At 59.7% G+C, this 54,943-nt stretch carries 62 protein-coding genes and 1 tRNA gene (2 of these 63 running past the window's edge); 24 read left to right on the top strand and 39 right to left on the bottom strand.

The features are described from left to right. Positions 1-801: the beginning of an ABC transporter ATP-binding protein gene (locus HF931_RS06005; RefSeq protein WP_273242432.1), read on the bottom strand. The gene continues 1,035 nt to the left of window position 1, outside the view; 801 of the gene's 1,836 nt are visible here — the first part of the coding sequence; the start codon lies at positions 799-801; its stop codon lies off the left edge, out of view. 150 nt (positions 802-951) lie between these two features. Next, the gene (locus tag HF931_RS06000; protein ID WP_273242430.1) at positions 952-1,632 is read right to left on the bottom strand and encodes an OmpW/AlkL family protein; all 681 of its coding nucleotides are present in this window, start codon (positions 1,630-1,632) and stop codon (positions 952-954) included. Between the two features lie 311 nt (positions 1,633-1,943). Here HF931_RS06000 and HF931_RS05995 point away from each other — a divergent pair, with 311 nt between their 5' ends. Both HF931_RS05995 and HF931_RS05990 read left to right on the top strand, forming a co-directional pair. Next, positions 1,944-3,074 (top strand): iron-containing alcohol dehydrogenase, encoded by a 1,131-nt coding sequence (locus HF931_RS05995; RefSeq protein WP_273012707.1) that lies wholly within the window; start codon positions 1,944-1,946, stop codon positions 3,072-3,074. 166 nt (positions 3,075-3,240) lie between these two features. After that, positions 3,241-3,657 carry a hypothetical protein gene (locus tag HF931_RS05990; RefSeq protein ID WP_273242428.1) on the top strand — a complete coding sequence of 139 codons (417 nt, stop codon included), beginning with the start codon at positions 3,241-3,243 and terminating at the stop codon, positions 3,655-3,657. A 5-nt stretch (positions 3,658-3,662) separates the two neighbouring features. Here HF931_RS05990 and HF931_RS05985 read toward each other — a convergent pair whose 3' ends face one another. Continuing rightward, a complete protein-coding gene (locus HF931_RS05985) occupies positions 3,663-4,046 on the bottom strand; it encodes a hypothetical protein (protein ID WP_155841628.1) in 384 nt (127 codons plus the stop codon). Between the two features lie 197 nt (positions 4,047-4,243). Here HF931_RS05985 and HF931_RS05980 point away from each other — a divergent pair, with 197 nt between their 5' ends. Further along, positions 4,244-5,536 (top strand): polyhydroxyalkanoate depolymerase, encoded by a 1,293-nt coding sequence (locus HF931_RS05980; RefSeq protein WP_035547471.1) that lies wholly within the window; start codon positions 4,244-4,246, stop codon positions 5,534-5,536. A 13-nt stretch (positions 5,537-5,549) separates the two neighbouring features. Here the strand turns inward: HF931_RS05980 and HF931_RS05975 are convergent, their stop codons facing one another. Genes HF931_RS05975 through HF931_RS05965 form a run of 3 tightly spaced genes read right to left on the bottom strand, consistent with a single transcriptional unit; the run spans position 5,550 to position 7,826 of the window. Continuing rightward, a complete protein-coding gene (locus tag HF931_RS05975) occupies positions 5,550-6,155 on the bottom strand; it encodes a hypothetical protein (protein WP_273242426.1) in 606 nt (201 codons plus the stop codon). Positions 6,156-6,195: 40 nt separating this feature from the next. Continuing rightward, positions 6,196-7,005 (bottom strand): HupE/UreJ family protein, encoded by an 810-nt coding sequence (locus HF931_RS05970; protein WP_273242424.1) that lies wholly within the window; start codon positions 7,003-7,005, stop codon positions 6,196-6,198. After that, the gene (locus HF931_RS05965; protein ID WP_273242422.1) at positions 7,005-7,826 is read right to left on the bottom strand and encodes a ZIP family metal transporter; all 822 of its coding nucleotides are present in this window, start codon (positions 7,824-7,826) and stop codon (positions 7,005-7,007) included. Before HF931_RS05965 ends, HF931_RS05970 begins: the two co-directional genes overlap by 1 nt. A 156-nt stretch (positions 7,827-7,982) precedes the next feature. On the opposite strand from HF931_RS05965, the gene HF931_RS05960 reads away from it, so the two are divergent. The 4 genes from HF931_RS05960 to HF931_RS05945 are packed head-to-tail and all read left to right on the top strand — an operon-like array spanning position 7,983 to position 11,423. Then, positions 7,983-8,687 (top strand): ZrgA family zinc uptake protein, encoded by a 705-nt coding sequence (locus HF931_RS05960; protein ID WP_273242420.1) that lies wholly within the window; start codon positions 7,983-7,985, stop codon positions 8,685-8,687. A gap of 1 nt (position 8,688) precedes the next feature. Further along, positions 8,689-9,384 (top strand): ABC transporter ATP-binding protein, encoded by a 696-nt coding sequence (locus HF931_RS05955; protein ID WP_273242418.1) that lies wholly within the window; start codon positions 8,689-8,691, stop codon positions 9,382-9,384. Then, entirely contained in the window at positions 9,381-10,649 is a 1,269-nt protein-coding gene (locus tag HF931_RS05950) for an ABC transporter permease (protein ID WP_273242416.1), read from the top strand. The genes HF931_RS05955 and HF931_RS05950 overlap by 4 nt, the downstream gene beginning before the upstream one ends. A gap of 60 nt (positions 10,650-10,709) precedes the next feature. Beyond that, the gene (locus tag HF931_RS05945) at positions 10,710-11,423 is read left to right on the top strand and encodes a DUF3299 domain-containing protein (RefSeq protein ID WP_273242414.1); all 714 of its coding nucleotides are present in this window, start codon (positions 10,710-10,712) and stop codon (positions 11,421-11,423) included. An 11-nt stretch (positions 11,424-11,434) separates the two neighbouring features. On the opposite strand, the gene HF931_RS05940 is transcribed toward HF931_RS05945, so the two are convergent. Then, positions 11,435-11,521, bottom strand: a tRNA-Leu gene (locus HF931_RS05940). A gap of 87 nt (positions 11,522-11,608) precedes the next feature. On the opposite strand from HF931_RS05940, the gene HF931_RS05935 reads away from it, so the two are divergent. Together HF931_RS05935 and HF931_RS05930 are read left to right on the top strand one after the other, a co-directional pair. After that, the gene (locus HF931_RS05935) at positions 11,609-12,214 is read left to right on the top strand and encodes an exopolysaccharide biosynthesis protein (RefSeq protein ID WP_035547486.1); all 606 of its coding nucleotides are present in this window, start codon (positions 11,609-11,611) and stop codon (positions 12,212-12,214) included. A 65-nt stretch (positions 12,215-12,279) separates the two neighbouring features. Further along, the gene (locus HF931_RS05930) at positions 12,280-12,810 is read left to right on the top strand and encodes a disulfide bond formation protein B (RefSeq protein WP_273242412.1); all 531 of its coding nucleotides are present in this window, start codon (positions 12,280-12,282) and stop codon (positions 12,808-12,810) included. A 1-nt stretch (position 12,811) separates the two neighbouring features. Here HF931_RS05930 and HF931_RS05925 read toward each other — a convergent pair whose 3' ends face one another. Continuing rightward, a complete protein-coding gene (locus HF931_RS05925; protein WP_273242409.1) occupies positions 12,812-13,747 on the bottom strand; it encodes a DMT family transporter in 936 nt (311 codons plus the stop codon). Here HF931_RS05925 and HF931_RS05920 point away from each other — a divergent pair. Continuing rightward, positions 13,746-14,033 (top strand): hypothetical protein, encoded by a 288-nt coding sequence (locus tag HF931_RS05920; RefSeq protein WP_035547494.1) that lies wholly within the window; start codon positions 13,746-13,748, stop codon positions 14,031-14,033. The genes HF931_RS05925 and HF931_RS05920 overlap by 2 nt on opposite strands. 15 nt (positions 14,034-14,048) lie before the next feature. Here HF931_RS05920 and HF931_RS05915 read toward each other — a convergent pair whose 3' ends face one another. The 8 genes from HF931_RS05915 to ykgO form a co-directional block, all read right to left on the bottom strand. Continuing rightward, positions 14,049-14,921: an SDR family NAD(P)-dependent oxidoreductase gene (locus HF931_RS05915; protein WP_273242406.1), complete on the bottom strand. Its 873-nt coding sequence runs from the start codon at positions 14,919-14,921 to the stop codon at positions 14,049-14,051. A 77-nt stretch (positions 14,922-14,998) separates the two neighbouring features. After that, positions 14,999-15,859, bottom strand: a complete 861-nt coding sequence (locus HF931_RS05910; protein WP_273242404.1) for an SDR family oxidoreductase — start codon at positions 15,857-15,859, stop codon at positions 14,999-15,001. Positions 15,860-15,921: 62 nt separating this feature from the next. Beyond that, positions 15,922-16,455, bottom strand: a complete 534-nt coding sequence (locus tag HF931_RS05905) for a hypothetical protein (protein WP_273012693.1) — start codon at positions 16,453-16,455, stop codon at positions 15,922-15,924. Positions 16,456-16,497: 42 nt separating this feature from the next. Continuing rightward, a complete protein-coding gene (locus HF931_RS05900; RefSeq protein ID WP_027836821.1) occupies positions 16,498-16,761 on the bottom strand; it encodes a DUF2312 domain-containing protein in 264 nt (87 codons plus the stop codon). A gap of 54 nt (positions 16,762-16,815) precedes the next feature. Further along, the gene (locus HF931_RS05895) at positions 16,816-17,745 is read right to left on the bottom strand and encodes an alpha/beta fold hydrolase (RefSeq protein WP_273242402.1); all 930 of its coding nucleotides are present in this window, start codon (positions 17,743-17,745) and stop codon (positions 16,816-16,818) included. 5 nt (positions 17,746-17,750) lie between these two features. After that, on the bottom strand, positions 17,751-18,281 hold the full coding sequence (locus HF931_RS05890; RefSeq protein WP_273242400.1) for a tetratricopeptide repeat protein: 531 nt from the start codon (positions 18,279-18,281) through the stop codon (positions 17,751-17,753). Between the two features lie 48 nt (positions 18,282-18,329). Further along, a complete protein-coding gene (locus HF931_RS05885; protein ID WP_273242398.1) occupies positions 18,330-18,938 on the bottom strand; it encodes an HAD family hydrolase in 609 nt (202 codons plus the stop codon). Positions 18,939-18,969: 31 nt separating this feature from the next. Next, positions 18,970-19,095 carry a type B 50S ribosomal protein L36 gene (ykgO, locus tag HF931_RS05880; RefSeq protein WP_011648318.1) on the bottom strand — a complete coding sequence of 42 codons (126 nt, stop codon included), beginning with the start codon at positions 19,093-19,095 and terminating at the stop codon, positions 18,970-18,972. Positions 19,096-19,206: 111 nt separating this feature from the next. On the opposite strand from ykgO, the gene HF931_RS05875 reads away from it, so the two are divergent. Beyond that, the gene (locus HF931_RS05875) at positions 19,207-20,550 is read left to right on the top strand and encodes a lytic murein transglycosylase (RefSeq protein ID WP_273242396.1); all 1,344 of its coding nucleotides are present in this window, start codon (positions 19,207-19,209) and stop codon (positions 20,548-20,550) included. Here the strand turns inward: HF931_RS05875 and HF931_RS05870 are convergent, their stop codons facing one another. Further along, complete coding sequence (locus HF931_RS05870) at positions 20,551-21,807, bottom strand: MFS transporter (RefSeq protein ID WP_241764120.1); 1,257 nt, start codon at positions 21,805-21,807, stop codon at positions 20,551-20,553. 234 nt (positions 21,808-22,041) lie between these two features. Between HF931_RS05870 and HF931_RS05865 the strand changes: the two genes are divergently transcribed. Genes HF931_RS05865 through HF931_RS05850 form a run of 4 tightly spaced genes read left to right on the top strand, consistent with a single transcriptional unit; the run spans position 22,042 to position 26,880 of the window. Next, positions 22,042-24,336, top strand: coding sequence for a S8 family peptidase (locus tag HF931_RS05865; protein WP_241764121.1), 2,295 nt, complete (start codon positions 22,042-22,044; stop codon positions 24,334-24,336). Continuing rightward, a complete protein-coding gene (locus tag HF931_RS05860) occupies positions 24,336-24,911 on the top strand; it encodes a hypothetical protein (protein ID WP_273242394.1) in 576 nt (191 codons plus the stop codon). The genes HF931_RS05865 and HF931_RS05860 overlap by 1 nt, the downstream gene beginning before the upstream one ends. After that, the gene (locus tag HF931_RS05855) at positions 24,908-25,552 is read left to right on the top strand and encodes a hypothetical protein (protein WP_273242392.1); all 645 of its coding nucleotides are present in this window, start codon (positions 24,908-24,910) and stop codon (positions 25,550-25,552) included. The genes HF931_RS05860 and HF931_RS05855 overlap by 4 nt, the downstream gene beginning before the upstream one ends. Next, positions 25,552-26,880 carry a M23 family metallopeptidase gene (locus HF931_RS05850; RefSeq protein WP_273242390.1) on the top strand — a complete coding sequence of 443 codons (1,329 nt, stop codon included), beginning with the start codon at positions 25,552-25,554 and terminating at the stop codon, positions 26,878-26,880. Before HF931_RS05855 ends, HF931_RS05850 begins: the two co-directional genes overlap by 1 nt. 7 nt (positions 26,881-26,887) lie before the next feature. Here HF931_RS05850 and msrB read toward each other — a convergent pair whose 3' ends face one another. The 3 genes from msrB to HF931_RS05835 form a co-directional block, all read right to left on the bottom strand. After that, positions 26,888-27,412, bottom strand: a complete 525-nt coding sequence (msrB, locus tag HF931_RS05845) for a peptide-methionine (R)-S-oxide reductase MsrB (protein ID WP_272981836.1) — start codon at positions 27,410-27,412, stop codon at positions 26,888-26,890. Between the two features lie 68 nt (positions 27,413-27,480). After that, entirely contained in the window at positions 27,481-27,720 is a 240-nt protein-coding gene (locus HF931_RS05840; protein ID WP_272981835.1) for a DUF2164 domain-containing protein, read from the bottom strand. Continuing rightward, the gene (locus HF931_RS05835; protein WP_272981834.1) at positions 27,707-28,654 is read right to left on the bottom strand and encodes a prephenate/arogenate dehydrogenase family protein; all 948 of its coding nucleotides are present in this window, start codon (positions 28,652-28,654) and stop codon (positions 27,707-27,709) included. The genes HF931_RS05840 and HF931_RS05835 overlap by 14 nt, the downstream gene beginning before the upstream one ends. Before the next feature lie 196 nt (positions 28,655-28,850). On the opposite strand from HF931_RS05835, the gene HF931_RS05830 reads away from it, so the two are divergent. Beyond that, positions 28,851-29,228 carry a DUF983 domain-containing protein gene (locus HF931_RS05830; protein WP_035547524.1) on the top strand — a complete coding sequence of 126 codons (378 nt, stop codon included), beginning with the start codon at positions 28,851-28,853 and terminating at the stop codon, positions 29,226-29,228. Here the strand turns inward: HF931_RS05830 and HF931_RS05825 are convergent. Both HF931_RS05825 and HF931_RS05820 read right to left on the bottom strand, forming a co-directional pair. Next, positions 29,225-29,569, bottom strand: coding sequence for a P-II family nitrogen regulator (locus HF931_RS05825; protein ID WP_035547527.1), 345 nt, complete (start codon positions 29,567-29,569; stop codon positions 29,225-29,227). The two genes, HF931_RS05830 and HF931_RS05825, sit on opposite strands and share 4 nt — an antisense overlap. A 68-nt stretch (positions 29,570-29,637) precedes the next feature. After that, positions 29,638-30,381, bottom strand: a complete 744-nt coding sequence (locus tag HF931_RS05820; RefSeq protein WP_035547530.1) for a class I SAM-dependent methyltransferase — start codon at positions 30,379-30,381, stop codon at positions 29,638-29,640. 38 nt (positions 30,382-30,419) lie between these two features. On the opposite strand from HF931_RS05820, the gene gloB reads away from it, so the two are divergent. After that, entirely contained in the window at positions 30,420-31,193 is a 774-nt protein-coding gene (gene gloB, locus HF931_RS05815; RefSeq protein WP_272981832.1) for a hydroxyacylglutathione hydrolase, read from the top strand. Then, complete coding sequence (locus tag HF931_RS05810; RefSeq protein ID WP_273242383.1) at positions 31,193-31,639, top strand: cupin domain-containing protein; 447 nt, start codon at positions 31,193-31,195, stop codon at positions 31,637-31,639. The genes gloB and HF931_RS05810 overlap by 1 nt, the downstream gene beginning before the upstream one ends. Here the strand turns inward: HF931_RS05810 and HF931_RS05805 are convergent. From HF931_RS05805 to cysS, 6 genes are all read right to left on the bottom strand, one after another. Continuing rightward, on the bottom strand, positions 31,636-32,445 hold the full coding sequence (locus HF931_RS05805) for a glycosyltransferase family 2 protein (protein ID WP_273242381.1): 810 nt from the start codon (positions 32,443-32,445) through the stop codon (positions 31,636-31,638). The genes HF931_RS05810 and HF931_RS05805 overlap by 4 nt on opposite strands. Then, positions 32,442-33,689, bottom strand: coding sequence for an O-antigen ligase family protein (locus tag HF931_RS05800; protein ID WP_273242379.1), 1,248 nt, complete (start codon positions 33,687-33,689; stop codon positions 32,442-32,444). The genes HF931_RS05805 and HF931_RS05800 overlap by 4 nt, the downstream gene beginning before the upstream one ends. Positions 33,690-33,729: 40 nt before the next feature. After that, the gene (gene thrS / locus HF931_RS05795; protein ID WP_273242377.1) at positions 33,730-35,712 is read right to left on the bottom strand and encodes a threonine--tRNA ligase; all 1,983 of its coding nucleotides are present in this window, start codon (positions 35,710-35,712) and stop codon (positions 33,730-33,732) included. Positions 35,713-35,990: 278 nt separating this feature from the next. Beyond that, on the bottom strand, positions 35,991-36,338 hold the full coding sequence (gene yidD / locus HF931_RS05790; protein ID WP_273242375.1) for a membrane protein insertion efficiency factor YidD: 348 nt from the start codon (positions 36,336-36,338) through the stop codon (positions 35,991-35,993). Between the two features lies 1 nt (position 36,339). Continuing rightward, positions 36,340-36,801 (bottom strand): iron-sulfur cluster assembly scaffold protein, encoded by a 462-nt coding sequence (locus HF931_RS05785; RefSeq protein WP_345906739.1) that lies wholly within the window; start codon positions 36,799-36,801, stop codon positions 36,340-36,342. A 194-nt stretch (positions 36,802-36,995) separates the two neighbouring features. After that, entirely contained in the window at positions 36,996-38,381 is a 1,386-nt protein-coding gene (gene cysS / locus HF931_RS05780) for a cysteine--tRNA ligase (protein ID WP_273242373.1), read from the bottom strand. A 374-nt stretch (positions 38,382-38,755) separates the two neighbouring features. Between cysS and folE the strand changes: the two genes are divergently transcribed. Further along, positions 38,756-39,373, top strand: a complete 618-nt coding sequence (gene folE, locus HF931_RS05775; protein WP_035548292.1) for a GTP cyclohydrolase I FolE — start codon at positions 38,756-38,758, stop codon at positions 39,371-39,373. A 53-nt stretch (positions 39,374-39,426) separates the two neighbouring features. On the opposite strand, the gene HF931_RS05770 is transcribed toward folE, so the two are convergent. The 10 genes from HF931_RS05770 to HF931_RS05725 all read right to left on the bottom strand — a co-directional run bounded on the left by HF931_RS05770 (position 39,427) and on the right by HF931_RS05725 (position 48,823). Then, complete coding sequence (locus HF931_RS05770) at positions 39,427-40,203, bottom strand: alpha/beta hydrolase (protein ID WP_273242371.1); 777 nt, start codon at positions 40,201-40,203, stop codon at positions 39,427-39,429. Positions 40,204-40,230: 27 nt separating this feature from the next. Continuing rightward, a complete protein-coding gene (locus HF931_RS05765) occupies positions 40,231-40,746 on the bottom strand; it encodes an RNA pyrophosphohydrolase (RefSeq protein WP_035547556.1) in 516 nt (171 codons plus the stop codon). Further along, a complete protein-coding gene (locus HF931_RS05760) occupies positions 40,743-42,044 on the bottom strand; it encodes a divergent polysaccharide deacetylase family protein (protein WP_273242369.1) in 1,302 nt (433 codons plus the stop codon). Before HF931_RS05760 ends, HF931_RS05765 begins: the two co-directional genes overlap by 4 nt. 81 nt (positions 42,045-42,125) lie before the next feature. Next, complete coding sequence (locus HF931_RS05755) at positions 42,126-43,448, bottom strand: S41 family peptidase (RefSeq protein WP_273242367.1); 1,323 nt, start codon at positions 43,446-43,448, stop codon at positions 42,126-42,128. 27 nt (positions 43,449-43,475) lie between these two features. Beyond that, positions 43,476-44,714, bottom strand: a complete 1,239-nt coding sequence (locus HF931_RS05750) for a murein hydrolase activator EnvC family protein (protein ID WP_273242365.1) — start codon at positions 44,712-44,714, stop codon at positions 43,476-43,478. Positions 44,715-44,724: 10 nt separating this feature from the next. After that, the gene (locus HF931_RS05745) at positions 44,725-45,255 is read right to left on the bottom strand and encodes a hypothetical protein (protein WP_273242364.1); all 531 of its coding nucleotides are present in this window, start codon (positions 45,253-45,255) and stop codon (positions 44,725-44,727) included. A gap of 9 nt (positions 45,256-45,264) precedes the next feature. Beyond that, positions 45,265-46,689 carry a M28 family peptidase gene (locus tag HF931_RS05740; RefSeq protein WP_273242363.1) on the bottom strand — a complete coding sequence of 475 codons (1,425 nt, stop codon included), beginning with the start codon at positions 46,687-46,689 and terminating at the stop codon, positions 45,265-45,267. Positions 46,690-46,759: 70 nt separating this feature from the next. Next, positions 46,760-47,362 carry a peroxiredoxin family protein gene (locus tag HF931_RS05735; RefSeq protein ID WP_273242361.1) on the bottom strand — a complete coding sequence of 201 codons (603 nt, stop codon included), beginning with the start codon at positions 47,360-47,362 and terminating at the stop codon, positions 46,760-46,762. 86 nt (positions 47,363-47,448) lie between these two features. After that, positions 47,449-47,994, bottom strand: coding sequence for a GNAT family N-acetyltransferase (locus HF931_RS05730; protein ID WP_273242360.1), 546 nt, complete (start codon positions 47,992-47,994; stop codon positions 47,449-47,451). Between the two features lie 82 nt (positions 47,995-48,076). Next, positions 48,077-48,823, bottom strand: coding sequence for a Bax inhibitor-1/YccA family protein (locus HF931_RS05725; protein ID WP_035547567.1), 747 nt, complete (start codon positions 48,821-48,823; stop codon positions 48,077-48,079). Positions 48,824-49,173: 350 nt separating this feature from the next. Between HF931_RS05725 and HF931_RS05720 the strand changes: the two genes are divergently transcribed. From HF931_RS05720 to HF931_RS05705, 4 genes are all read left to right on the top strand, one after another. Continuing rightward, on the top strand, positions 49,174-49,506 hold the full coding sequence (locus tag HF931_RS05720; protein ID WP_035547570.1) for a DUF2853 family protein: 333 nt from the start codon (positions 49,174-49,176) through the stop codon (positions 49,504-49,506). An 81-nt stretch (positions 49,507-49,587) separates the two neighbouring features. Further along, entirely contained in the window at positions 49,588-50,121 is a 534-nt protein-coding gene (thpR, locus tag HF931_RS05715; protein ID WP_273242358.1) for an RNA 2',3'-cyclic phosphodiesterase, read from the top strand. 80 nt (positions 50,122-50,201) lie between these two features. Then, complete coding sequence (locus HF931_RS05710; RefSeq protein WP_273242356.1) at positions 50,202-51,452, top strand: putative DNA modification/repair radical SAM protein; 1,251 nt, start codon at positions 50,202-50,204, stop codon at positions 51,450-51,452. Continuing rightward, positions 51,449-52,945: a UdgX family uracil-DNA binding protein gene (locus HF931_RS05705; protein WP_273242354.1), complete on the top strand. Its 1,497-nt coding sequence runs from the start codon at positions 51,449-51,451 to the stop codon at positions 52,943-52,945. Before HF931_RS05710 ends, HF931_RS05705 begins: the two co-directional genes overlap by 4 nt. 213 nt (positions 52,946-53,158) lie before the next feature. On the opposite strand, the gene HF931_RS05700 is transcribed toward HF931_RS05705, so the two are convergent. Next, positions 53,159-54,283, bottom strand: coding sequence for an AAA family ATPase (locus HF931_RS05700; protein ID WP_273242352.1), 1,125 nt, complete (start codon positions 54,281-54,283; stop codon positions 53,159-53,161). Positions 54,284-54,550: 267 nt separating this feature from the next. On the opposite strand from HF931_RS05700, the gene HF931_RS05695 reads away from it, so the two are divergent. Beyond that, positions 54,551-54,943, top strand: partial view of a PDZ domain-containing protein gene (locus HF931_RS05695; RefSeq protein WP_273242350.1) — the start only. The gene runs 408 nt beyond the window's last position; 393 of the gene's 801 nt are visible here — the first part of the coding sequence; it begins with the start codon at positions 54,551-54,553; its stop codon lies off the right edge, out of view.

The raw sequence follows: 54,943 nt of genomic DNA, 5'->3' as shown, positions 1-54,943 counted from the left end.
ACGACCGGGACGGTCCGGCTCATCAATTCTCGGCACGGCATTGAGCAGCATTTTCGTGTAGTCGGCCTGCGGGCGATAGAAAATATCGTCGACGCTCCCCTGCTCCACGATCTCGCCATGACGCATCACGATCACCCGGTCACACATGCGCGCGACGACGCCCATATTGTGCGTGATCAGGGCGATGCCGGTACCGGTCTCACGCTTCAACTCGTCCATCAGCTCAAGCACCTGCGCCTGAACCGTTACATCCAACGCCGTGGTCGGCTCGTCCGCCAGCAGGAGTTCCGGATTGCAGAGCATGGCAATGGCGATCATCACACGCTGGCGCATGCCGCCTGACAGTTCGTGAGGAAACTGGTTCATCCGGCGAGCCGCTTCCGGAATGCGCACATTCTCAAGCCACTCGACGCAGAGGCGGTCTGCCGCTTCGCCCTTCAGTGCCTTGTGAAGGGCCAGCACTTCGCGCATCTGCGCGCCCACTGTCATATGGGGCGTCAGGCTGGTCAGCGGATCCTGAAAGATCATCGACATGCGCGCGCCGCGAATGTCGCGTAGCGTCGCGTCCGGTGCGTCCAGCATGTTGATGCCGTCAAATTCGATCCGCCCGGAGGCGGTTCCGTTGCCCGCGAGCAAGCCGAGCGCAGAGAGGGCCGACTGGCTCTTGCCCGAACCGCTTTCGCCGACAATGCCAAGGCATTCGCCCTTGGCGACATCGAAACTGATACCCTTGACCGCTTCGACCACACCGTCCGGCGTGTCGAAGGAAACCCGTAGATCTTTGACAGAAAGAATAGCCATGATCGCAATCTGTATACGGGACGGCGAAGGCCGCAACGCCCGGTCTGCAGAAAGCCAAAAAAAGGCCGCGCTCATCGGGAAAGAACGCGGCCAAGGAGGAGAATGCGAGGGCGGGATTCAATGGGAAACCCCGCCTTCGGCAATCGGGTCTCAGAACTTGTATCCGAGCCCCAGTCCCACCACGAGCGGATTGATGTCCACGTCAGCATCCACTGTTGCGCCAAGCGCCGTGGTGAAATCGACAGTCACGTCCGGATTGATCCAGATCTTCTTGATGTCCGCATTGATGGCCCAGCCGCCTGGCTCTCCATCGAGGTCATAATCAACCCCGGCCTGGAGGGCGAGGCCGACGCTGGTATCGTAGTCGATACCGTCCGCGACCGGGCCTTCATCTTCGTTGAAGAAGAAAGTCGCATTGATGCCCGCGCCCACATAGGGCTTCCACTGGCTGTCATTCACGAAATGATATTGAAGTGTCAGCGTCGGCGGCAGCAGCGTAACATCGCCCAGATCAATCGTGGCATTGTCGAGCGCGCCTGGCACCGTGACGCCCGTGGCCTTCACATCATGTGGGGTCACGCCGAGGATCAGTTCCGCTGCGATGTTCTTCGTGAAGAAGTAAGTGATGTCGAGTTCAGACACGTACTGGTCCGAAATGTCGACATCGCCAGCCAGGCGCGTTCCGGCAACCGACAAGTCTCCGGACTCGTCCGGGAGAACGCCAATCACACGTCCGCGCACCATCCACGGGTTTTCGTCTGCCGATGCGACAGGCGCTGTTCCAAGCCAGGTCGCCCCGGCAACCAGAGAGGCAAGGAGAAGCTGTTTCATGGTCTTTCACTCCAATTTTGGCGCACCAATCTGCGCCGGATGACCGCCACCTACGCCTATGTTTTCATGGGAGTAATTGCCCGTTTTGACGCGCGGGGCCGTGTCGCGCGACATGGCATCGCGAATAAGTAATCTCCCCGATTGCGAGCGCTTCGACCGGTTGCGATTCTGGGAATGTGCGCGCTCAGGCTCTGGGCTCGCCTCTGCCCAGTTTGCAACAGGAAGATGGTTCTCCCACGGTCAGGCTTGAACTTCGCACTGCCGCTAGGGCACATGGGCGTTGAGGAAACATTCGAGCGAGGAACCACGGCATGCCCGTCATCAATTATCTCACAACCTGTATCTTTGACTCCGGCGCACTGAAGCAGCTGGCCGGTACAGCCAAGAAGCTGGGCATGTCTCGCCCCTTCATCGTCACGGATCCGGGCATCAAGGCGGCAGGTATCCTGGCAAAGGTGGAAGACGCGCTAGGCGTTGCACCGGCGGGCGTATTCGCTGAAACGGTTCCCAACCCGACTGAAAAGCAAACCAAGGAAGCTGCCGCGGCCTACAAGGCATGCGGCGCGGATGGCCTGATCGCGCTGGGCGGTGGCTCTTCTATGGACCATGCCAAGGGCATTGGCCTTCTGGTCAGCCATGACGAGCCGCTGGAAACCTATGCGGCGATCACGGGCGGCGCGAAGAAGATCGGCAAGATCCCGCCCCTGATCGCCATTCCGACCACCTCCGGCACTGGCTCTGAAGTGTCCGTCGGCATGGTCATCGTTCTCGAGAATGGGCGCAAGGAAACGATCGTTTCGCCAAACCTGATCCCGGCAACAGCAATCTGTGACCCGGATTTGACGCTGGGCCTGCCAGCAGGACTTACCGCTGCAACGGGCATGGATGCTGTCACGCATTGCATCGAGTCCGTGCTCTCCCCTTCCGTGAACCCGCCTGCCGAAGGCATCGCCTATGAAGGCGTGTTCCGCTCGGTCGGGAATGGCTGGTTGAAAAAGGCCGTGCAGGACGGCTCTGATGCAGATGCCCGCTGGCACATGATGATGGCCAGCTATGAGGGCGCACTGGCCTTTGTGAAGGGTCTGGGCGGCGTCCACGCCCTGTCGCATGCTGCGGGCCGCCTGCATGAAAAGAAACTGCACCACGGCACGCTGAATGCGATCTTCCTGCCGCATATCCTGCGCTTCCACGAAGGCACGGCGGATGAGAAATACGCCCGCCTGCGCCAGGCCATGGGCCTGAAACCGGGCGCGGATCTGGGCGATGCGATTGCAGAGCTGAACGCAGATATCGGCATTCCGGCAACGCTTTCCGCAATCGGCCTCAGTGCAGACGATGCGCCGGGCGTTGTGGAATACGCGCTGAAGGATCTGGCGCATTTCGGCAATCCGAAGCCGATGAGCGCTGACGATTATGCGAAAGTGTACGAAGCCGCCCTGTAGACGTTTGTCGTCGCCCGTCGCGGCTTGTTGCGATCTGTCGCCCAGTGTCGCCACAAGTCGCAACATATCGCCAATTGTTTTGCCGGAGGTCGCCAGCGCGTTGCGCCGTGTCGCCTCCGGTAAGCTTTCTCTAGGCTGATGCGCGAATCCGGCGCATAATTGCGACATGCTTCAAGGTCTCTCCACCACTGCCACCCATCTCGGCCTTCTCTTCGGAGCGATGGCCATCGGCGCCTCATGGGTCGCCGCCATCGCATCGCCGAATTGCAGTTTTGACAAACTGGATGGTTCGCGCGCGGATCGGCATGTGCGGGAATTGCTGCTGCAGACCTCAACGCCCATCGCCGGCATGATGCTGGCATCGGGGGCATTCTATCTGCTGGCCACCAGTTGGGCGGCCGCGAGCACGGCATTGCTGGCGGCGTTCGGGTTCTTTTCAAATCGCTGGATGCTGGCACCGGGCAAGAAAGCAAAAGGCGTTCGCACCAGCCGCAAAGACCAGCGCGCAGTGTCGGTCAGCTTTTCACTTATGTTCGCTTTGGTGGCGATTGTTTCTGCCGTCCTCGGCATGGTGCGCATCTAGGCGGATCAGGCGAACACCAGCCAGAGACAGCCCATTTCGTGAAGTTTGCGGAAGTCGTCGACGGACTTCTTTGCCGCTTTGCGCGCAATCTCGCCGGCAGCCTTGCGATTGACCGCCAACATCATGGTGCAGATGGCGATGCCCGGCAGGAAAGCCCACCAGACCAGGGCGAGAGAGGCCAGCACACCGGCCAGACATATAAAGTAGGCCACGGCATCCAGAATGCGGAAACGGGCATGCATGTAGCGCCCGAAATCATTCAGCAATTCCGGCTGCTTGTGCAGGATCTCGGCGTCGATCGCGAACCGTTGGCCCGGCGACTGTTCATAGATCAGCGCCCGCGTCATGCGGCCACCACGATGAGGGTTTGGCTGGCATTTGAGGAACATCGCAATCACTCCACTGCGAGGAGAAAATACGTCCGGCGACTTAAACATACCCTGTCCGGTCTTGGTAAATTTGCGTGAAATTTGCGGACTAACCCGATCGGGCCCGATTGGGGGAGGACACACCCGTCTGGCGAATCCGTTTGCCCTCACTCCGTTTGAGACCTATGCTGCACCGCAACATGGAAGATGTGTGACAAATGCTCTACTCGCTTGTTGAAATGAACCGCGCTGCGATGGCGCCAGTTCGCATCGCCGCCCGGGCCAGCCGCGCCGCGCTCAGCTCTCCGCTGAACCCATTTGGACATACCGAATATGGGCGCTCCCTGTCCGCAATGGCGGACGTGTTCGAAAGCGCCACACGGTATTATGGCAAGCCGGAATGGCGCATCGACAGCGTGAGCGTGAACAGCGCGCCGGTGGGCGTTACGCCGACCGTCGCCTGGCGTTCGCCGTGGTGCAACATGGTTCATTTCCGCAAGGATCCTGAGGCGCTGGCCGCTGCGCGTAATGCCGACAAGCTGGGCCCGCAGCCGCGCCTTTTGATCGCGGCCCCCCTGTCTGGACACTATGCCACCCTGCTGCGCGGAACCGTTGAGGCCTTCCTGCCGACACATGATGTCTACATTACCGATTGGCAGGATGCCCGCATGGCGCCGGTTTGGCTCGGCCGGTTCGATCTGGACGATTACATCGACCATATCCGCAACATGCTGACCTTCCTTGGCGCGGGCGCCCACGTGCTGGGCGTGTGCCAACCAGGCCCGCCTGTGCTGGCCGCGATTGCCATGATGGCCGAAGATGATGATCCGGCCCGTCCGGCCTCAATGACTTTCATGGGCTCTCCCATCGACACCCGCCTCAGCCCGACCGTTCCGAACGTTCTGGCAGAGGAAAAGCCGCTGTCATGGTTTGAAGAGAACATGATCCATACCGTGCCGGGCCCCTATCCCGGCATGTTCCGGCGCGTCTATCCGGGCTTTGTCCAGCTTGCCTCGTTCATGAACATGAACTGGTCGCGCCACGTCGATGCGCACTGGAACTTCTTCAACCATCTGGTCGAAGGCGATGGGGACAATGTCGGCAAGCACCGGGAATTCTATGATGAATACCTGTCAGTCCTCGACCTGACCGAAGAATTCTACCTGCAGACCATCGTGCGCGTTTTCCAGGAGCACCAGCTGGCGCGGGGCGTTTATCGCTATCGCGGCACACATGTCGTGAAACCGGAACTGATCCGCGATGTGGCGCTGATGACGGTGGAGGGTGAAAAGGACGACATCTCTGGCATCGGCCAGACACAGGCCGCTCATGATATCTGCTCCGGCCTGCCGGAAGATATGCAGACGGACTATGTCCAGCCCGGCGTAGGCCATTATGGCGTGTTCAATGGCAAACGCTTCCGCACGGAAATCGCGCCGCGCGTGACGGAGTTCACCAAGCGCTTCACCATGCGCGCCGCCGACGAGGCAGCCGCCGAAAAGCTCGCCTGATCACGCGTTGATGTTATTCAGGCGTCGGTAGAATTCGCGAAATGTCGCGGCAAAGATCGCGCGCCTCACTCAGAACGGTGATCGGCATCGGATCGGGCGCTTCCAGATAGGTGCTCAGCTGCGAGACCGCCTGGGCTTCGGCCTGTTCGCGCGGCAGTTCTGTTTCAGACACTTTCAGGGTCCGGCTGCTCGTGCAGGATTGCTGTTCAAGGATGGCTTTCGGGGTCGCACTCTGTTGCGGCGTGCGCAGGCGCACTGATGCCGGCAGGTCAGGCCCATCCGGCACGGCCACCCAAAGGGCGTTGATGTCTTCCCGATCCGTCGGATCTCGAAAGCGGATCGCGTAGATCAGCCCCTTGTCCAAATGCCGCACTGAATACTCGGCAAACCCGGCATCACTCAGCCCGCCAAGCCACGAGGCGATCATGGCATTACGCGCCTGCTTGGCTTCCGCGCCACGCCAGGCGGCGGCTTCTGAATAAACCTGTTCCTGCGCAAGCCCCTCATCATCGGCGCGCGGGACAAAAGCAGACGCGTATTCAGCATAGCCGATCCAGCCCGCCAGCGCAGATGCCAGCAGGGCCGATCCGAAATGTCTGATCCAGTCGCGTGAAGCCATAAGGGCGCAGTCCAGCTCAACTGGAGCGCACTTTGACAGGCTAAGGGTTAAGGAATGCCCGCTCGATCGCCCACCAGAGCCCAATTACTCCGATGAATGCCGAAACCGGCCATACCAGAACCGGCCGATAAAGGTTTGGCCGACCCGCTTGCCTCAGGACGCTCCTGATCAGGATCGCAAATGCAAGCGCCATGCCGATCACGGCCAACTGGCCAATTTCGACACCAATGTTGAAGCCAATCAGCGCGGGCCAGAAGATGTCAGCCGGCAGGCCGAGATCGCCGAACGCGCCGGCGAATCCCATTCCGTGGATCAGACCGAAGCCAAAGACCAGCGCCGGCCGCCAGGCGCTCGGCTCCCTGAACAGGATGTTCTCCAGCGCGGCCCAGGCGATGGTGAAGGCAATCAAGGGCTCCACAATGCTGGCAGGCGGCGCAATCAGGCCCGCCGCCGTCAGGCCCAACGTCGCCGTATGCGCGAGGGTAAAGGCCGAGACCTGCCAGAGAAGGGGTCCGATCCGCCGCGTTGAAAAGAACAGCGCCAACACAAACAGGATATGATCCACGCCCATCGGCAGGATGTGTTCAAACCCGATGCGGATGTAGAAGATTCCGGTTTCCAGTGGCGTCCGGTCCAGCGAAACCTCTCCGCCGGGGATGCCGCCCTCAAAGCTGCGGACGCGCCCGGCCCGGTCCAGCGCCTGCAACTCGCGGCAAAGGGCCGGGTCCATGCCGCCATCCGGCAGGCACAACTCATCCTCGGGATGGGCGATGGCCGATTGGGACATCAGGGTCGCCGCCAGGCATGCCACAAGGCAGCACAGGATGAAGGCGAGAAACCGGCCCCGCATCAGATCTCGTCCGGCAGGGGCCGTGGCGCTTCCATGATGATGGGGCCGTGATCATGGTCATGGTCGTGTCCCGGTCCGTGATCGTGATGATCATGGACCGGAAGCATCGAGATAATGAGCGCGGTCAGGACGCCCAGCGACAGGGCGACCAGGCTGCGCACGGGCGGCTCTTCCTTGAGGGGCGCCATCAGGGGCCCTGTCGCCACATAGAGCAGCAGGCCAGCCGACGCAGCAAACAGCGCGCCAATCGCCTCCGGCCCAAGGAAGTACATGAAGGGTGATGACAGGATCACCCCCAGAGGGGTCGTGGCCGACGCAGCGAGAAAGGCGAACAGGAAGGATTGCCGGTTCGTGAAATTATGGCGGCGCAGGATGGCAAAGGCGATCACGCCTTCCGGAAACTCGTGCAGGATCAGCGATACAGCCGCGTACACCCCCGCCGAAAAGCTGGCGGCAAAGGTGACCGAGTAAATGACGCCGTCAATCAAGGAATGGATGGCGATAGCCAGAACCGGTGTGACGGCAGCGATGCGGCCCCCACCCGCACCTTCGGGAAAGAATGTGCTGAGCGTGTAGTTCAGGATCAGGCCGCCAAGAAAGCCGGCCAGCATGAAGTAAGGTGCCCGGGGGCTTGCGGCGAAGGCTTCCGGGGCGATGTGCAACAGGGTGAGCGTGACAAGCATGCCGGCGGCAGCGAGGCCGATGACGGCTGAAAACCGCGCGCTCCAATCCCCGCGCATGGCGACAGCAATCAGCCCGATGGTCGTGACAAACGCCGCGATCAAGCCAAAAAACAAGGGGGCTTGCATGGATTCAAACATGGAAAGCGGTCGGCTCGTCCGGTAACAGTCAGGTACGGTTTAAAAACCGCATCCTGCGGCCTTGCGAAGACGTGTTATATGGTACCATTATCCCGCTTGCGAGCAGATTTTCCTGTTTTTACTGAATATCCCGATTGGGGTGAACGGAGCGACGATATGAGTCTTTCATACGGCCGGGGGGCCTTTCTGAGTCTTGCAGGCATGGGGCTGGCGCTTTGCGTCGCGTGCAGCGCGGAGCAGCCCTATGAGCCAGAAGCCACAGAGGCAGCAGCGCCTCCCCCGGTTGAGGCGGTAGAAGACGCCTCGCCTGTTCCGGACACCGAGGCGCATGAGGATCATGACGATCACGCAGAGCACGATGCACATGCCGACCATGATGATGATCACGATGCGCATGAGGAACATGGCGACCATGACGCGCACGACCATCATGAGGATGAGCACGCAGGAGGCGAAGCCCACGTGCATGGCGCGGCTGAACTGGCCGTGACCCAGGAGAACAATTTCGTCACCATCTCCATTGATGCCCCGCTGGCCAATTTCGGCCTTTCGGAGAAGACGAAGAAGAAATCCTCCGATCTTGAAAAATATGCTGAAGGCCTGACAGAACTGATGGGCAATGCCGGGTGTGATCTGGTGGAGCGGTCTGCGGATCTGCGCCGGTCAGGCGATCATGCCGCGATGACACTTTCCATTGTCTGGGATTGTCGCCGGCCGAGCCAACTGGATGGTCTCATGTTCACTGGCTTCGAGACCTATGACGCGTTCGAGACTGTCGAGGCCGTCTATCTTGGCGAAGCAGGCGAAACCGCCTCCGCGGTCCTGACGCCGGAAAGCCCGTTCCTGCCTTTCGGATCCTGATATGACGGACCCGGTCGTTTCGATCTCGGATCTGCGCTTTGCGTGGGCTCCGGGCCGCGATGTGCTCGACATTGAGTCGTTCACGCTGAACGCTGGCGAGCGTTTGTTCTTGCGCGGGGCGTCAGGCACCGGCAAGTCCACCTTGCTGGGCATTGTCGCGGGCGTGCTGGAGGCAGGCTCCGGCAGCGTGCAGATTCTGGGGCAGGAGCTGACGACACTGAAGCCTGCCGCTCGCGACCGGCTGAGAGCGGATCATCTGGGCGTCATCTTCCAGATGTTCAATCTGGTGCCGTATCTGTCCGTCATCGGAAATGTCACGCTTCCGCTGCGGTTTTCGCCGAAACGGCGGGCAGCCATCGACGGAACGGAAGAGAACGAGGCCCGCCGCCTGCTCGCGCGGCTGGGCCTGACGGATGAATCCCTTCTCTCGCGGCGCGTGTCTGACCTGTCAGTCGGACAGCAACAACGCGTGGCGGCGGCACGGGCCCTGATCGGCGGGCCTGAAATCGTGATCGCGGATGAGCCGACCTCCGCGCTGGACGCTCATGTACGGGACCAGTTCATCAGCCTGCTGAGTGAGGAAGCCCAGCGCACAGGCGCGGCGCTACTCTTTGTCAGCCATGATGCCGGACTTGCTGACCATTTCGACCGCGCGGTCGATCTGAGTGACATCAACCGCGCAGGAGTGAACGCATGAGCGCGATCCTTTCGCTGGCCTGGAAAAGCCTGATGAACCGCAAGGGGTCGGTATTGCTGACCCTGCTGGCGGTGGCGTTGTCGGTGGCCCTTTTCCTCGGCGTCGACAAGGCGCGCACAGGCGCACGCGAAGGCTTTGGCAACACGATCTCCGGCACCGAACTGATCGTTGGCGCGCCGACGGGCAGTGTGAACCTCCTGCTTTACTCCGTATTCCGCATGGGCAGCGCCACAGCCGAGATTTCCTGGCCCACTTATCAGCAAATCGCCAATCGCCCGGACGTGGACTGGGCCGTGCCGATTTCCCTCGGTGACAGCCATCGCGGCTTTCGTGTCATGGGCACGACAACGGAATATTTTGACCATTACAAATATGGCCGCCAGCAGGATCTGACGCTGGTGGAAGGCGCGCGGTTTGACGATTTGTTCGATGCCGTGATCGGCGCAGATGTTGCGCGTGAACTTGGCTATGACATTGGCAGCCCGATGATCCTCTCTCACGGGCTGGGGCAGGCCGATTTCGGATCGGGCCACGACAATCGACCCTTCCGTGTCTCTGGTATTCTTGCCCCCACCGGCACACCTGTGGACCAGACGGTGCATGTCTCCCTGGAGGCAATCACCGCCATTCACGTCGGTTGGGAAACTGGCGCGAAGAACCCGCTGGCGGATACGATCAGCGAAGAGACCATCCGGTCGTTCGACCTGACGCCCAAAACCGTGACCGCCATATTCCTTGGGCTGGAACGCAAAGGCACGATCCTGACGACGCGCCGCGAGATCAATACCAATCGCGGCGAGCCTCTGATGGCGATCATCCCCTCTCAGGCATTGGCAGAATTGTGGAGCGTGACCGCGATTGCCGAGCGGGCCCTGCTCGCCGTGTCGATCTTCGTAATCGCGGTGGGCGTGGTGTCGATCCTTACCTCCATCCTGACCAGCCTGAATGAGCGCCGCCGGGAGATGTCCATCCTGCGCGCCGTGGGCGCACGGCCCGGTCACATCTTCACCCTGCTCGTGCTGGAGGCGGGGCTTGTCGGATTCCTCGGCGCGCTGGTCGGCATCATCCTGATCCACGCCTTGTTGCTTGTCGCCGGGCCAATGGTAGCGGAACGGTTTGGCATCTCCCTGATCGGAACCGGTCTTGGCCTGACAGATCTCTACACATTGCTGGCCGTGACAGGCGCGGCGCTGTTGGCAGGGGCAATCCCGGCCTGGATGGCGTTTCGCCGGTCTCTGGCGGATGGTTTGTCAATTCGCGTGTAAACCGCTCATGACCACTGGCGGGCGGCAGTTTCACGTCCTAGATTGGAGCGCATGAAACAGATGTCCTCCCTCCTCCTCGCCGCCATGGTCACCACAGCCCTGGCCGCTTGCGGCGCCGCCGAAACGCCGCAGCAAGATACCGCGCAAGAGGCGCAGCCCGTCACGCAGGCTGAAGCCACGCCTGCCTCTGATGGGCCAAAAGTCGGAGACAAGATTGGCCAGAGCGACGCCGAGCGCAAAGCCGCCCGCGAGAAAGCCATTGCCGAACGCGCCGGAGAGCGCGAGCGTCAGGCCGCCGAGGCCAAGGCCCGCGGCGTGACCGAAATTGGCTGGGAAGACCTGATGCCGGAAGGCGAGGAAGAGCGCCTTGCCCAGATGTATCAGAGCCAAATGTCAATGCTGTACGGCGCTGGCGGTGGCATTGCGGAAGGCTCTGCAGCAGACTCCATGGTCCAGATCGGAACGTTCAACACCGTGCCAGAACTCAACAGCAAGAAAGTTCGTATTCCGGGCTATACTGTTCCATTCGAATATGGCGCGAAGGCGGAGGTAACGGAGTTCCTGCTGGTGCCGTATTTCGGCGCCTGTATCCACGCGCCTCCCCCACCGCCGAACCAGACGCTGTTTGTCATGGCTGAAGACCCGATCCTGCTCAAGGATCTGGCGCAAGCCGTCTGGGTCGAAGGTGTTCTGACCGCGCAGACGCAGGAAAGCGATCTGGCCGATGCGGCTTACACGCTGACGCTGACGCACATCGAAAAGTACGAGTACTAGAGAATTCCCGATGGTACCTCTGGCCGGACTCGAACCGGCACTCTGTCACCAGAAACGGATTTTGAATCCGTCGCGTCTACCAATTCCGCCACAGAGGCCCAAAACGGGAGCGCTTCTCCTGCCGATTGCTGCGGCAGATGTCAATCTACTCGACGTAGCGATCAAAGACATCTAACAGCTTTTCCATGACTTCCACCGAGTTTCCGTCCGAAAAGACACTGCTGCAGACCATCGAGGCGCTGGCCGAACGTGCACCAGAAGAAGGGTTTTCCCTTCGCGCCATCTTTGACCAGCTGGATGAAAGCGCGTTTGGCGCGGGCCTTTTCCTGCTGGCCCTGCCTTGCTGCATTCCGTTTCTCTATGGCGTGCCGCAAATCGTGTCCCTGCCGATGATGGCGCTGGCCGCACAGATGGCGATGGGGCGGGAACAGCCCTGGATGCCGGACAAGCTGGGCAACCGGAAAATCGACCGCAAAGGCCTGACGCAGATGGCGGCGGGCGGTCGCAAATGGCTTGGATGGATCGAGCGGATTGTTCGCCCGCGCTTCACGATGATCACCGGCAAGCGCTCCGAGCGGGTGATCGGCCTGTTCCTGTGCATTTTCTGTGCGTCGATTCTCGTGCCGCTCCCGATGACCAACACGGTGCCCGGCTTTGCCGTGGCGATTGCCTCGTTCGGCCTGATGCAGAAAGACGGGCTCATGGTCATCGCCGGATTGATCATCGGATCCGCATGGGTCAGCGGCCTGGCCGGTGCGGTCATGTTCGGCGCGGTCAGCCTATTTGGCTGACAAATAACGACAAAGTGACCTTGCGCCGCATTGTGGTCCTGCTGTTGCCCGGCTTTAGCTGACGCATGGATTTTGTGAGATCCCTTCTGAAAGACTGGAAATGGCCACTCGTGGCGATGACGCTGTCTGCCCTCATGCTGGCAGCCGCACACGCCTTTGAGACATTTGGCGGTCTCGCCCCCTGCCCGCTCTGCCTGCGGCAACGTGAAGTCTATTGGGCGTTGATCGCCATGACAGTAACGGGACTGGTCCTGTGGTGGCTGATCCCGAAGCGGCGCTTCCTCGTGGCCTTGAACGTGATGATCGGCCTCGCCTTCATTGTGGGCGTGATCGTCGCTTTCTACCATGCCGGCGTGGAATGGGGCCTGTTGCCACCGCCAGAAGGATGCAGCGGCGAAGGGCCGATCGACCCGCTCGTCATTCGCGACTTCAACGAGCCGATGCATGTCCCCTCCTGTACGGATGCGCCCTTCTATATTCTGGGCCTGTCCATGGCAGGCTGGAACGGTGTGATTGCGGGCGTCATGGCCGTGGCCAGTTTTGTGGCCGCCGGCGCGACGTGGCGCGGCGCCGTCCGCCCGGAGGAAACCGCCTGATCTAGAGCGGCGGCGCCGTCGGGCGCTTGAGGCGTTGTTCCCGGATGGTGATGTACATGGTCGCGCCGACGATCACGATTGTGCCGATCCAGGTCCAGGTTCCCGGCAGAACGTGGAACAGCCCCCAATCCACAAGCGCCGCCATCGGCAACCGCATATAGTCGATCGGCGACAGGAAGGATGCGTCGCCTACGCTCATTCCGCGAATGTAGAAATACTGGCCGATGACGCCGCACATCCCCATCACGCCAATATAGCCCCAGTCGGCAAGGGATGGTGGCACGTCCGGCCAGGTGTAGATGGCGAGCGGCAACAGCATCACCGAGGAGAGCAAATTCGCCCAGATCAGCAGGGTCATCGGACGGTGCAGGCGCGTCAGGGACTTCACCAGCGTGATCGCCCCAGCCATGCAGAACGCGGCGATCAGCGCCAGTACCATGCCCAGACTGACGCCCAGCTGCGGCTGCATCATGATCATCACGCCGATACATCCGGCGATCGTCGCGCCCCAGCGATGGGGTCCAACCCGTTCTCGCAGGAAAATCACCGCGCAGATCGTGACGAACATGGCGCGGGAGAAACTGATCGCATTGAATTCCGACAGCGGCAGGCCGACAGAATCCGAAACGGCATAAAACCCGGCCGCGAAGCCCAGCGTTCCGAACAGGCTGCGCAGGAACAGCATGCCCGGCTGATGCACTTTCATGATGCTGAGTCCCTGCTGGAAGATCACGGGCAACACCACGATCAACGCGACACCTGACCGCCAGAATGCAAGGAAACCGGGATCGAAATGCGCTGATTGCAGCTTCGACAGGGTGAGGAACACGGTAAAGCTGGCGCCTGAAGCCAGCATCCAGAGGGCACCCTCAATGTTGCGTGAAGCAGGCTTGCCCTCTAGGTCTGTGATTTGAGACTGATCGGGGCGAGTATTCATGGGCTGTTTTACGCCTTCCGAACTGGAGGAAATCGACCGCCTGTGGCGTGAGCTGCCTGCCGATCACATGTGGACCGGCTGGGCCGCATCGGGACACGAACCTGAACAGGTCTGGATCTTCCGAACACGCGCCCATTGGCGCCGGTTCCCCCTCAGTAAGTCAAAAACCGGGTTTGTGATAGCTGACGAGATCGGACGTCCCGTCGCACGTGCAAAGACGCTGCCTGCATTGCTGGCCAAGGTCGAGTCCATCCCCGGCATAGAGGCGCTATCGGAAGACCCATAGCGCCTCGGGCAGGCATCAATTGCCCATCTGGGCGCGCATCTGCTCAGCTTGCTCCGGCGTGATGCCCAGCGCATCCAGAAGCGGCCCGCCAGCTGATTCGTCCCAGGAGTGGCGCGGGCCAACCGTCATGCCGCCATCCACCAGGAACTCACCTCCGGTGATGAAACTCGCCGCATCAGATGCGAGGAACGCCGCCATCTCGGCAATGTCCTCACCCTTACCAACCCGTCCGGCCGGCTGCATGCTGCCGCCCGCCTCGACCAGCATGGCCGCCATCTGGTCGGCCTGTTCGCGCGGCAAGCCGAGCGATGCGCCAAAGATGGATGTGGCGATGAAACCCGGCAGGACCGCGTTCACGCGAATGCCGTACTTGGACAGCTCCGCCGCGGCCAGTTTCGAGAAATGCGCCACGCCCTTCTTGGCGACAGAATAGGTGATCGGCGCATAGCCTGCGCAGACGGCGCTGATGGACGACGTGTTGATGATAGAGCCACCATTTTCCTTCATGTACGGAACCGCGAATTTCGTGCCGGCGAAGACCTGTTTCAGCAAGAGCGACATGGTCTGGTCATAGGCGTCCAGGTCCAGCTCTTCGATCGGGTCGGGCGTGCCGCCATGCCCGGCATTGTTCCAGAGGATGTCGAGCCGGCCAAAGTGATCAACGGCCGCACCCATGATGCCTTCGAGCTGGGCCATATCGGTGACGTCACAATGAACGAACAGGACCTTGTCATCGCCGAACCGCGTTTGCAGCGCCTGGCCCTTTTCGTCCTGAATATCGCTAGCGACCACTTTCGCGCCGGCGGCCACAAATGTTTCGACCCCCGCCAGGCCGATGCCGCTGGCACCGCCTGTGATGATGGCAACCTTGCCGTCCAGATTGGCCATATGCGTATTCCTCCCGTTTTGTTTTTCAGGAGAATGCGCGCCCTTTCCCCGCGGTTCGTCAATGCCTGCGGGAAAATTTACTTGTCCGGTTTGGACAGTCCAAAGCGCTTCCAGAACACACCGTCCAACATACGCTTGGGCAACAGGTTCGGGATGTACCAATTGGTCAACTTGTTCGGCACGGGCGCATATCTTGCGCGCGGTGTCGCGTCGTCCAGCGCGATCTCGATCACCTTGGCGATCTGTTCCGGAGGCAGGCCATCGCGTCCCCCCTTCAGCATGACCTGCTCGAATTTTTCCAATGCCTCTGACCATGCGCTGCCGGAATACGGACCATCGGAATTTGCTTCCTCGGCCTTGTCCCAGATCGGCGTCTTCACAGAACCCGGCCCGATGGCAATGGCATCGATACCGAAGATGACAAGCTCCCGGCGCAGGGAATCCGTCATCGCCTCGACCGCATGCTTCGTGGCAGTATAGGCCCCGAGGAATGGCGCCGAGACACGGCCGCCGACGCTTGTGATGTTGATGATACGCCCGGGCGCGCCAGTCCGCGCCTTGTCCATGCCCAGCAGCGGCGCAAACGCCTGCGAGGCGCGCAACAGGCCGAAGACATTCACCTCGAAATGCGCCTTGAAATCATCCAGCGGCTGGATCGCAAGCGGGCCCATGTTTGCGATGCCCGCATTGTTGACCAGCCCAGTCAGGGTCTGTCCCTTCAGGAGTTCTGAGACGGCCTCAACCGCGGCATCGACCTGATCCTGTTTGGTGACGTCGAGGATCAGAGGGCGAATGTCGCCTTCTGACCGCGCGCTCAGCGCATCGGCATCTGCCTGCTTTCGCACGCCCGCAAAGACGCACCAGCCATGCTTGGCAAGATAGAGCGCGGCAGCGGCACCAATGCCGGTGGATGCGCCGGTGATTACGACAGTCTTCATGCGGGATATCCTTCCAATGTCGGATCTTCAGAAAACTATACGCACAGACAGGACAAATGGGTTTACTCGCCCTGCTTTCCCCCCTCAATCACACGGAATGCCGGGCGCTTCGGAGGATCAGACTGACGAACAGGCGCCTCTGCAGGCTTGGGCGGCGTGTCCTTGGGAGGGTCTGGTTTCAGATCAGAGGCACGAACCAGTTTCGGCGTGCCACGCACCGGCTTTTCAGCCTCGGGCGGCGGCGTATCCTCTTCGAGATCATCATCCAGCTGGCGCACACGCGGAGGCGGTCGCTTGTTGAAGCCACCAGGCTTCTTTTTCTTCGCGCCAAAGCCCGAGCGCGCCTTGCCGCGGGCCTTCTTGTCGATTTCCTTCAGCTTCATCTGCTGCAGGCTGGACAACGCCTCACCGTCACTGCCCTTCAGCGGGTCGGCAAAGGCGGAGCCATAGGTCTCGATCCGCTCTTCGACCTCTTCAAGAAATTGCTTTTCCCAATCGGACAAGGGCGGGCCAAGGCCCTGCTCAGCCAAGGCCGCCGCTTTCCGCAGCTTGCGGAGCGCCGCACGTTTCTTGCGTTCGTCGACATCTCGGCCCATGAGCGGAGAATATGGTGATTATTGCGCCGGACGCAAACCCGCTCAGGCTTCGCCGAGGGCCAACAAATAGGTGTCGAGCACCATTTCCTGTTCTTCGCGCTCTGCCTTGTCGACCTTGCGCAGTTTGATCACCTGGCGCAGCGCCTTGGTGTCAAAGCCGAACGCCTTGGCTTCGGCGTAGATTTCCTTGATCTGCTCGGCGACCTCTTTCTTCTCCTCTTCCAGACGCTCGATCTTGGCGACGGTCTGGCGGAGTTTCTCGCGGGTCGCTTCGGTGAGATGGGTGATCGAGGCGTCGTCGTCCATGAGAGTCTCCTTGGGAATCGGGTTCGAAAAAGAAGGCGCGTCTTAGCCGGAGTTTCACTCGCTGGCCAGACGGCGAATGGCGTCAGCGACAGCGCCGCCCTCACCATGATGCGGCATATGCCCTTCATGCGGCAGGATCACGAGATCAACAGGGACCTGTTTCTTGAGTTCGCCGACATGAAGCTTTGGCGAAATCACCGTGTCGCCGCTGCCGGAAAACACCGTGATCGGCAGGTCCAGCTCTCCATAGCGTTTCGACTGCTCCGCCAGCTGGTCTTCCAGCGCTTTCACATCCCGTGCATTGGCGCGGAAATTCCTGGGGCGGAACAGCAATCCGATGGCGGATTTTTCCGAATACGCATCCGGTGCGGGCGCAGGATCGAATACGCTCGTGATCCCCCCGGCGAGCTGGCCGGGGCCAACAAGGGGTGGCAGCTGGCTAAACACAGGGCCCAGCACTGGCGGCGCAGCAAGCGAATTGTACCAGGCCTGACCACCGCCGCCCCAATCATGGGTGACCGGTGCCAGCAGGACGAGCCCTTTCACAAGCTCTGGCCTGTCCAATGCGACCCGCAAGGCGACTGCACCGCCGAAGGAATGCCCCACAAGGACGGCCTTTTCACCCGGTGCCAGCGTATCGAGCACGCCCGCCATCTGCGCGGCTTGCACGCCAAGGTCGTGCGCGCCATCCGGTCGGTCTGAATACCCGTGACCGGGACGGTCAGCCATGAAGATGCGATGCTCGTCGCGAAGGCGCGGAGACAGCGTCCAGGTAAACTCGCGCGCATTCGCGCTGGCTCCGTGGATCATCAGGACGGGCGGGCCAGCCTCCCCTTCCTGGATCACGTGCACCGTTTCGCCATTTACCGGCACAGTTGCGCCGACCGGCGGATGCTGGGACTCGATCTTGTTCTTGTAGGCGGCGCTGGTCACGCACGCGCCCGTACCAAGTGCGCAAAGACCGAGAGCGGTGGCCGTAATCATGCGCCTCAAAGGCCCTGACCTTCAGAGATCTTGGACAGCCGCTTCTCTGCGACAATCGCCTGCTGCATGCGCGGATAGATTTTCCGGGCCTCCCGATAGGCTTCAAGCGCGTTCTTGGGAGAGCCCATCTGTTCGAACATGATGCCGAGACCAGACCACGCCCCGAAATGCCGGGGCTCCAGCCGCAAGGTCTCGTTCAGGTCCCGCAGGGCTTCGGGATAATTCTCGTCCATCAGGAAGAGTGACGCCCGGCGGTTCCACGCTTCGGCATAATCCGGCTTGATCAATATGGCGCGATCATAAAAGGCCCGCGCTGTTTCAAGATCGCCGCCCGTTTGGGCGTCCACGCCCCGCTGCATGATGACATCCACAGTGGGCGAACCGGACTCCATCCACGAGGCCCAGATGTCCATGGCAACGTCATGCGCTTCGCTGTCGCTGGGGGCGGCGCGCAATTTTTCGAACATGTCTTCACTGGGTTCAGCATGAGCTGCCCCCGCAAGGAACAGAACTGCCAGAAAAAGCGCGCGTATCATCCTTTCGATATTATGCCGCATACGCGCCGCGACAAGCTTTCTTGGCGGTCACAGCAGGCCCTCTTGCACCAATGCCTGCTCGAGCCCTTCTGCATGCTTGAAATGGTGCGTCCGGAAGCCCAGCGCGTCTGCCGCTTCCACATTGGGCAGGCTGTTGTCGATGAATATGACCTTATCCGGGTCAGGCCCGTCCATCATCTTCAGCGCGTGATGATAGATGTCGGCATTCGGCTTGATCATGTTGATCTGCCCCGACACGACGACATGGCGAAAGCGGCGCAGCACATCGAATGCTTCAAGCATCTCGTCCCACGGATCGGCCGGCATGTTCGACAGGGCATAGAGCGGCACGCCGCGCGCATCCAGCCGTGCGATCAGCTCAGCCGTGCCATCCATATAGCCATCGAACATTTCCATCCATCGCCGGCCCCAGGCGAGGATTTCTGCTTCATAGTGTGGGTAAAGCCGGATCAGCTCAGCCGCATTGTCAGCAAAGCTTACGCCGGCATCATGCCGTGTATGCCACGCCATGGTGCAGACATCCGACAGGAACACATCACATTCCTGCGGCGTATCAAATATCTTCGTGTAAAGCCGGGAGGGTTCCCAGTCGAGAACCACATGCCCAAGATCGAACAGCGCAATTTCAGCAGCCATAGTGCCGCCTCATTACCTGTTCATGTTCACGTCAGCCCTGCTTTGCTTTGAAGCGTGGGTCGGTTTTGTTGATGACGTAAACGCGGCCCTTGCGGCGCACGATCTTACAGTCGCGGTGGCGCGACTTGAGCGATTTGAGAGACGAGCGGACTTTCATGGGCCTAGCCTGTGGATCATAAGGAATTGGAAAGCGGAGCGGGTAATGAATCCGATGCAAAGAGTCAAGGATGCACGCTGTCATGAGCGTGCAGTTTCAGGAGCTGGAAAAATGGCCCTCATCGCGCTGAAGCGCTCTCACATTATTGCCGCCGCTGCAATGACCGCGCTGGTCGCTGCCTGTGCGACGAGTTCCGGACAGGCTGCCCCGCCCATCGCAGGCCCTGCGCCCGTTCCAGCGCCGGAAACCGGCCCCATCACATACGCAACCTCCGGGCATGGCGGTATAGACGCCTGGCGCGCTGCCTTTTCCGAGAAGGCGCTCGCAGCAGGCCATGACCGCGATGTGGTGAAATCGGTTCTATCTGGAATCTCGCCTCTGGAACTCTGGCTGGGCTCCGCCTTCCAGCCTGCCAAGACCGGGATTGAAGACCAGGCCGAATTCGCCAAGCCGATCTGGGATTATCTCCGCGTCCCGATGAGCAATAGCCGCATCAGCACCGGTGCCTCCCGCCTTGCTGAAAACCCCGCGCTCTTCGACGCGCTGGAGGCCGCCTATAATGTCGACCGTGAAGCGATCGTCGCTATCTGGGGGATGGAAACAAGCTTTGGTGCGGTTAAAGGCAATTTCGATGCGCCGAACGTGCTCGCCAACATGGCTGTCGAAGGCCGCCGCAAGAGCCTTGCCGAGCGCGAGCTTCTCTCCATCATCAAGATTTTGGAACAAGGCGATGCAGACCGGGATGATCTGATCGCCGGGTGGGCAGGCGCGATGGGTCACACGCAATTCATGCCCTCCACTTTCATTGCCTATGCCGAGGATTTTGACGGCGACGGCAAGAAGGACATCTGGGAGAATGAGGCCGATGCCCTCGCCTCGACCGCCAATTATCTCGCCAATTCCGGCTATACGCTGAACCAGCCCTGGGGCATCGAAGTACTGGCCCCAACCGGCTTTGATTTCAGCCTGGCCGATGGCAATGAACGCCGCGTGGAAACCTGGTCCGGCGCGGGGCTCGTGCCGGCGCGGGGCGGCGCATTCAATACGGGCGGCGCGAACTATGCCGAACTCTGGCTGCCTGCCGGGGCAGAAGGCCCGAAATACCTGCTCTTCAACAATTTCAAGGCCTTCAAGACCTACAACAATGCAGACTCCTATGCATTTGCGGTTGGCCTTTCAGGCGATGCCATGGGAGGCCAGACTGGCCCGGTCGCATCCTGGCCAACCCATCTGACTCCGCTGACCGTGGCTGAGATCAAGATCCTACAGGCCGAGCTGAACGCACGCGGCTTTGATGCAGGCGTGGTCGACGGTATTCCCGGCCGCAGAACGAAGGGCGCGCTGCAGGCCTTCCAGAAGTCAAAAGGACTGGTCGCAGACGGCTATCCGACAAAGCAGGCATTGTCCGCGGTCATGGGCAGCCCGGTTGTCGGCGTCGCCTCCAGCACAAACTGATCAAAGAGCGTCGGCGGCCTCGTCTTCATCTGGCTCGCCGACGCCATCCTTCAGCCCGAACCGCGCATAAAGGATCATGAAGGCCAGCAAGGCTGCGCAGAACAGGAAGGGCAGTTGGGGATGGACATACTCATATACGAACAGGCCGAAGAAGGGCGTGATGATAAAGCCCATGCCGTTCGCCGAGATCACCAGTCCGGCCACATTGCCTTGAAGTTGCGGCGAGACAGCCAGTGACGCGCCGCTGGAAAAGCCCGGCCGAGCCAGTCCCTGCCCCAGCCCGATGCAAAATTGGGCGAGGATAAGATTGGCGTAGTCCTGCGCAAACACCATCAGCAAGGCCCCCGCCAACAAGGGCAGGCACCCGCCCCACATCAGCGTCTTGTTCTTCAGTTTCATGCGCGGGATCAGCACGAGCTGCGCAAGCAGAACGGCAAGCGCGCCCACGGTGAAGGCAGGCCCGGTGAATTGCGCGGCTTCTTTTCCGGACACGCCCAGCTTGTCCATCACCGAGAAAACGAAAACCTGCGTCAGCACGCCGGTCGTCAGCGACAGGCAAACTGCGAAGATCAGAAACGGCAAGACCGGGCCGGAGCGCCACAGGCCGCGCGCGCCCGGTATTTCCTCAATCTGCGTGGCATCTGTCACAGGTGCGCGATCTTCCGGCAGCCGGAACCAGATCATGGCCGACATGGTGAACGCGATGATCGCCGTCAGCAGCAATGGGCTGAGCAGGCCCAGCGTGGCCACAAGCGCCGCGGCGAAGGCCGGGCCGATCACTGTGCCGACGCTGAAGCCGGATGTGATGAAGGCGATTTCTGACTGACGCTCCGCCTGGCTGGTCCGGTCTGCAACATAGGCCTGCGCGGCGGGGTTCGTGCCGGAACCGATAAGGCCGAAAATGGACCGCGACATGGCAAGGCAGGCAAACATGAGAAACGTGCCCGTCAGCACACCTGTCAGGGTGAGCAGTCCTGTCAGGAAGAGGAGCAGCATGGAGACGCCATAGCCCGCAAGGCCAAGCGCCGCGACGGGCCGCCTGCCCCACCGATTGGACCGCCCGCCCCAGAATGGAGACATCAGCGACCAACACAGCGCCGAAAGACCAAACACCGCGCCGGCCATCCAGTCCGGCAGTCCGATCTCCCGCGTGAGCGGTGGCAAGACTGCTGCGATCAGCATCGTATTGCCCGCGCCAATTGCCATGAGAGAGAAGAATAAAAGGAAGAACGCACCGCGTCGGTCTGGCCGTGACATGTCTGGAGGAATCATTTGCCCTGCGCTCATGTCATCTGTCTTCGGCCCGTCATCGGAAAATGTCCAGCATCATGACGGGCGTGCCGTTGGGACAGGCAGGCAACCGAATTCCAACACGACCTTCAGCACGGAAGCGGGTTATGGTTGGACAATGCCCCACCCTCGTCATAATCTTGCTAAAGGGTTAACTTAAGAGGCTGGGAGTATCTTGGGAAACGCACGGGGATATCTCACATGCTGCGGAAATTGATGTCTAAGCCAGCCGGACTGGCACTCGGCACAGCCATGGCGGGCCTGCTCGCCCTGTCATCCTGCGACCAACAGGATTTGCGTCTCGAACGCGCCCGCGATCTGGCCGATTCGACCCTGGATCAGCTGAGCGGACGGACCATTGTCGAGCCATCGTCACCAAACGCACTGGAAGCCGTCGACGTCGCAGATCGCGCAATCGCCGGCACAGTGCGCAACGACATGAATTTCGAAACGGCCAGCGCCAGCTCGATGTTCGCCATTGGCTCCATCATCGCAAAACCAAAAAACATTCCGCCCGCCGAGGCGATGGCAGTTGTCGAAGACGACGCATTGTTCCTGGAAGACCCGGAAGCGCTTGAGGAGGTCGCCGAGGAAGAGGTCGCGCTGGAAAGCGCGCCGGACGCAGACATGGACGCCATCACAGCGCCCGCACCCGCAGCGCCCTCCACCACACGCAGCCTGACGGTACAGCCCGCACGCGTGATGCCGAAAATCAAGCTGGACCCCGCGGCCAGAGAGCAAACCCTTCAGAAAATCGAGGAAGCTTCCCGCGAACTGGAGCAAGCCGCCGCGAACGAGCCAGCCCCGGTCAAGCGTACCCGTTCCCTGAACACTCGCTCGCTGGAATCCGCTCCGGTGATCGAGCAGAAGGCTGCCCGCAAACTGGCGCGCCGCTCCGTCATCAGCCGCGATGCAATCACCGCGCAGCGTGATGCCAACTCCGTCATGCTCGACACATTGTCAAAATATGGCATGGGCGGCGAAGTTGCCCTGTCGCGCGAGGGCCAGATGGTCATCCAGATTGGCGAGGATGGCGCGAGCCCGACCCAGTTCACGCCTGAGCGTGCCCCGCGCAGCGCGCTGCAGAATTTCCTCGCGGTCGATGCCAAGCTGGAGTGCCCCGACAATCCGGACATGATGCAGGTACAGTCGAGCCCGGTCCTGGCCACAGAATGCATCGTGAAGGATCTGCGCGAGTCCGGACAATTCGAATATGTCGAGAAAGACTATATTTTCGAGAACCAGTTCGCCCGCAAACCCACACCGGATACACCGACTACCGGCACGGGCGTGACGCCAGATGTCATCACCGATGCCTCCATCACGCCGAATGATCCGCTCTGGGATTTGCAGTGGCACTTCCAGAACAATGGCTCCGGCGAAGGCGAATCCATTGGCGGTTCAAGCTTCCAGGATTTCTGGACCCGTCAGGGAACGGAAGGCTCTGAAGACGTCGTCGTTGCGGTGGTGGATACCGGCCTGCAGCTGGAACACCCGGACATCAAGGATTCCCCGAACATCGCGCCGGGCTGGGACATGGTATCGGATCCGCGCATGGGCAATGATGGCGACGGTCGTGACAGCGACCCGAATGACCCCGGCGATCTGTGTGACCCGTCTGTGCCCTATGCCGCTGACACGTTCCACGGCACGCATGTGGCCGGCACGATCGGCGCCGCAGCCACCAACAATGCCTCCGGCGTTGCGGGCGGTGCGTGGAATGTGAAGATCGTTCCCGTTCGTGCACTCGGCAAATGCGGCGGTCGACTGTCTGACATCAATGATGCCATCCGCTGGGCGGGCGGCCTGATCCCGGCCGAAGATGAAGAAGGCAACGAGATCTGGAACGACAATCCGGCGGACGTGATCAACCTGTCCATCGGCCTGTTCGAATTCTGCCCGGCCTCTCTGCAGGACGCCATCGACTCCGTCACGGAACGCGGCGTGATCGTCGTGTCCGCTGCGGGCAATGCCCGTGTCGCCACGCAATACTACGCGCCCGGCGGCTGCGCCAACGTCATCACAGTGGCGGCAGGCGATGCCCGCGGCGTGATCGCGCCCTATTCGAACTTTGGTCCGGAAGTCGACATTCTGGCACCGGGTGGGGATCTGACGCGTGATGACAATGGCGATGGTCGCCCGGACGGCGTGCTGTCCACCAAGGCCGCAACCAATTGCTATGACCCGCTGACGGGCGATGCTGTTGAAGATTGCTACTACGCCTTCGAACAGGGCACATCGATGGCAGCGCCGCATGTCTCTGCCGCGCTCGCCCTGTTAAAGGCCCGCGACCCGGACGCGACGCCGGACGAGTTGAAGGCGACTCTGCTGGCGGCTGTGTCGCCCCGCTCTGCGCAACAATGCTCCGGCTCCTGCGCGCTCTATCCGGGCACCACGCCGATTGAAGGCAGCGAGGGCATGTGTTCACGCCCGTGCGGTCAGGGCCTGTTGGACCTGGCGCTGGTGCCGGAAAAGATGAGTAGCGGCGGCGAGTAATGTCAAAGCGCCGCCCCTCCCCCATACATGTCGGCGGCCCCCTCGGCATTGCCGGAATCGCCCTGTTGGGGAGCGCGGTGGGCCTGGTCTTCGTGGCAAATGATGATCCGGATACGCCGCAACCGGCCATTCAGCAGGGCAGCGTCGTCTCTCCCGTAGAGGCGCCAAAGACGGATCCCCGCCCCCCAATCGGAAGTGTCGGCGTGGAACAGGTTCAGGCGGCCTCCACATCCAAAGACGCCCCGGCCGCATCTGGCCCCGCAGAGGTTACGTTCATCGTTCGCCTCAAAGGGCGGCCGGAGATCGACACGATCTGCCGCAACTACAAGCGCGACCGCGACACGGCGCTGTCCGCCTTTGATGATCTCGCTGCAGACATTCCGGCGCTGAAGGAGTTCAAGCTCGTCGGCGCGAGCTATTCCGGAGAGATCAGCCTTGCCTATACGCTGCCCGCCGGGGTCGATGCCACGCGCGGCCGGATCGAGGAAATCCGTACAAGGATTCTGTCGATCGACGGGGTTGCCTATGCAGACCCGGACTTTGTTGCCCATCCCGGAGAGGACAAACGCAAATGACTGCTACCCGCACGATCCTGATCGCTTCCGCATGCGCCGTTTCCCTGACGGCCTGCGATTTTCTGATCGCGAGATCCCCCGATGAGCCTGAACCGGTCGAAATCACTGCCCCCCCTGCCCCCGAGGAAGAAGCGCAGGTCGAGATGCCTACCGAAGCGGAACGCCCGGTGATGACGGCCAGCACGGCTACGATTGACTGGGAAGCCGCCCGCGCCGACATGGCCGCGCGCTCCAGTGAAGACAGCGAAACCGGATTCCAGGTCGCATCCGGCAGCAACGCCCCGCCCGTTCCGGTCCTGCTGCCGACCGGCATCGTCGTGCCTCAGGGCGCTGAGGGCGGTGTGCGCTTCCAGCCCATGAGCGATGGCTATTTCGCGGCCTATCCGGGCATCGACTATGACATCGTCGTAAACGGAACAAATGAAGTGATCGGCGCCGATGCGCGCCCGGAAGACGAGGCCGAACCGGTGCTGACCTATACGTCTACAATGACCGGCGCCCAGGTTTCCTTCTCACGTTATGGCGCTGACTATCTCGTCGAGTTCGAGTGTAAGGCGCTGCCAACAAGTGAAGCCGAGTGTATCTCCGAGCAGGAAGCTCTGGAGGTCACCAACAAGCTGGTAATTGCGGGGACGCGTTGATGAAACCAACGAGATTGCTGCTACTGGCGAGCACCGCTCTGATGCTCGCCGCATGCGACTTTGTGAGATTTCCGGGGGATGGCGGGCCAAGCCCGGAAACGCCGGACACTGGCCCGGCTGTTCCGCCGGGCGCTCCGGGGCCGCCACCGCCCTCTGCCCCCGTGGATGATCCATACGGTACGGGTGGAGACACCGGCACAGATGACGGCGATGTAGATGCCGGGCCGGATATGCCCACTGATGCCGTAACGGATGATCCGGCAGAGCCAGACGATGGAAGCGACGACCTTCCTGACGATACGGATGCGGCAACTGATACAGACGCAGATGCACCCGCAGACGACGCCGACACGCCCGCCGCGGACGACACCACCGACGGCGAGCCGGATGCGGATACAAACAATCCTGACGACACAGACACCGTTCCGAACACAGACATCGACACTGATCTGGACACTGGCGACGATACCGACACCAATCCCCCATCTGATGACGATGCAGGCTCAGATGACACCCAGGCTCCGGACACGCCGGGCGATACGGATACGCCAGCGAATGATGGTGGCGACGACACAGCCAGCCTTCCGGACCCTGTCGAGCCCACTTTCAGCTATTTCGAAGCCGGCGCACTGCTGCCCGGCTCCGGTCAGGGCTCGCCTGACCAGATTGCCTATGCGCCCGACATTGTTTTCCCGATTGCGGATGCGCCGGCCTATCTTCAGTCACAAGTGTTCAGCTTTGGCGGCGGCGTTGCAGGCGGCGACCAATGCGATGCGCGCAATTACACTTATCCGTGGCGAGATAATTTCTGCGAAGTCCGCTCGGCCAATCGCACCTCTCCCTACTGCCCTCTTCCAAAGGTTCATCAGGGGCAGGACATTCGTGTCGGCACAGCGGCGGATTGCAATACGCTGCGCCGCACATCAGCGGCGGACCGTGCCCTGCACAAGGTGGTCGCTGTGGAGGACGGCATCATCTCTCATGTTGGCACCTATAGCGTGAATCTGCGCGCGGGCGGCCGGATCTACAAATACATGCACATGAACATGAGCAAGCTGGAGGTGAAGGCCGGTGACCCCGTCACCGCAGGCCAGCACATTGGATATGTCTCCAACGATTTTGGAGGCACTCCGACCACGTTCCACCTGCACTTCGAGATCACGCAGAATGATGCCAATTCAGGCTGGATCCATGTCCCGCCCTATCTGTCTCTGGCAGAGGCCTATGAGCGCCGTGAAGGCGGGCCAGGCGAAGTGATCGAAACCGGGGGCGTCGAGGTGGCCACCGCGCCTTTCATCATTCCCGAAGGCATGGAAATCATCGAATAGGTTTCGGTCAGGCCGGTCTGAAGGTCAGCGCAACGCCATTGTTGCAATATCTCAGGCCGGTCGGCGCCGGGCCATCCTCGAAGACATGGCCCTGATGACTGAGGCATCTGGCGCAGTGATATTCTGTCCGTACATAGATAAGTTTGCGGTCAGGCTTGGTCCCCATCGCGCCGGGCAACACATCGAAGAAGCTTGGCCAGCCTGTGCCGGAATCAAACTTTGTATCCGATGAAAACAGCGGCAGGTCACAGCCCGCACAATGATAAGTGCCGGTTCGGGCCTCATTGTTCAGGTCAGACGTGAATGGCCGCTCCGTGCCTTCCTTGCGCATCACGCCATAGGCCGCCGCGCTGAGGCGCGCTTTCCAGTCATCTTCGGTCAGCTGCCGCCATTTTGAGTCCGCATAGCGATCCTCATTGTTCTCGTTCTCGGCATCCGCCGCTTCAGAAGTCGAATTGATGGAACAGGCGGCAAGGCCTAGCGAGGCGGCCCCGGTGAGGAGCAACGCGCGGCGGGAAAGCGTTTGGGTCATGCGTTTCATACGCGGGACCATGCCGCATGGTTCAGTCGCGCACTACACACAAGCGCGTGAAACCTGTGTCAGTGGCTGTCTTCGACCCAGACTTCACCGTCCAGATCGTCCAGCTTTCCCTGCAAATGGGCCCGAACATCGGCCACGGCCTGATTGTAGACAGCCGGGCCAAGGGTTTTGATCATCAGGTCAATAATGTCGTCGGCGCGGAAATCGCTCAGCCGTTCGTCGAACTCAGTGGCAAACAGGGTTTGCAAATGCCCGCGCAAGGTCACGCGCCGTTCTTCGGTCAGCTCAAGCTTTTTCATCTCCGTCTCCCTTGCGCTGGTTGCGCCCGAAGTTCACCGCGCCGGAATCCTGGCCGGCATCAATGATGGCTTTCCGGATTGAGCGCGCCCGCGTGAATTCATTGAACAGCGTCTCGCCGTCGCCCCAGCGAATGGCCCGTTGCAGCGCGGCCAGGTCTTCAGAAAATCGGCCCAGACACTCCAGCACGGCATCCTTGTTATTGAGGAACACATCGCGCCACATGACCGGGTCGGAGGCAGCAATACGCGTGAAATCCCGGAAACCACCGGCGGAGTATTTCACCACTTCGCCCTGCTCCACCGTCTCCATGTCGAAGGCTGTCGCCACGATGTTGAAGGCAATCAGATGCGGCAGGTGAGACGTGATCGCCAGAACGCGGTCATGCCGCGCGGCATCCATCGTCTCGACCGTCGCGCCAAGCTGCGTCCAGAAGGATTCGAGGCGAGACACCGCCTCGGCATACTCCTCGCCGTCTACCTTGAGAGGGGTCAGAATGTGCCAGGCATTCCGGAACAGGGTCTCAAAGCCCGCTTCCGGCCCGGATTGCTCAGTACCTGCAATCGGGTGACCGGGAATTATGTGAACGCGCCCGTCCGCCGCCGCGGCCAACGCGTCCGCAGCCTGTCCCTTCACCGAACCGACATCCGTCAGGATCGCGCCGGCTTTCATCAGCGGAACGGTTTCAGCGGCAACGGCTTTCAGCGCGCCAACCGGCACACACAGGATAACGCAATCGGCATCCGCGACCGCTGTTGCCAGATCGTCTGCGATTTTGCCGAGATCAATCGCGGCCGCACGCTGGCGCACATCCAGATCGGCGTCATACAGGCTGACCGTCTCCGCTGCCCCGTAGGCGCGGGTCGCCCGGGCAATGGACGCGCCGATCAGGCCGGCGCCGATGATGGCGATCTTTTCAAAGACGGGGTTGGTCATGGAGTTCCTGCAGTCAGATTTCGCTCGCTCTGGTGCGGAATGCGGCGCGATTGGTCAAGGTCTGATGTCCCTGCAACCATCTACCGCAGATGACAGCCGCGACATCACACTTACATTTGAGCGACAGAACGCAACATATCGCGACAAATGACGACACGAAGCAACGCGATACGACACCGAGCAAAGGTATCGACAGATGAGCCAACCCTCCCCCATCCTATCCGGAATTCGACAACGCTGCGGCCAGTGTGGTGAGGGCAAGCTGTACAGCTCCTACCTCAAACTGCACGAGACATGCCCGGTTTGCGGGCGGGACATGTCATCAGCCGATACGGCGGACGGACCCGCCTTTTTCGTCGGGTTTGGCGTGCTGTTGCTGCTCGCACCATTCCTGTTCCTGCTGCCGATGAGCCCATTGCCATTGGTGCCGATGATCATTGCGTTCATCGTGCTGTGTGCAGCCGTTGTGGGACTGTCGCTCTGGTTGCTCCCGGTCGCAAAAGGTGTGCTGCTGAACCTCCAGCTCCATCACGGCGCGGAAGAGGCAAGCTTCAAACCCGGCAGCGAAGACTAGCCGGAAACAGCCTGTTCATCGCGCTCGCCGGTACGAATCCGGATGATGCTGTCGAGATCGTAGATGAAGATCTTGCCATCGCCGATCGTGCCGGTATTCGCCGCCTGCGTGATCGCCTCTGCATAGCGTTCAGCAGATGCCGCGGGACATGCGACCTCCACTTTCACTTTTGGCAGCAGGCGCACTTCATACTCAGCGCCGCGATAGACTTCCGTCTTGCCCAACTGGCGACCATAGCCACGCACTTCGGAGACGGTCAGACCGGTTGCGCCCGCTTCGGACAGCGCATCGATGACCGCATCCAGCCGGCTTGGTTTGAAGATGGCGGTTACGAGTTTCATGGCGCTCAATCCTTTGATCTGTAATGCCTATTAGGTCTTTCTAAAGTACAGAGCGCCCGGTTGGGGCGTCAATGTCTTTCGCGACCATTGGTTGTCGCAGGCCGCGTCAAACGCACTTTTCCGGTCACAGGTGCCTCCGCACCGCCTCCTGGAGAGGCATAAAGGCGTTTTACAGCCTCCACGAGCACCACACCGCCCAGCCCCGGCGCAAGCATTCGCCCCATCACTTCCCAACCTTCTGCGGCGGTCGTGACCAGCGGCGTGGCCACAGGCGGCATGTAAAGCGCGCTGCTGGAGGCGGTAACCTGAAACAGGCCGATGGACAGCAAATTCATCAACTGCGCCCTGGTCCACGGCCTGCCCTGTCCGAAAGGCGTCCGCGTCGCACGCGACCAGAGACCCGACCGATTGGACGCCGCCAGCACGATACGCCCTTCAGGGGCGGTGACGCGCCAGATCTCACGCAGATAGGCGCGCGGATTGCCGGACTCCTCCAATCCGTGGAGCACGATGACGCGATCGAACATGCCATCCGGGAAAGGCAATCGTTCATCACCGACTGAAACCGTGGCGTTTCCCCTGCCGAACGGGTTCCAATTCACAGGCCCATGATCGAGCGGAACCCCCGCAACGCTGCGGCTGGGCGTTCCACCGAAAGCCTCCAGCACCGGAATGGCGTATCCAAGCCCGAGTAGCGACAGTCCCCTCGCATCTCCCCAGAGGTCAGTCAGCTTGCCCGATAGTATCCTCGCCGCCGCCAAACCGAGGGCGGAGGCATAGAAACGTTGCAAAGTGACGGCATCCTGACGCATGAACGGCCCTGTGCTAGTCTGGTCTGCTGGAGACACTGATGACGAAGATCACCCTCGACATACACAAATTTCCCTGCCTGAACGATAATTACGGCTATCTCGTGCATGAAGCCTGGTCAGGACAAACCGCCGCCATCGACACGCCCGATGCCGACAAATACCTGGCAGAAGCGGATCGAATGGGCTGGTCAATCAGCCACATCCTGAACACGCATTGGCATCCGGACCATGCCGGCGGCAATCTGAAGATCAAGGACGCAACCGACTGCACGATTTACGGACCCGCCGGCGAAGCCGAGAAAATTCCCGGTATCGATGTGCAATTGTCGGAAGGCGACCGCGTTGAGCTTGGCCGCGCGACAGCAGTCGTTCTGGATGTGCCCGGCCACACACTTGGACATATCGCGTTTCACTTTGCAGAGCAGAACACTGCCTTTGTCGGCGATTCCGTTTTCGCACTTGGCTGTGGCCGCGTGTTCGAAGGGACGATGGAAATGATGTGGGACAGCCTGTCCAAGCTGAAATCCCTGCCGCCAGAGACGCAATTGTACTGCGCACATGAATACACTCAGGCAAATGCCCGGTTCGCAGAGACCATCGATCCGGACAATACCGATCTGGCGGATTATATTCGATGGATCGATGATCGCCGGTCACGCGACCTGCCGACTGTACCGACTCGGCTCGACAAGGAACTTGCGACAAATCCATTCCTGCGCGCCGATGATCCCGCGCTGCAAAGCGCCATGGGCCATCCGGGCAATACAGTTGACACCTTTGCGGAGATCCGGACCCGAAAGGACCGCTTCTGATGCCCGCCATTTCCGGCGACCTCGGCGCAAACGAGATCATTCGAATGCTGGGCCTGAGGAAGCATCCGGAAGGCGGTCATTACAGCGAAACCTATCGCGCCCCTGCCCTCAACGGGGAACGTGCCGCATCAACAATGATCTATTTCCTGCTGCAGGCAGATGAAGTCTCTGCGTGGCATCGGGTTGATGCAGACGAATTCTGGCTGTGGCATGCAGGCGGTCCGCTGTCCCTGACCCTGTCACCACCCGATGGACAAGAGGCACGCGCCATGACCCTCGGTCCGGATTTGCGCGCTGGCCAGTCCCCTCAAGGAATCGTTCCGGCAAACTATTGGCAGACAGCAGAAACCCTTGGCGCGTGGACGCTTGTTTCCTGCATCGTCGCACCCGCTTTTCATTTCGGAGGCTTCGAACTCGCACCAGACCAGTGGCGCCCGGTCATCTAGCCACGCATTTTTAGCGCTTGTTTCATCAACGGAGACAGGATCGCTACAAGCCAGCGCTCGCTCCGGCTCCTGGCAAACTTGCGAAAATAGCGGGACAGGCTCTGCGCCTTGTGTTCGAGAACCGCATCAGATGGAACATCCGAAGTCGAACCATAGTGCAGCGCGCTTGCATGCGGTTGATACACAACGCTTCCGCCCATCTCGATCACGCGGCGGCAGAGATCAACGTCTTCGACATGCAGGAAATAGTCTTCATCGAAGCCGCCCATGCTGCGAAATGCCTGACGGTCGATCATGAAGAACGCACCGGAAACCGCCCCGACTTCGATGGATTCTCTTGGAGGCGGGTCGTTTTCCAATGTCCATTTCCCAAACCCCATCGCACGGGCAAGCGTCAGCGTATTGCGCCGGCCACCGCGTTCCTCCCGGCCATGAATATCGAATATCTTGCCGCCAACCAGAACGGGCTCAGCGCGCTGGTCCATCGCGCCCACCATGCGCGCCAATGACCCGCGCCTGAGAACGGCATCAGGATTGATCACAAGCAACAACCTGCCAAGCGCGCCGGCGGCGCCCTTGTTCACGCCAGCGCCAAAGCCGGGATTGGTCCCGTCCCTGACCAAATGAACCTTGTCAGACTTTGCCACGAACCGATCAATCCACTCCTGCTCACCAACTGGGTTGCCGTTGTCCACGACAACAATTTCGGAGACGTCCGGATCGGATTTCAGGGCATACAGACATTCGTGAAGGCGCGGCCCGGTGTGATAGCTCACCACGATCGCCGTAATTGTTGGAAGGGTCATGCAAGCGATTCCCGTACCCGCCGTGACAGAAGAAAGAGCGCGCCGACGGCCAGCGCCAAAGTCGCCCAGAACGCTTCGTTCCAGACACTGTAGGAGAAGCTGAAAAGACACAGCGCCGCTGCGAGCATTCCCGCCGTCGCATAGCGCACATCAACCCTCAACCTGTCGCCCAGGGGAAGTGTCCATCCAAGAAGCAGGATTGCCAGCGATGCAAGCGCCGCACCGATCAATCCGGTCTCCGCCCATATCTGCAAGGCCATATTGTGAGGGTGTCCGGGCACCACGGGATAATAGGCCCAGAAGTCCGGCAGCTGCGCCATCCAGTCAGGATACTCCGCATAGGTCTCCTGCCACGTTTTCGAGGCCTCAATTCCATGCCCCTGCAGCGGCGCCTCTCCGATCTTTCCGATCACAACCTCCCAAGACCAGGCGCGCGACTGGAAGGAGCCCGGCAGATTGATCCCGGCTGCCTTTACCAAGCCCAGCAATCCGCCGATCAAGAGCGGTGCACTCAGGAGATAGGCAGCGGCGAAGGTGAACAAGCCGCGCAATCCATATTTCGGGAACACGCGCACCACCAGAAATGCGACCAACATCAAGATCGCGCCAAACATGGCAGCGGATACTCCGAGCAAAGCAAAACTGGCGACGCTCGCCAAAACAGCGACAAGCGCGAGCGCCTTCCAGGCCAGACCCGCCCGCGTTCCCAGATATGCAGCGAGCACGGGCAACACGAGTGCGAACGCATTGGCACCCCGGTCCAGATTCTGGAACCCACTCGGATACTGCGCAGGATCGTGACCATAGAAAAACGGAATGACAGATGCCGCCAGGAAAGGGCTGAGCCAGACCATGACACCGTGAATCGAAACGCTTCCCAGCATGATACGGGACGACACCTGAGCGCGCCCCTCCTGAGTTTTAAGCAGACCGCCCACCAGTAAAACTGCGAATGCGAGGACGAGTGCGAGTCGCAATCCGGCTGACCGAATCGCCAGGTCACCTCCGAAGAGACTGCCGCTGATGATTCCTCTCGACCCGGGAGACCAGAATTCGGTTATCACGGCCCAGGCAATGAATGCGAGTGCCGCCAGGACATACGCCTTCGGCCGAACTCCGGGTCGTGCAATAAACAGTACAGGAACAGCCGCAAGACCAAGCAAGAGTGGATTGCCCTGCGTGCCCGCCATGCTGGTAATCGGCCACAACAGGAATGCCGCAGCAAGAAAAGGTGCGTAACTCATGCCACGCATCTTTTCCTGATCTGCCCGGCCTGTCACCTGTCTATTCGGCGCTGCTGACCTTCAGGTCAGGCGCCAGCGCTTCCTGCGCGAGGTCTACACATGCATCATCCAGAGAGATCATCTGCTGACCATTGCTGCCCAGGCGGCGAAGCGCGAGCGTACGATCTTCCGCTTCACGTCCGCCGACGACCGCGATGATCGGGACCTTCTGAACGGAGTGCTCGCGGACCTTGTAGTTGATCTTCTCATTGCGAAGATCCGTCTCGACACGCAGCCCAGCCTTCCGCAGGGCCTCGGCGGCCTCTTCGGCATAATCGTTGGCCGCGTCCGTGATGGCCGCAACCACGACCTGCACTGGCGATAGCCAGAGCGGGAACGCACCTGAAAACTCTTCGATCAGGATACCGATGAACCGTTCCATCGATCCCAGGATCGCGCGATGCAGCATGACGGGGCGCTGTTTCGATCCATCCGGCGCTGTGTACTCTGCGCCGAGACGCTCAGGCAGCACATAGTCAAGCTGCAGCGTGCCACACTGCCAGACGCGGCCAATCGCATCCGTCAGTTGGAATTCCAGCTTTGGACCATAGAATGCCCCCTCGCCCGGCATGATCTCACATGGCAGGCCCGCCGCATCGACCGCCTCCTGAAGGCCTTTCTCGGCCCGGTCCCACGTCTCGTCACTGCCGGCACGCACATCCGGACGCGTGGACAGTTTCACCGCAATGTCTTCAAAGCCGAAGTCACGATAAACACTTTCCAAGAGGCGACAGAACTTGATCGACTCCTCGACGATCTGGTCCTCACGGCAGAAGATATGCGCATCGTCCTGCGTGAACTGACGAACGCGCATGATGCCGTGCAGCGCGCCATGCGGCTCGTTGCGGTGACAGCATCCGAATTCTGCAAGGCGAAGCGGCAGGTCACGATAGGATTTCTGGCCCTGCTTGAACACTTCGACATGCGCCGGGCAGTTCATTGGCTTCAGCGCCATCAGCTTGGCATCTTCCGGCACGGAGATTTCAACGCCTTCATCCCCTTCCGGAATGAAATCCGGAACGATGAACATGTTCTCGCGATACTTGCCCCAGTGACCGGATTTCTCCCACTGAACGGAGTCCATCAGCTGCGGCGTCTTGATCTCTTCATAGCCTGCCGCATCGAGGCGGCGACGCATGTAGGATTCAATCTGACGCCAGATCTGATACCCTTTCGGATGCCAGAAGATGGAGCCCGCCGCAGCGAGGCCATCGAGATGGAACAGGTCCAGCTGCGTGGCCAGCTTGCGGTGGTCGCGCTTCTCGGCCTCTTCCAGACGCGTGAGATGCGCTTTCAGGTCTTTCTCGTTCGCCCAGGCCGTGCCGTACATGCGCTGCAGCATCTCGTTCTTCGAGTCCCCGCGCCAGTACGCACCCGCCAACTTCATCAGTTTGAAGGCTTTTGGCAATTTGCCCGTCGATGGCAGATGCGGCCCCCGGCACAGATCAAACCACTCGCCCTGCTTGTAGACCGTGATCGGTTCGCCCGGCGGGATGATGTCGTCGATGATCTGAGCCTTGTAGTCTTCGCCGATCTTCTTGAACGTCTCGATGGCATCTTCCTTCGCCCAGACTTCGCGGATGATCGGATAGTCTGCGTCGACAATCTCGCGCATCTTCCTCTCGATCTTTTCGAAGTCTTCCGTGGAGAAAGGCTCTTCGCGGGCAAAGTCGTAATAAAAGCCATCATCGATCACCGGTCCGATCGTGACCTGTGCATCGGGATAGAGTTCCTGCACCGCCTGGGCGAGCACATGCGCCGCGTCATGACGGATCAGTTCAAGCCCATCGGCATCATTCGCCGTGACAATCTCAATGCTGACATCCCCCTCAAGCGGGCGCATCAGATCTCTCAATTCGCCATCCACTCGCGCGGCGAGCGCTTTCTTTGCAAGGGAGTTGGAAATCGATTTGGCGACATCGAACGGAGACGCACCGTCTTCATATTCTCGAACGGAGCCGTCTGGCAGGGAAACTTTGATCATGGTTCAGTCTTTTCGTGCATATCGGCGCTGCAGGCAGCGCGGCAAATTCGGTTCCGGTCTGGCCCTTTATCCGGCGACTGCTTAACGCGACTTCACCAGATTTCCCACCCCATACACATTGAACGTGCAGTCTGGCAGGCCGGAACCAGAGTCCGGGGTTCATTTCGGGCTGTTTTACGGGTGCGTGATGCGGGCGCGCAGCAGCGCGGCCAAGGGCGCGTCAGGCACCCCGGCGAGTTCGTGTGGTCAGGCCAACAGGGCCGAAGAAGAAACGAATATCACTCATTGAGGTCCCTATGGCACGTTGCGTTCCGCTTTTCAATTCGCGCCATCACCTTCCCGGCTGACCACTCTCCATATCGCCAGGGCTGCCAGAATGGCACTTTCGGCAGGGGTTCAGGTACGGGGTCTCTTCCGAGGCTTCCCCCCGGCCTGCACCGGATAAACCGCGCCAGCGCCATCCAGATGCCCGGCCACCAACCGAAACGCGCAACACATTCAGCGCCATATTCGCTGCAAGTCGGTGTGTGCTGGCAACGTGCGCCGAAGGCATAGAAAATCTGGCTCGGCCCGTGTTTGTAGAGCCAAAGCAGGCTCTCCGCCGCGTGCCGCCTCAGCCCGGCCATCTCAATTCACTGCCGCTCGCGACAATCCGCGACTGGCGAGTGCCTCATCGATGGCCGCGACAGCCGCCTCAAATGCCAGCAGGGTCGATGTGTGCCGCGGTGGATAGTCCGCCACGGGCTCAAGATGGCGCAGCTCCCAGAACCGGCCTTCCGGTGGGGGGCCATTGTCTTTCAACATGTCTTTCAGCGCATCGCGCGCCGCGATGATTTCTTCAATCGTCGCGCCAACGGCATGTTCGGCCAGGATCGACGTCGCGGCTTGCCCCAGCGCGCAAGCCTTGGGATCTACAGCAATTGCGGTCACGCGCTCGCCTGCCTCGTCCAGTGTCAGGTCCACTTTCACGGTCGATCCGCAAACGCGGGACACTTTCAGCACGGACCCGTCCGGCGACTCTAGGTCGCCGACATGCGGGATGCCTGCTGCCAGTTCCAAAACCCGATTGTGATATAGCTCGCTCATCACCCGGAACATGGCTCTGGGTCGCCCCTCTTGCAAGCCATTGCAGCTGTGACGAAAAAAGCCGCCTGATGATGACCAGAAGGCCCATCAGGCGGCGAAGTGTGTCTTGCATTGAAATCGGGACGCTCAGGCCCGGTCCGCACCAGACCGAACGGCGCGCTTAAGGTCAAATAAAGCTTCCGTCATGGGCAACGCTGTCAGGCCCGTCTCCAGGTCGAGCCGCCTGCCCCATCCATGATCTCGATACCTTCGGCAGCAAGTTCATCGCGAATGCGATCTGCCTCTGCCCAATCCTTTGCCGCGCGAGCATCAATCCGGGCCTGAACAAGCGCATCAATTCGCGCCTTGTCGTCATCATCGCCGCCCTGTTCCCAGCTTGCCGGCGTCATCGTCAGCAGGCCGAGAAAAGCCCCTGCATCCAGCAGGTTGGCGCGCGCTGTCGCCATGGCGTCAACATCGCCTTTGTCGGCAGCAGTGTTCGCTTCCCCTGCCAGACGGGAAAGGGACGCTAACGCCTCCGGCGTATTCAGGTCATCACACAGCGCATCAAACACGCCGCGGTCATCGATCTCTCCGCCTTCAGCGGCCCAGACCCGGCGAAGTGCGCCATAGATGCGGTCGAGTGTCGTCTTTGCCTGCTTCAGCAGGTCTTCGGTCCAATCCAGGGGCGCGCGATAATGCCCGCTCAACATCGCCAAGCGCAGCACCTCGCCCGGCCATTTCTGGAGCAGGTCGTGAACCAGGACGACATTGCCGAGAGACTTCGACATCTTCTCGCCGCCCATGTCGAGGAAGCCATTGTGCAACCAGTAATTCGCCATCACCTCGCCGTGCGCACATTCGGATTGGGCAATCTCGTTCTCATGATGAGGGAATTGCAAATCAATCCCGCCGCCATGAATGTCGATCGTCTTGCCAAGATGTTTCGCGGCCATGGCCGAGCATTCGATATGCCAGCCGGGGCGTCCCCTGCCCCACGGGCTATCCCAGATCGCGTCTTCCGGCTCGCCGGGCTTGGCGAACTTCCAGAGGGCAAAATCTGCCGGATCGCGCTTGTCCGCATCGACCGCAACCCGCGCGCCGGCTTCATTGTCTTCCAGCTTGCGACCTGACAGCTTGCCATAGTCGGACATGGTCTTGACGGAGAACCAGACGCCTTCCTTGCCGACATAGGCATAGCCCTTGCGAACAAGCTTTTCGATCATGTCGATCATCTCGCCGACATGCTGCGTCGCCCACGGCTCGATGCTCGGAGGCAGAACGTTCAGCGCCGTCGTGTCAGCATTGTAGATGTCCGCGAATTTCCGGGTGATCTCCGCAATCGGCTGACCGCTCTCCTGGCTCGCCTTGATGATCTTGTCTTCGATGTCGGTGATGTTGCGTGCATAGACGACAGCTTCCTCACCATACACCCGCATCAGCAGACGCCGCAGCGTGTCAAATACGATGGGCGGGCGCGCATTGCCGATATGGGCGTAGTTGTAGACGGTTGGCCCGCAGACATACATCGTGACCCGGGCCGGATCCTGCGGCTCGAATACGCGCTTTTCACGCGCGGCGGTGTCATAAAGGCGGATTGTCATGGTCTTATGGCTCGATTTCGAAAGTCTGAGGAATGCGCTGGCTTCGGGAATATATGGCCAGCCCTAATGGCGCGTTGAGGCGTCAACAGCAACAGCAGCAGGCAGAACAGCGGTGAAATCGGATCGTTTTCATCCGCGAGCCAGTATCATTGACGTACAAAAAAGCCAAGAAATGACTCATCCACTGGCGCAACGTCACCGTAGAAAGGGCTGGAAACAGGGCATTCACGCCCTTATGTTCCTCATATCGCCCTGAGGGTATCAACTCCGGGCGGGCGTTAAGTCCGGGCAGGGGAGCAAGATGAACGCGCTTTCCCAGACCAAGCCTCGGCTCGACCCCCGTCCCTCAGTCGAAGGAAACTTCAATCATGGCAATGGACGCCATCACTCCCAATAAAGACAAGGCACGCGCTGAGCCTGTGAAGCGCCCCACCGTTCAGGAAGCTGAAGAGGCCGTTCGCACGCTCATTGCATGGGCTGGCGACGATCCACAGCGAGAAGGCCTGCTTGATACGCCAAAACGCGTGGTCAATGCCTACAAGGAATGGTTCTCCGGCTATGACGAAGACCCGGTAAAGTACCTGTCACGCACCTTTGAAGACGTGCAGGGCTATGACGACATCGTCATGCTGCGCAGCATTGACGTGGAAAGCCATTGCGAACACCACATGGCGCCTTTCCTCGGCAAGGCTTACGTGGCTTACATGCCATCGGCAGCCGTTGTGGGTATTTCCAAACTGGCACGTGTCGTGGAGATCTTTTCCAAACGCCTGCAGACACAGGAAACCATGACAGCGCAAATCTGTGATGCGATCACCGAAAGCCTGGCCCCTATGGGCACGGCTGTCCTGATTGATGCCGTCCACGAATGCATGTCCACGCGCGGCGTTCACCACAAGGATGTCAGCACGATCACCACGCAATTCACGGGCGTGTTCAAATCTGATGCAGACCTGCGCAACCGCTTCCTGCGCATGGCTGGCAAGGGCTGAGCCGCATCTTCATCGAAACAGGAAAGCCCTGACCGGATGGTTGGGGCTTTTCTTTATGGGGCCTCTTGAAGCCTAGCCCGCTCCAGCCAACCGACAATATCGGCCACAACCTTGTCCGTGCCCGGCTCATCAACGATCCAGTGCGCGTTATCCTTGTACTCCAGGAAGTCTCCGGCGACGGGGCTCTTGGCGTATTTCTCGCCGACCTTCCGAACTCCCTTGGCAGGCGTGGCGCGGTCAGCTCCTGCCGCGATGGTCAGTGTAGGAATCTTGATCAGGGATTCGTCAATCTCAATGCCATCGGATATGTCGCCATAAACCTTGCCCGAGTCATACAGGGCACTTGCATAGATTTCCGCATGCCGACGACGCGCAACCTTGTTGAGCACGCCATACCGGAAGCCTGACTGCCAAATCTTGTACCCCTTGGTGCGGTCACGTCCGATCAGGATATTCAGGAAAGTATACGCAACCGACAGCGTCACCACAGCGCAATCCTTGGGCTGCGCAGGCGTAAGGAACACCGCCTGACTGACAAGCCCCTCCTCTGCCAGGCACTGCGCAATGAGACCGCCCATCGAATGGCCAATTACCGCGGGCGGCGCACCCGTCTCGTCCGCCATCGCGCGCGCTTTGTCAGCCATTGCCGAGACATAATCATCCAGGCCAAGTTCCGCGAGCGATTCAGGTGGGTTCTCGGGAACGCGGCGTTCCGGAAAAAGGGTTGGCGCTTCGCAGAGCCAGCCAGCCGCCTCAAAGCCGGGCCGCATGCGATCCCAAATCTCTCCGCCGCACCCGATACCATGGATCATCAACAGGGATTTTGTCATCAGGGCGCCCTTCAGGTCTGCTGGTCTCTAGCCTTGGGTTTCCTTGTGACCCGGAACCGGTTCGCACCAGGTCCGAAACCGTTCGGCCACTTCGGAGTACACCATCCGCTTGAAAGGTACGACCATGGACGGAACTTCCTCAAGACGTGCCCAGCGCCATGCATCGAATTCCGGCGTGTGCCGGTCCAGGCGCACATCACTGTCAGAGCCCTTGAAGCGCAACGCGAACCATTTCTGCCGCTGCCCGATATAAGGCCCCGGCAAGCGCTTTTTCACGTCATGTGGAAAGTCATAGTAGAGCCAGTCGGATGTCTCTTCGAGAACGTCTACGAGCTTGTCGGGAATTCCGACTTCTTCTTCGAGTTCTCGTAGCGCCCCAACAAGCGGTGTTTCGCCCTTGTCGATCCCGCCCTGCGGCATCTGCCATTGGAAAGCCCCACGGCCATTTATCCTGCGGCCAATGAAAACATGCCCCGCCTTTGAAAACACGGCGAGGCCGACATTCGGCCGATACAGGTCTGGATCAGGTATTGTTACGCTCACCCTTCAGGGTTTAGCGGAGCCTGCATCAGGCTTCCAGTCTTCACCGGCTGCAGCGCGTCATTTTCTGCAGACTTTTCAGCGGTCAGCGCTGAGACAGGGGCAAGAAGAACGCCGCGATTCTGCAGATCCTTCGTCCAATCCTTCGCGATCTCGATGGTTAGCGGGTAGGCATACCCTGCCCCCATCGAACCGCCGCTTTCCTTGGCCAGTGTTTCCAGACCAAGCAACTCATTGCGGATATCATCCGCGTTCATTTTGGCGTCGATCGTGCTGGTTGCACGCGCATATTTCAGATTCGTCTGGCCAGCTGCCGTGTCAAATGCACCACCAGAGAAGCTGCCATCTTCTATCAGCGCGACACCGCGATCCTTGAGAATGTCCAGAACCGAGTTCACCGCGCCTGTGTCTTCTGCAAACTTGGCACCCTGATAGTTGATAATGCCGAAATAGCCGCTTGCACGGCTGAGCAAACGCTCAAGCCGCGGAATATTTCGCGTACCATCATCATTTGCCAACAGCGTCTGCGGGTGCATCTTCATACGCCCGTACTCAAATGCCTCCATCGGCACTTCGATCAGGACTTCATGGCCCTTCTCGCGCGCTTGATTGACCCAATATTGGAGGTTCCCGGCGTCCGGCGCGAAAGACAACGTCACTTCAGGCGGAAGCTCGTTGATCGCGGCTTTCGTGTGTGTGGCATTGATGCCGAGCCCGCCGATGACGAGCGCGACAACCGGCTGGTTGCCCGGATTGGCAAAGGGGCGCGCGTACACGTCTGATGGTGCCCGGCCCTCAGCAGAGATACGCGGCAGGGTCAGCCCGTTCACGCGCTCTGACAGACCGGAAATTGGCGCGGGGTCGAGCGACGTGATCCGGGTTATTTCCCCATAGGACTCGCCCGGCCGCACCAGGGTGCCGTTGATGCGAATGCCTGCACCCGCTGAATCTTCATCGCCCTGACCTGTTGGTTGGGCCTCGGCAGCCAAAACCGGCGCCTCGCTGTATTCCACGCCCAGTGTGGGTTGCATGCCGATGGTGTCGTCATCCGCCAGAACGACCGTCGCCGCAACGCCGGTCGGCGTTTCCGATTTAAGGCGCGTTTTCAGATTGGCTTGCGACCCCTGACTTGTCTCGAACAGGGCAAGCACCTCACGAGGGCCTGAATTTGCCGGATTGCCGGAATAATGGATCACAGCGCCAAGGCTGGCGGCGATGCCTCCGAACACGAGCAGGCTCAATCCGGTATGAGTCAGACCCGAACGCAATGGAGACGGGTCGGCATCCCTGCGGCTAGCCATTCATGGACCTCATTAATCAGATTGGTGCATTCCGAACGAACAGAATTGCATCCAACTGGTTAACAGGTTGCAAAGATCTCGTTAACCAGCTCGGCGAACTGCACTGGCGGTAACAGTGCCTTCGTTCAACATTTCCACAGCTCTTTTCAGCTGATAGTCCTCACCATCCCAGTCTTCAGGCGGCTGTTCGTCCGGCATGGAGATGTCCTGGCGAGCCTCGCCATCTTCATTGGCGAGCGCATGCGGAAGGTCTGCTTCCGACCAGCGCTTGATGCGGGCAAGCTCTTCTTCGGTCAGGCGTGATTGCGTGATCTCGATATCCGGATCAATGCCAAGCGCCTGAATCGAGCGACCGGCCGGCGTGTAATAGCGCGCCGTGGTGAGGCGAACTGCGCCACGATCTGCGCCAAGCGGGATGACTGTCTGCACTGAGCCTTTGCCGAAACTGGTTGTGCCAATCACGGTCGCGCGATTGCGATCTTGTAGTGCGCCAGCGACGATCTCTGACGCAGACGCTGACCCACCATTGATCAGCACGATCATTGGCGTGCCTTTGAAGACTTCGCCAGACCGGGCATTATAGCGCTCCATATCCGAGATACGGCGACCTTGTGTGGACACGACCTCACCGCCTGACAAGAACATGTCAGACACGGAAACAGCCTGATCGAGCAGCCCGCCGCCATTATTGCGCAGGTCAAGAATCAAGCCACGCGGACGCGAGCCAGTCTCCTTGGCAATTTCCTCAATCGACTCTTCCAGCAGCAGTGTCGTGCGCTCATTGAACGTCGAAATGCGGATATAGCCGATGTCGTTTTCCTGCATCTTCCAGGTGACGGATTTCTGCTGGATAACTTCGCGGGTGAGCGTCACATCGAATGGGTCAACACCTTCGCGAAGGATGGTGATGTCGATATCGGTCCCCTTCTCACCGCGCATTTCCTTCACGGCATCATTCAGGGTCTGTCCAATGATCGGCGCGCCATTGATGGCTGTGATCAGATCGCCCGGCTGAATTCCAGCCCGGCTGGCTGGCGTATCATCCATCGGCGAGATCACCTTCACAAAGCCATCTTCCATCGTGACTTCAATGCCGAGCCCGCCATATTCCCCGCTGGTCTGCACCTGCATGGAGCGGAAATCATCGGGATCGAGATAGCTTGAATGCGGGTCAAGCGAGGTCAGCATGCCATTGATGGCGGCTTTCATCGCGGCCTTCTCGTCAATCTCGGTCACATAGTCCTGACGGGCGCGGGCCAGTATTTCAGCGAACAGGTCCAGCTGTTGATACGTGATCATCCGTGGGTCTTCCGCACGGTCTTCCGGCGACGCAAAGGCAGAGAACCCGACAGCTGCGCCACCCAATACGACACCGAGGGCAGCCCCCGTCAGTAGTGAACGCATATTGAAGTCCTCCATAATCCTTTGACCTTAGCTCCGGCCTGGTAACCAGTCTGCCGGATTCATCACCTTGTCGCCAAGCCTTAATTCCATATTCAATTCGGGAACGGGGTCTGCGCGGTCGGGCATCCGGCCCACGGGCTCGCCTGCAGAAACGCCTTGGCCTTCAGTGACATAGATCCGGCTCATACCTGTAAGAATAACATGGTAGCCGTCACTCGTCCGCAAAATTAACATTGATCCATACGTCCGGAACGGGCGGGCATATTCCACTGTACCGCCTACAGGCGCGACGACTTGCGCATTGGCCCGCGTGGCGAAAGCCACCCATTCCGATTTTCCGCCAGTCGGCAGTTTTTCCCCAAACGCCCTTGCCAGCTGCCCCGCGACTGGCGGCTTGAGCGCGCCCAACACCGCCTTCCCAAGCGGTCGCGTAGAAGGTGAGCGCTGGATGGAAGAGGAAGACTGGCGCGACGAAGGCGAGTTGGAGACGAGGCGTGGCCGCAATTCAGGTTTCACACCGGGCGCAGACGGGGCCTGGGCCTCGAGCGACTCCAGCAAGGATCGCAGATCCTGCTCCTTCGCGCCGATTTCCGCCGCCCGGGCCTTTAGTGCAGCAATGTCTCCCGACAAGTCTTCGAAATTGCCGCGCTTGGCTGCGGCCAGCCGCTCGATCTCGACTTGTTTCAGCGCAAGGGTGGCCTCCGCTGCTTCCAGTCTCGCCTTTTCGCCCCGGATACGCCGCTCCAGTTCGTTCAGCCATTCGATTTCGTTTGCTAGTTCTTCTGATTGGGAGGCAAGACGCGGCGTCGTTTCGCTCATCAGAATGGCACGGCGCACAGCGGTATTTGCCTTATTGGGGGATACAATCAGCGCAGGTGGCTTGCGCCTGTTCGATGCGGCGAGCGCGGCAAGCAGGTCTTCAAGTGCCTGCCGGTTCTCAAGCAATTTCATTTGCGCCGACACACGCCGCGTCCCGAGATCGATCAGGGATTTTTCGGCACTCGAAGCCTGTTCTTCCCGGCGCTGGGATTCCATTGCCGCCGCGATCAGCTGCGTATCAATATTCTTGATGTCGCTGAGGGCTGTCTCGCCAGCGCTTTCGAGCGCCTCCAGCTTGCGCTCTGCCGCAACGCGCTCAGCTTCCAGCGCGTCGAGCTCTTCACGCGAAAACGTCTCCGGCATCGCCGCCGTCAGGGCGAACGCAGAAAACAGGAACACAAGAGACCGGCACGTCGCGCGCATCCTGCCCTTATCGCAGCTGGTCATGACTTCAATATTAACCAAGTTGCCTCAACGCTGCCTCGATTGCTGTCAACTCATCCGACACCAAAGCGCAATGGACGGCGTAGTCAGATGGATCAAAGGCTGGCGCAACTTCCAGGAAATGCCGGATCAGGATCACGCAAGTGTTCGCGTCTCCCACGATAGACGCCGCGCGGTCCCCCGCCCCTCCGTGAAGCACATCATTTCGATAGGCCGCCAGTCTCAAGACCGCTTCGATCTGGCGCGCCGTTGTCGGCAATTGTTCCGGCGGCAGCAGAAACTCGTCAGAGCGAGCGCGGCGCAGCAACAGTTTCAAAGGCGCCACCTTCGTCGGCGACTTCAGGTCCAGCGTGTCGGCATCGTTTGCCGTCTCATAGGCTGACAGCGCCGCGATGGCTGCGCATTTCAGCGCAGTAACAAGACCGACGCTCACCCAACGCCAGCGCTCCGGGTCGCGCTCGACCTCGGCCACTTCCCGCCTCGCCAGTTTCAGCGCCTCCAAGGCACCTGCCAGAGCTGGCGTGATCTTGTCAGCAGCCGCCACGCGAGGCGCCTATTCTGTGCCCACCGGGCTCATCGGCTCGTTTCGGAAATTCCAGCCTGTATCGGCTGCGATATAGGTGAACGCCGCGTACACAGCCACGTTCTGGCGAAACTCCTCGGCGTCGATCTTGTCGAAAGTGTCGTCTGGCGTGTGGTGATAGTCGAAATAGTCACGGCCGTCCTGACCGGGCGTTACGACTGGCACCCCTGCCCGGCGCAGCACGCCGATGTCCGGCCCGCCACCAGCGGCATTGTCACCTGGCGAAACACCCAGAGGCATCAGAACCTCTTTCATGATCGCCCCATAGGGCATAGCAGAGTCGCCAAAATTCGTCTGGAACCGCCAGATGCGCCCTGCCCCGAAATCGCTTTCAGCTGCCAGTACGTGCTGGTCGAGCTCCTCAGCATGCTGGCGGGCATATGCCGCGCCGCCGAACAGGCCGACCTCTTCCGAACCATAGAGAATCACACGGATCGTACGGCGCGGTTTGGTCGGCAGGTCCGCGATCAACTTTGCCGCACCGACAACGATGCCGCACCCGGCGCCATCATCCAGTGCACCTGTGCCCAGATCCCAGCTATCGAGGTGGCATCCGATCAGGACGATCTCGTCTTTCAGGTCCGTTCCCTCGATTTCAGCAATCACATTTCCTGACGGCGCAGCATCGGCATACTCCACCCCGATATCCAGATTCACCGAGACAGGCCCCCGCGCGAGCAGGCGGGTCAGCTGGTCTGCATCCGGGCCGGAAAGCGCGGCTGCCGGTAGATCGCCAAGCGCGCCCTCGCGTGACATGCCGCCGGTATGGGGCATGCGACGCGGTTGGGTTCCCACAGACCGGATAAGACACGCGACACCGCCCTTTTCAGCCGCAGCCTTGGCGCAACCGCTACGCTTGCGCACGGCCAGCCCATAGCCCGCTCCATTCTGCGTCTTGTACATATGCTCGTCTATGAACGCGATCTTGCCTTTGATGGTGGCAGGGTCAGCGGCCTGCAGCTCCGCGAGCGATTCAAAACGCACAAGTTCCGCTTCCAGTCCGCCTTGCGGCGTCGCGCGGCTGCCGCCCAAGGCCGTGATGACGAGATCCTGTGCATTTGGCCCGGTAACGCGCGCACTTTCCCGCGTCCGTGCCCAGTACGGAATGGTGAAGTCTTCCACGCGCACAGCGTCAAAGCCCAGCTCCTTGAGTTCATTGATCGACCAGACACGCGCCCGCGCCTCATCAGGCGATCCGGCGAGCCTGGCGCCGATCTCCGTGGTCAGATCCTCGACGAATTTCAGGCCGACGTCATCCTGAAGGCCGGCATCGATCAGGCCTTGCGTGGTCGCGGCAATGTCTTCCGGAAGCGCAACGTCCTGCGCCAGTGATGCCTGCCCACACAGTATCCACGCGCTCGCAAGCACACTCGCAATTGCCCTGCGGTTCTTCATCGCTTTCCTCCTGCCAGTCCCACGTTGCATGAAGCTTACAAGGCAAGACGGCGCGATGAACACCCCTCTCCTAGAGTTGGGCTGCAATATGCAGCACGATCTCCATGGCGGGCCGGTCCTTGTAACTCTCTTCGCGCAGAACAGCGCGGACCGAGCGATCGGTGTCCACGAAGAAGATCGCCGGGTGCGGCACGCCATAGTAGCGAGAACCGGGAGTCATCCCCTCATTGAGGAGGTTAAAGTCCTTGATGGCCTGAGACTCCGGATCGGATGCGAATTCATAAGAAAGGCCATGCTTTTCCGAGAACTCAGCCAGCAACTCGGAATCATCATAGGAAACTGCCACGAGCGGCCATCCTAGCTCAGACAATTCCCCTGCAATTTCGTCGATCTGCTTCAGTTGTTTCTGGCAATAAGGACACCAGTCTACCGACCGGACAAACACAATTGCGGCGCCCTTCTCTCCCATCAGTTCAGGCAGGTCAGCAATGACCCCATCCGCGCGAACCAGTTCGACATGCGGAACAGTCTGACCGATGGCGAGGCCGACATCCGGCGTGGGGATGGCAGGCGCAGTCGCGCTTTCCTCTGCGTGCATCTCGACAGTTTCGCGCGCGCTTGCGGGTAAGGCGGTCAAAGCGATTGCGAGGCTGGGCAGAATTGTACGGATCATGGGGCGTCTCCTGAAATCTCCGATGAGGCTTAAGCGCCCGGAACGCCGCTGGCGAGACGAAATGCCCTCACCTCACAGAGGCTTGATCAGGCGTGAGCGCGACGCGCCCGCCACTCATCGGCCGTTTGTCCGTAGACATCCCACATCATGCCTTCGAAAGGTGGCGGAGTCTTTTCCTTGCGCAGATACCGGCTGCCAAGGCGTTCTGCCACGCGGATGGAGCCCACATTCTCCGGCAGGATTGTGTGAATGATTTCGGTCCAGCCGAGGATATCGACCACATAGTCCATCGCGGCCGACGCGCCCTCAGTGGCGTAGCCCTTCCCCCAAGCCAAGCGCGCAAGCCCCCAGCCAATCTCGGTACCGGGCCATCCAGCCGGACGCCACGGCCCGAGCCTGCCAACCCATGCACCTGTCGACTTCTCGATCACAGAGAACATGGAGAACCCTTCGATCGTCCACGCGCCCGCCATGCCGCAGACTGACCGCCAGGTCAGTTCAGGCCCCTGAACGCCGCCGAGGTGCGCCATGACTTCTGGATCGGAATGAAAGGCATTCCAGGCAGGTAGATCTTCTTTGGCCGGAGGTCGCAGGACGAGACGTTCCGTCTCCAGGATTGGACCAATCGCCATGACAATCTCCCTCTGCGGCACAATGAAAAAAAAGCCCCGCCTTGCAGGCGGGGCCTCATCTAAATGCGTTACGCCGATCTGACTAGTCGCGGCCCGACATGATGGCGAGCAGGAACTGGAACATGTTCACGAAATCCAGGTACAGGCTGAGTGCACCGAAAGTGGTGGCAACGGCCATTGCGCGGGCATTGCCGGCAATCTGGAAGTACATGTTCTTCAGGCGTTGCGTGTCGTAGGCGGTGAGGCCAGCAAATACGAGCAGACCGACCACGGAAATCACCATGTGGAACATGCTCGACTTGAAGATGAACATGTTCAGGACCGACGCCACGATCACGCCAATGACGCCCATGATCAGGAATACGCCGAGTCCGGAAAGGTCACGTTTGGTTGTGTAGCCGTAGAGCGACAGGCCCCCGAACGCGATGGCCGTGGTCAGGAAAGCCTTTGACACGATCAACATGCCGTCCGGCTGGCGCGCGTACACATAGACGATAGCGCCCATGCCGACACCAATCAGCGAGACGACCGACCAGTAGACGAGATTGGCCGCCGTCGGCGACGGATTCTTCATCACAAAGCCGGACAGAAGCAGGATTGCCAGCGGGGCAAACATGATGACAAGGCCGATCGGCCCGGTCAGAAGTGTGAGGGTGACGCTTTCCGGTACGAGCGCACCGAAGGCATAGGCCAGCGCCGCAGTCAGCAGCAGGCCGAGCGCCATCTTGTTGTAGACGCCCAGCATGAAGCTGCGCAGGCCCTCATTGACCGACATGTCCATCGTCTGGCCAGTCGGCCCCGGCGAATAGGCACGATTAAAGTCATTCATAGGTAGATTACCCTTTCTGTGTGATCGGCGGGGATTTCCCCGCCAAACTTGCTGTGAATATGGGTGAGACCAGCGATTTTCGCAAGCTGAACCGGTAGATGACCCGAACGGGCTTTTCAGGCCTGCAAAGTCCCACCACACATCAAAAGGCCAGCGTAATTGGCAGAAACTGCTAGTAATTGATACTGTTTGATTGATTTCCGCCTCATCAAAGCTTCAAACGAGTAGTATTCGCTATTTAGTGCTGCTCTCAACTTCGTGTTGTCCATTGACTTGGTTTTGACCAAGGTTAATTTTCGTGTTCTGGCGCATTTCCAACAGTGGGGGCGCTTAGAATGAAGGGGACGTAAATGGCAGACGCATCAGAATATGCCGAAAATATCAAGAAATATGCGAACGGTTACAATCAGGCCGCCGCTGAAAAAATCGTGGGACGTTTGGGAATTGCTCTTCGCAATCGGGATAGCTCGATTGTGGCGTGCAGCGACTCCGGTGAACTGGACCGCATCCGGGAAAAGTGGTGCCGTGGCAAGCTGGGGCTGCCGCACACACAGGGCGAGTTGGACGACGCGATCAAGGCTGTTTGCGACAAGATGAGCGCTGAAGGCGGAAACAAATCCCGCGTCACGTTCTACTACCTGCTGGCCGAACATTTCGGCAAGCTGGACGCATTGGCCGGCTGATACTGCCGACAATCAATCTTCCTGGAAGCCCGGCCCGCGCGCCGGGTTTTCTTTTTGCGCAGAACAGGCTTCAACCCAGTCATGTATAGATTGTTTGCTGCCATTGCCGTCCCGGACCAGCTCCATCCCGGCTTGATGGAAACTCAGACCGGGCTTTCCGGCGCGAGCTGGCGACCGGAAGAAAATTTCCACATCACGCTCCGCTTTTTCGGAGACGTCTCGCATACGGACGCACGGGATCTCGACGAGCTGCTCGCCGCCATCTCTTGTTCGCCGTTTGAATTGTCCCTCGAAGGCATGGGCTGGTTTGGACGCAGGGAACCATCAGCGGTCTGGGCCCGTGTGCGAGAAAGTGATCCCTTGCGCGCGCTCTCTGCCAAGTGCGATCAGGCGGCACGGCGTCTCGGCCTGCCATTGGATCGTCACCCGTTCACGCCCCACGTGACCCTTGCCTATCTGCACGGCACACCACTGGACGAGACCCGCGTCTGGGTCGAACGCCACCACGCCTATCGCAGCGGATCCTTCTGGGTAGAAGGCTTCCACCTCTACTCCAGCCACATGGGCAACGGCCCCAGCCGATATGTCGCGGAAGCTGACTACATACTGGAGTGACCCTGCGTCGCAGCGACTGACATAGATTAGTGCAGCCAAGAAAGTTCCTGATATGTTCTCGCATCAACAGGAGCAGGATCATGGCGCGCCGTACCCTCATTCAGAAGCTGGAAATTCTCGCAGACGCGGCAAAGTACGACGCGTCATGCGCATCATCCGGATCAAGGAAACGAAACTCGGTTGGCACGAACGGGATTGGCTCAACAGAAGGCATGGGGATTTGCCACTCCTATGCCCCTGATGGTCGTTGCATATCACTGCTGAAAATACTGCTGACGAATTTTTGCATCTTCGACTGCCGCTACTGCATCAATCGGTCGTCTTCGAACGTACAACGCGAGCGGTTTTCCGTTAAAGAAGTCGTCAAACTGACCCTCGACTTCTACAAACGCAACTATATTGAAGGGCTCTTTCTCTCCTCCGGAATTATCCGTTCGCCGAATTACACAATGGAGCAATTGCTGGAGGTGGCCCGCAGCCTTCGCGAGGATCATGGCTTTCGCGGCTACATCCACTTGAAAACGATCGCCGAGGCAGATCCGGAACTGATCCGGCTGGCCGGCAAACATGCGGACCGATTGTCGGTGAATGTGGAGCTGCCATCCGAACAGGGACTGACGCACTACGCCCCGGAGAAAAGCGGACAGACCATTCGCAAGACGATGGCGGATATCCGCTATGAGATTGATAACGTAAAGGATGCGAAAGCCAGCCGTATCCTGAAACGCGCAAAACCTCCGGCGTTTGCGCCCGGTGGACAATCCACACAAATGATTGTCGGCGCAGATGCCTCCAGTGACGCCGACATTCTCAACTCCTCCGCCCGGCTCTATGCGGGCTATGGCCTGAAGCGCGTCTATTATTCCGCCTACAGCCCGGTTCCAGACGCCAGCGCGGACCTACCGCCCATCCGCCCTCCCCTGATCCGGGAACACCGGCTTTACCAGGCCGATTGGATGTTCCGTTTCTATGGGTTCACGACGGCGGAAATCACATCGGTTGCTGACAATGGCATGCTGGACCTCGACGTGGACCCGAAGCTCTCCTGGGCCCTGCGGAATCGCGGCCTGTTCCCGATGGATGTCAACCGGGCGAGCTATCAGGAGTTGCTACGCATACCGGGCCTGGGCCCAACCAGTGCCAAACGCATCGTCGCCGCGCGGCGCCACACGCGCCTGACTTTGGATGATCTTGGCCGGATCGTCCGCAGCCTGAAAACTGTTCGTCCCTTCATTACGGCATCCGGATGGTCACCCGGAAAGCTGACAGATACGGCGGACCTGAAGCAGCGATTCCTTCCAGCGCCCAAGCAGCTGGACCTGTTCACATGATCGCCGCCGAGTTGGAACATGAAACGGATTTCGAAGGATGGCGACGACTCGCACGCGGCCTTCTAGCCGAAGCCATTGCTCCGGATGCGGTCGACTGGAAGATACAGGGCGCACCCAGCGATCTCTTGTCCGCTGCCACATTCCAAACATCCGCCGCCAAGCCGGCATCTCCGATGCGCGTTTCAAAGCGCTTCATAGATTTGGCGCGCCGCACCATTTGTCATACCGACCCGCAGCGATTTGCCCGTCTCTATCGTATTCTGTTCCGCCTGCAGGCGCGCACATTGCACATTGATCAGATAACAGACGATGACATTCGCTGGCTCATGTCCAGCGACAAGGCGGTACGCCGGGATATCCACAAGACCCATGCCTTTGTCCGGTTCCGGGAGACGGGAACCGATCCAGATGGTCGGGAGACCTTCGCGGCGTGGTTCGAGCCGACCCATCGCACGCTGGAGCTTAGCGCGCCCTTCTTCCAGCGCCGGTTTCCAAACATGGACTGGATTATCGTCACGCCGGACCGAACCGCCTGTTGGGATGGGCGCTCACTACGCTTCAGCGAGGGTGGCCAGCGATCCGACGTTCCGCCAGATGACGCCGTGGAGGACCAATGGCGCACCTATTTCCGCTCCATCTTCAATCCGGCGCGCTTGAAGATCAGTGCGATGACATCGGAAATGCCACGAAAGTACTGGAAGAATTTGCCGGAAGCGGATTTGATCCCCGAACTGATCGCGACGGCGCCGACCCGAGCCCGCTCCATGCAGGCTCAGCCGCTCCAAGCCCCCAATCCGCTGGCCACACATCTGGACCGCCAACGCGCCGCTCAAGCCGCCCCTGCCCCGACGCTGGAAACGTTCGCCGGAATCCGCTCGGCAATCTCTGCGTGCCAGCGGTGTCCGCTCTACAAGGACGCATCCCAAAGCGTGCCGGGCGAAGGGCCTGAAGACGCACGATTGATGATCGTGGGAGAGCAACCTGGCGATCAGGAAGACGTTGCCGGACGCCCCTTCATGGGGCCTGCCGGACAATTGCTCGACACGATGCTGGCCGAAGCCGGGCTGGACAGGGGCGCGGCCTATGTCACCAATGCCGTCAAGCATTTCAAATTCACGCCGCGCGGCAAGCGACGCATGCACCAGCGGCCAAATGCCGGAGAAATCGATACATGTCGCTGGTGGCTCGACCTGGAACGCCAGCAGGTTCAACCGGATCTGATCATTGCGCTTGGCGCAAGCGCTGCACGAGGCGTGCTCGGTCACTCAGTCAAAATATCAGATGTGCGCGGAAAAATTCAGCCCGTCCCCGGCGGGGCATCCTTGCTCGTGACGGTCCATCCCGCCTATCTCCTCCGCCTGCCAGACGCGGACCGCGCCCTGACCGAACGCCAACATTTCGCGCAGGATCTACTAATGGCACGCTCATTTCTGGACGGCGCCGTGAAGGGAACGAATTTCCGGGAAGAAAATGGTGCCGCTAAGGTGACTTGAACACCTGACCCCCGCATTACGAATGGGAACCAGACTATCCTACAATACCACAATAGCCAATGATATCAGCCCCTTAACCAATCACACACGACCGGGAAAAATCACTCAAACCCCATTCTGTTCCGGGTTTGCGTGTCAGTTGCGTGCCGGTAGCAGCGAACCTCTGGCACACCCGAAGACAACGCCAAGTTATAAAGCTCCCGCGTGGCCCGCTTACTGGCGGAAGCCGCGAACAATCCATCCTATCACGCTTCCCATTCCCCAGAACAATCCAGGACCTCCAAACACGAGTACCACGCCGAGAACAATTTGGTCCCGGAGCTCCCGATCGGCCAACTCCTTCCGCTCAAATGCGTCGTTCACCTCATCGTATGGTGAATCGCAGCGACTCAAATGTTCGAAGTATCTGTCATCCAAATCGAGTTGGGCGACGATGGTAGCTTTCTGCTCTTCAAGTGACGCGCACTTCGATTTCTGCTCGGCTGCTTTTCGATCTTGTTCGCGGTTCCGCCTTTTGCATGATTTGTACAAGTCGTCGAACAATCGATACGCCTCGCAGTCTTCTACGTAGCCGGTCTTCAATCCGCACGTGAACAGCGCAGATTCAATAGACTCCAATGATCGTTTTAACTGCTCAGACGCTTCCCAGCTCGCCCTCCACGATTTGCCTGTGGTATTATCCTTCAGATGTGAGGGTGGGTTCTCTTCAAAAAATGCATCATCAGTCGCACACTGTTCCTGTAGCTCACTATTTTCCTCGAAATCACGCATGAGTTGCACTTTGCGGCCAAACGATTGGTCCGCTTCGTAGCTGTAGGAAGCATATTCACCGACGGCCATGGTTGCGAAACCCGCACACCCCAAAAAAATCAATATGGTCGCAACAATGCGCAAGCGCATGATGCCATCTAGTTTGCGCGGAGCTCGCATTGTCTCTGACGGCTCCGATACTTTTTGGTGTGTGATTTTGTGCTCAGGTTCGGATTCAGACACTATTGGCTGAACGTTCGGCACAACTTCTACCGCTAACGGAACGGCATCAACCCGCTTTGCCAATTCGGACGCTTGTTCGATCTTTTTTTTGGACCGCCATTTTTTCAAGAGTTTGCCACTGAAGTGGACAACGCAAACGAAGACGATCGCCAAAGGAACAAAGATGCCTAAGTTGAAAGCCAGCATCTCAAAGAAATGCGAATCATCGAACATCGGGTCGATGCTCGAGCGAAGCACTCCTGAGAATACGATCCGCGATACTTCAACCGAAGCCACCACCAAAAGGCTATATCTCAGCGATAGGCGTTGCGTGAGGAACCAATAGAAAATGTAAAAAAATATCACTGTGCGCTCCAAAGCATCTCAACCAGTAAGGTATTAAAACCATTGGACAAACTTGAACATTGGGCTGGATGGCCATGAAGAATTCAAACCGTCAAGTTGAGGAATTTTGAAGGCCATTTTACCAGGCGCCCAAAGTCGCGGCTGTGGTCTAGGTGCTTCATACAAATACTTGGTCTATGGGAATTTCGCTTACGCCAGATCCAATGCTCGACACGCCTTAAGCATACCTTATAATACCATCGGAGATTTAACGGGGGAGAGATCAAATTGTCTTTGAGATGGCTAGCGTTTGGGATCCTGAGCTTTGCGGCTGCCTGCTCTTCAGGATATTCGCAATATTACACTGACTATTCACAGGGCATCGACTACATCGCGCCACCTTCAAAGGCGCCCGAGATCGTCAATGTTCCCGGCACACCGCAAGAAGTCGTGTATTCAATGTTCACCAACGGATACAAACTGATTGGCGAGTCGTCATTCAATGGTCCGTCCGAGGATACATCTGGTGCAATCGCACAAGCGAAGAAAGTTGGCGCAGAGTATGTCGTCCTGACATCTGAATATACCAACACAGTATCTGGCGCCGTTCCCCTGACCACAACTAAGACGATTACTTCAAACACCACTGGAACAGCGACTGCGTATGGAACCGGTGGAATG

Source organism: Hyphomonas atlantica corrig., assembly GCF_017795365.1.
Classification (GTDB): Bacteria; Pseudomonadota; Alphaproteobacteria; order Caulobacterales; family Hyphomonadaceae; genus Hyphomonas; species Hyphomonas atlantica.
The sequence above is the reverse complement of the archived record's forward strand: the minus strand, read 5'-3'. Positions and strand labels throughout refer to the sequence as shown.

Excerpts from the sequence above, each read along its gene's own strand:
- HF931_RS06000 (WP_273242430.1), bottom strand. The coding sequence starts at position 1,632 with ATGAAACAGCTTCTCCTTGCCTCTCTGGTTGCCGGGGCGACCTGGCTT.
- HF931_RS05995 (WP_273012707.1), top strand. The coding sequence starts at position 1,944 with ATGCCCGTCATCAATTATCTCACAACCTGTATCTTTGACTCCGGCGCA.
- HF931_RS05990 (WP_273242428.1), top strand. The coding sequence starts at position 3,241 with ATGCTTCAAGGTCTCTCCACCACTGCCACCCATCTCGGCCTTCTCTTC.
- HF931_RS05985 (WP_155841628.1), bottom strand. The coding sequence starts at position 4,046 with ATGTTCCTCAAATGCCAGCCAAACCCTCATCGTGGTGGCCGCATGACG.
- HF931_RS05980 (WP_035547471.1), top strand. The coding sequence starts at position 4,244 with ATGCTCTACTCGCTTGTTGAAATGAACCGCGCTGCGATGGCGCCAGTT.
- HF931_RS05975 (WP_273242426.1), bottom strand. The coding sequence starts at position 6,155 with ATGGCTTCACGCGACTGGATCAGACATTTCGGATCGGCCCTGCTGGCA.
- HF931_RS05970 (WP_273242424.1), bottom strand. The coding sequence starts at position 7,005 with ATGCGGGGCCGGTTTCTCGCCTTCATCCTGTGCTGCCTTGTGGCATGC.
- HF931_RS05965 (WP_273242422.1), bottom strand. The coding sequence starts at position 7,826 with ATGTTTGAATCCATGCAAGCCCCCTTGTTTTTTGGCTTGATCGCGGCG.
- HF931_RS05960 (WP_273242420.1), top strand. The coding sequence starts at position 7,983 with ATGAGTCTTTCATACGGCCGGGGGGCCTTTCTGAGTCTTGCAGGCATG.
- HF931_RS05955 (WP_273242418.1), top strand. The coding sequence starts at position 8,689 with ATGACGGACCCGGTCGTTTCGATCTCGGATCTGCGCTTTGCGTGGGCT.
- HF931_RS05950 (WP_273242416.1), top strand. The coding sequence starts at position 9,381 with ATGAGCGCGATCCTTTCGCTGGCCTGGAAAAGCCTGATGAACCGCAAG.
- HF931_RS05945 (WP_273242414.1), top strand. The coding sequence starts at position 10,710 with ATGTCCTCCCTCCTCCTCGCCGCCATGGTCACCACAGCCCTGGCCGCT.
- HF931_RS05935 (WP_035547486.1), top strand. The coding sequence starts at position 11,609 with ATGACTTCCACCGAGTTTCCGTCCGAAAAGACACTGCTGCAGACCATC.
- HF931_RS05930 (WP_273242412.1), top strand. The coding sequence starts at position 12,280 with ATGGATTTTGTGAGATCCCTTCTGAAAGACTGGAAATGGCCACTCGTG.
- HF931_RS05920 (WP_035547494.1), top strand. The coding sequence starts at position 13,746 with ATGGGCTGTTTTACGCCTTCCGAACTGGAGGAAATCGACCGCCTGTGG.
- HF931_RS05925 (WP_273242409.1), bottom strand. The coding sequence starts at position 13,747 with ATGAATACTCGCCCCGATCAGTCTCAAATCACAGACCTAGAGGGCAAG.
- HF931_RS05915 (WP_273242406.1), bottom strand. The coding sequence starts at position 14,921 with ATGGCCAATCTGGACGGCAAGGTTGCCATCATCACAGGCGGTGCCAGC.
- HF931_RS05910 (WP_273242404.1), bottom strand. The coding sequence starts at position 15,859 with ATGAAGACTGTCGTAATCACCGGCGCATCCACCGGCATTGGTGCCGCT.
- HF931_RS05905 (WP_273012693.1), bottom strand. The coding sequence starts at position 16,455 with ATGGGCCGAGATGTCGACGAACGCAAGAAACGTGCGGCGCTCCGCAAG.
- HF931_RS05900 (WP_027836821.1), bottom strand. The coding sequence starts at position 16,761 with ATGGACGACGACGCCTCGATCACCCATCTCACCGAAGCGACCCGCGAG.
- HF931_RS05895 (WP_273242402.1), bottom strand. The coding sequence starts at position 17,745 with ATGATTACGGCCACCGCTCTCGGTCTTTGCGCACTTGGTACGGGCGCG.
- HF931_RS05890 (WP_273242400.1), bottom strand. The coding sequence starts at position 18,281 with ATGATACGCGCGCTTTTTCTGGCAGTTCTGTTCCTTGCGGGGGCAGCT.
- HF931_RS05885 (WP_273242398.1), bottom strand. The coding sequence starts at position 18,938 with ATGGCTGCTGAAATTGCGCTGTTCGATCTTGGGCATGTGGTTCTCGAC.
- ykgO (WP_011648318.1), bottom strand. The coding sequence starts at position 19,095 with ATGAAAGTCCGCTCGTCTCTCAAATCGCTCAAGTCGCGCCACCGCGAC.
- HF931_RS05875 (WP_273242396.1), top strand. The coding sequence starts at position 19,207 with ATGGCCCTCATCGCGCTGAAGCGCTCTCACATTATTGCCGCCGCTGCA.
- HF931_RS05870 (WP_241764120.1), bottom strand. The coding sequence starts at position 21,807 with ATGTCACGGCCAGACCGACGCGGTGCGTTCTTCCTTTTATTCTTCTCT.
- HF931_RS05865 (WP_241764121.1), top strand. The coding sequence starts at position 22,042 with ATGCTGCGGAAATTGATGTCTAAGCCAGCCGGACTGGCACTCGGCACA.
- HF931_RS05860 (WP_273242394.1), top strand. The coding sequence starts at position 24,336 with ATGTCAAAGCGCCGCCCCTCCCCCATACATGTCGGCGGCCCCCTCGGC.
- HF931_RS05855 (WP_273242392.1), top strand. The coding sequence starts at position 24,908 with ATGACTGCTACCCGCACGATCCTGATCGCTTCCGCATGCGCCGTTTCC.
- HF931_RS05850 (WP_273242390.1), top strand. The coding sequence starts at position 25,552 with ATGAAACCAACGAGATTGCTGCTACTGGCGAGCACCGCTCTGATGCTC.
- msrB (WP_272981836.1), bottom strand. The coding sequence starts at position 27,412 with ATGACCCAAACGCTTTCCCGCCGCGCGTTGCTCCTCACCGGGGCCGCC.
- HF931_RS05840 (WP_272981835.1), bottom strand. The coding sequence starts at position 27,720 with ATGAAAAAGCTTGAGCTGACCGAAGAACGGCGCGTGACCTTGCGCGGG.
- HF931_RS05835 (WP_272981834.1), bottom strand. The coding sequence starts at position 28,654 with ATGACCAACCCCGTCTTTGAAAAGATCGCCATCATCGGCGCCGGCCTG.
- HF931_RS05830 (WP_035547524.1), top strand. The coding sequence starts at position 28,851 with ATGAGCCAACCCTCCCCCATCCTATCCGGAATTCGACAACGCTGCGGC.
- HF931_RS05825 (WP_035547527.1), bottom strand. The coding sequence starts at position 29,569 with ATGAAACTCGTAACCGCCATCTTCAAACCAAGCCGGCTGGATGCGGTC.
- HF931_RS05820 (WP_035547530.1), bottom strand. The coding sequence starts at position 30,381 with ATGCGTCAGGATGCCGTCACTTTGCAACGTTTCTATGCCTCCGCCCTC.
- gloB (WP_272981832.1), top strand. The coding sequence starts at position 30,420 with ATGACGAAGATCACCCTCGACATACACAAATTTCCCTGCCTGAACGAT.
- HF931_RS05810 (WP_273242383.1), top strand. The coding sequence starts at position 31,193 with ATGCCCGCCATTTCCGGCGACCTCGGCGCAAACGAGATCATTCGAATG.
- HF931_RS05805 (WP_273242381.1), bottom strand. The coding sequence starts at position 32,445 with ATGACCCTTCCAACAATTACGGCGATCGTGGTGAGCTATCACACCGGG.
- HF931_RS05800 (WP_273242379.1), bottom strand. The coding sequence starts at position 33,689 with ATGAGTTACGCACCTTTTCTTGCTGCGGCATTCCTGTTGTGGCCGATT.
- thrS (WP_273242377.1), bottom strand. The coding sequence starts at position 35,712 with ATGATCAAAGTTTCCCTGCCAGACGGCTCCGTTCGAGAATATGAAGAC.
- yidD (WP_273242375.1), bottom strand. The coding sequence starts at position 36,338 with ATGGCCGGGCTGAGGCGGCACGCGGCGGAGAGCCTGCTTTGGCTCTAC.
- cysS (WP_273242373.1), bottom strand. The coding sequence starts at position 38,381 with ATGACAATCCGCCTTTATGACACCGCCGCGCGTGAAAAGCGCGTATTC.
- folE (WP_035548292.1), top strand. The coding sequence starts at position 38,756 with ATGGACGCCATCACTCCCAATAAAGACAAGGCACGCGCTGAGCCTGTG.
- HF931_RS05770 (WP_273242371.1), bottom strand. The coding sequence starts at position 40,203 with ATGACAAAATCCCTGTTGATGATCCATGGTATCGGGTGCGGCGGAGAG.
- HF931_RS05760 (WP_273242369.1), bottom strand. The coding sequence starts at position 42,044 with ATGGCTAGCCGCAGGGATGCCGACCCGTCTCCATTGCGTTCGGGTCTG.
- HF931_RS05755 (WP_273242367.1), bottom strand. The coding sequence starts at position 43,448 with ATGCGTTCACTACTGACGGGGGCTGCCCTCGGTGTCGTATTGGGTGGC.
- HF931_RS05750 (WP_273242365.1), bottom strand. The coding sequence starts at position 44,714 with ATGACCAGCTGCGATAAGGGCAGGATGCGCGCGACGTGCCGGTCTCTT.
- HF931_RS05740 (WP_273242363.1), bottom strand. The coding sequence starts at position 46,689 with ATGAAGAACCGCAGGGCAATTGCGAGTGTGCTTGCGAGCGCGTGGATA.
- HF931_RS05735 (WP_273242361.1), bottom strand. The coding sequence starts at position 47,362 with ATGATCCGTACAATTCTGCCCAGCCTCGCAATCGCTTTGACCGCCTTA.
- HF931_RS05730 (WP_273242360.1), bottom strand. The coding sequence starts at position 47,994 with ATGGCGATTGGTCCAATCCTGGAGACGGAACGTCTCGTCCTGCGACCT.
- HF931_RS05725 (WP_035547567.1), bottom strand. The coding sequence starts at position 48,823 with ATGAATGACTTTAATCGTGCCTATTCGCCGGGGCCGACTGGCCAGACG.
- HF931_RS05720 (WP_035547570.1), top strand. The coding sequence starts at position 49,174 with ATGGCAGACGCATCAGAATATGCCGAAAATATCAAGAAATATGCGAAC.
- thpR (WP_273242358.1), top strand. The coding sequence starts at position 49,588 with ATGTATAGATTGTTTGCTGCCATTGCCGTCCCGGACCAGCTCCATCCC.
- HF931_RS05710 (WP_273242356.1), top strand. The coding sequence starts at position 50,202 with ATGGCGCGCCGTACCCTCATTCAGAAGCTGGAAATTCTCGCAGACGCG.
- HF931_RS05705 (WP_273242354.1), top strand. The coding sequence starts at position 51,449 with ATGATCGCCGCCGAGTTGGAACATGAAACGGATTTCGAAGGATGGCGA.